The organism is Halomonas sp. M20, assembly GCF_020622265.1.
Lineage (GTDB): Bacteria > Pseudomonadota > Gammaproteobacteria > Pseudomonadales > Halomonadaceae > Modicisalibacter.
In genome coordinates this window covers 226,344-284,014 of record NZ_JACNMQ010000001.1, presented here as the reverse complement: position 1 = coordinate 284,014, position 57,671 = coordinate 226,344, and the positions used below count along the sequence as shown (strand labels likewise).

Here is a 57,671-nt window from a genome sequence, read left to right as displayed (position 1 = left end):
CCTCGACCCGCTCAACCGTCGCGGTCTTGCGCGGCCCTCGAATCACCGAACGAATCGCCCGGTGCACCAGCAGATCCGGATAGCGCCGAATCGGCGAGGTAAAGTGGGCATAGGCCTGATAGGCCAGTCCGAAGTGACCTTCATTCTGTGGTGAGTAAACCGCCTGACTCATGGAGCGCAGCATTACCGTCTGAATGATATCCGCGTCCGGGCGATCCTTGATCACCTCGCGAAGCGCCTGATAGTCCTGAGGCGTTGGATCGTCTCCGCCCCCCAGGGATAGGCCCAGCTCGTTGAGAAACAACCGCAGCTTGTCGAGGCGTTCAGGGGATGGCTGCTGGTGAATACGATACAGCGCCGGCAGATCATGCTTGTCGAGGAAGCGCGCGGTCGCCACATTGGCTGCCAGCATGCACTCTTCGATCAGCTTATGGGCATCGTTGCGGGTACGCGGGACGATGGCCTCGATCTTGCGCTCGGCGTTGAACAGGATTTCCGTTTCCGTGGTTTCGAAGTCAATGGCGCCACGCTGAGTGCGGGACTCCCGCAGTATCTTGTAGAGTGCATGCAGGCTTTTCAGTGATGGCAACACCGAGCGATAGCGCTCGCACAGTGCCTGGCCTTCGGCGCTATCCGGCGATTCGAGCATTTCCCCGACTTGCGTGTAGGTCAGTCGCGCATGGGAGCGAATGACTGCCTCGTAGAATTTATAGCGGCTGATCGCCCCGGTCTGGGAAATGTTCATCTCACAGACCAGGGTCAAGCGATCGACCTCGGGATTCAGCGAGCAGAGGCCATTGGAAAGAAGCTCCGGCAGCATCGGCACCACCTGGCCCGGAAAGTAGACCGAATTGCCTCGGGTATGCCCCTCCTGGTCCAGCGCCGAGCCGATGCGTACATAGTGAGAGACATCGGCAATGGCCACCAGCAGCTTCCAGCTTCCGGACTTGGTCTTCCAGGCACATACCGCGTCGTCGAAATCCTTGGCATCCTCGCCATCGATGGTGACCAGCGGCGTATCCCGCAGATCGACCCGGTGCTGCTTGTCCGCCTCGGCCACTTCCGCGGAAATACCGGCGGTTTCGTCTTCGACTTCCGGGGGAAAATCCGCGGGAATGTCGTGGCTGCGAATGGCGATATCGATCTCCATGCCCGGGTCCATACGCTCCCCCAGCACCTCGACGACTTCACCCACCGGCTGCATCCGGGTCTCCGGCTGCTGGGTGATCTTTACCGAAACGACCTGCCCGTCCTTGGCGCCGCCTGTCGCCTTGTTGGGAATGATCACTTCGAGCGGGATGCGCGAATTCTCCGGAATCAACACGCTGAATTCGCTGGAACGCTCACGATAGATGCCCACCAGGGTCTGGGTATTGCGCGCCAGTATCTCGACGATGGTGGCTTCGTCGCGACCACGCCGATCCCGGCCACTCACACGCGTCAAAACATGGTCACCATGAAAGACCCGACGCATCTGGCGAGGCGGCATCACCAGATCCGGTTTCTTGCCATCGTCGCGGATTAGGAACCCAAAGCCGTCGCGATGTCCCAGTACCTTGCCCTTGACCAGATCGAGCTTGTCGATCAGGGCGTAATTGCCGCGGCGATCCCGCAGTATCTGGCCGTCACGCTCCATGGCCGCCAGGCGTCGGCGCACGGCTTCGAGCTGGTCGTCATCCTCCAGCCCCAGCAGGCGGCTCATGTCCTCGTGGGTAATGGGTTTTCCGTACTCTTCGAGCCGGGATAGCAGATACTCCCGACTGGGCACGGGCCGATCGTATTTATGGGCTTCGCGCTCCGCCTGTGGGTCGTCGCTCAACGTCCAGTGGTTCATGAATGAAGCTTCCTCGAGAAGAAATGGGCGTGCGGCAGCCGGTATGAAGCAAGATAAGAATAAAGTGTCATGGGCGCAGTATAGCGCCGCCAGGGAAACGACCCAACCATCACCTTTGGAAACGCCAATTCCAGCCGCTGAAACGGCGTTTTCCTGCTTGCATTTCGACGCAGAATCGGTAATATGCGTGACCACTTGCCCGGGTGGCGGAATTGGTAGACGCGCTAGCTTCAGGTGCTAGTATCCTTACGGATGTGGAGGTTCAAGTCCTCTCCCGGGCACCAAATTAAAGACTCCAGCAGTACGAATGACGATGATGCGCCCAGGTGGCGGAATTGGTAGACGCGCTAGCTTCAGGTGCTAGTATCCTTACGGATGTGGAGGTTCAAGTCCTCTCCTGGGCACCACACGCATCGCATCATCTTTCTAACCCCTCTTCTATTTCCGTTCACGTTTTCCAGCATTTTCTTGGATGTTCAATAACGCGACGGCAACCTGGCTACTTTCTTCAAATCCCATCCTTGCGCCCGAATACTGCTTTCCAGCCCTGTTTCGACGTCATCCGGCAATAGCGAAAAGAAATCTAGGCCTGTCCGCGCCTCGATTTCATCAATACTCACTAGATAGCGATCCAATGGTTCGTTTCCCTGCACCGTCTGGGGCATGAGAAATGCCAGCGCTTTGGGCTGCTTGCTCGGTACCACGATGATCTTGTAGAACGCTTGGGGCACTTCGACCAGCCCGACCCGATTGAAGACGTTGTCCATGAAGTCAGCGGGAAAGACAGGGCCCGTGATCACCTCGACGACCCCGAAGCGCGGCACGAAGTGGTCGATGATGACTTCTTCCAGGCGTTGCCAGAGCTTGCGGTTCAAGTCAGGCCGCTGAGGCGAGATGTTCGACATCAGGAATGTTTGGGTTTGTGCCGTGCGTCCATGAACCGTGGCGATGGCATAGTTGGGTGCCAAGTGGCCTCTATCGTAGCCGCTGCCAAAATAGCTTTCCGGCGCGATGGGCCATAGCGTTCGCCAGTCCCGCTTGAAGTTCGGGCGCGGCCCGCTGCGAGGATCGTCGACTTCTCGCAACCGATAGCTCACCCATAGCGGATTGACCCGCAGGTCCGACCAGCCGATCAAGGTGCCATCGTTGCGCAGAACGCGATGAAAATTGGTAGCGCCAAGGGCGTCCCAGGTAGGCACGCCCATCCAGCTCAGCCGATCACGAACGTCCTGCTCCTGCCAATACCACAGGCCGGTGGCGGCCAGCACGAACAGCAAGGTAACACCCAGATTGCGCACCTGGCGGCGTAGGAAGGGGAAAGAGAGTAACATTGATCGCTTATTCGAATTCTAAAGAAAAATGTTTAAAAGACGTAGGCTTGGAGTGAAAAGTAGACGAGCGAAGTCCAGACAAGGCAAAAATTGGCGAAAGAACGGAGTTTACACGAAGTAAATTTGAGTATCTTGATCGGACTCGCGCACGAGTCAATTTTTAACGCCGTCTGGACAAAGCGCAGGCACTTTTCAGCCAAGTCTCAAAGGCCGACGCTGAACATCGTCTCCAAATCATGCCGCGAATGCACCTGCATGGCATTCAGCGTCTCGGTCTCCCGGATACCCTCGACGCGCATGAGCCGTTCGGTGACCAGCTCCGCGAGACTTTCGAAGTCGTTGGTCCGGGCAATGGCGACCAGATCGTAACGGCCGCAGGTCGAATAGACTTCGCTGATGCCATCGACTTCTGCCAGGCGCTCGGCGACGCCCTTGATCTGGCCCTTCTCGGCATTGATCAGAATCACCGCATTTTGCATCGAACGGCTCCTTGCTTGCACAGCAGTTGAATATAGGTAAACGATTGTCGTGGTGGGACAGCCCGATATCACCCTGCAGTATATCAGCTATTCGTAAAACCGAAGCAGCCCAAATCCTGCCGACCCACATGTGGGCACTCAAAACCACTTCGCAGTTTGCTGCTCTCGTTTTATTGCGCGACTAATTGCCGCGACCAGCGCCGCCTGGAAATTAGTGATTACAGCACGCATCGACTAGGATGGAAGCATCGGAACCTGGCGTTTCGATCTGCTGTAAGCATGGCAGCATAATGCAGCAGTGCAAACTAGAGGCGAAAACGCCCAAAACCGTGACTTATACATGAGAATCAAGGAGATACCATGGCTCAAAATAGTCGCCGTGCGTTCATGCGCAATAGTCTACTCGGCCTCGCCGCTCTTCCTCTGGGCGTTGGCATTCTTTCCCAACGGGCGTTTGCTCAGGAACTGGAACCCCTCGACCCCGAGGATCCTCAGGCAAAGGCGTTGAATTACGTCAAGAACGCCGAAGAAGCAAGCGACCACCCGGCTTATGAGGAAGGCGAACTATGCTCTAACTGCATGTTCTTCCAGGAAGCCAATAACGGATGTCAATTGTTTCCGCAAAATAGCGTCGAGCCGAATGGCTGGTGTCAATCCTGGGCCAAAAAGGCCTGACTTCTCGCTTGCAATCCCAAGCAAAGCGCGCCGGTACTTCCGGCGCGTTTTTCATTCCAGGCAGCGCAACAGTCAACCAATATGAAATACAGACCCTATCCTTCGCTCGCTTTATCCGGCAACGGCCATTGATACCGCCGCACGATGTCACCGTCCTCCATGGAGGCCAGCTTGACTGGAAACCCCCATAGATGATGTAGGTGACGCATCACCGGATAGACGCTCTTGGCCAACGACCGACGCCGATCCTGAACGTGATGCAATGTCAGCGAGCGATCGCCGCGTATGTCCGCTTTCCAGACCTGAATATTGGGCTCGCGCACCGACAAGGCGTACTGCACGGAAAGCGCTTCACGCACTCGCTGATACCCCCTTTCGTCATGGATAGCCTCGATGGAGAGCAGCTCCTCACTGTCATCATCGACAAGCGAAAACAGTTTTAGATCGCGAATCACCTTGGGCGAGAGAAACTGTTGAATGAAGGACTCATCCTTGAAGTTGCGCATGGCGAAATGAAGGGTATCAAGCCAATCGCTGCCTGCAATCTCGGGAAACCACTCGTGATCCTCATCCGTAGGGGCTTCGCAGATCCGGCGAATGTCGCTGAACATGGCAAACCCCAGGGCGTAGGGATTGATGCCGCTGTAGTGAGGGCTATCGAATCCCGGCTGGTTGACTACCGCCGTATGCGACTGGAGAAACTCGAGAATGAGTCCTTCACCCACCAGCCCTTCATCGAACAACCGATTCATCAGGGTGTAATGCCAGAAGGTAGCCCAGCCCTCGTTCATGACCTGGGTCTGGCGCTGAGGATAGAAGTACTGCGCCAGTTTGCGCACGATACGCACGATTTCACGCTGCCAGGGCGCCAGCAGGGGTGCATTCTTCTCGATGAAGTAGAGCAGATTCTCCTGAGGCTCTTCCGGATACCGGCCTTGCTGATGCAGGCCCAACGGGTCTTCGCTATCGTCCGCTAACGGGACATCCAATGCCTGAGAGAGCGGGATCGTGCGCCACAGCATGTTGACCTGGGATTGCAGGTACTCTTCACGCTCGGTTTGACGCCGCGCTTCCTCCTCGGCGGAGATCGGCGAAGGCCGCTTGTACCGGTCGACGCCATAGTTCTGCAACGCATGGCAGGCATCAAGCAGTTGCTCTACCGCCGCCACGCCATGACGCTCCTCGCATTCGGAGACATACTTTCGGGCGAAGACCAGATAATCGACGATGGCCGAGGCATCCGTCCAGGTGCGAAACAGATAGTTGCCCTTGAAAAACGAGTTGTGGCCATAGCAGGCATGGGCCATGACCAATACCTGCATCATCAGCGTATTTTCTTCCATCAAATAGGCGATGCAGGGGTCGGAGTTGATCACGAGCTCATAGGCCAACCCCATCTGCCCACGACGATAGGCCTGCTCGACGGATAGAAATTGCTTGCCGAAGGACCAGTGATGATAGCCCACTGGCATACCGACGCTGGCGTAGGCATCCATCATCTGTTCCGAGGTGATGATCTCGATCTGATTGGGATAGATATCCAGACGGTACTCATCCGCCAAGCGCGCAATCTCGCGCTCATAGTCGGTGAGCATCTCGAAGTTCCAATCGGAACCGGTGGCGATAGGGGTTCGTAGGGTCATACTGCCTCCTGGCCATCCGCCCTGAATCGTTCAGCCGCTTTCGAGGCTTTACGCCTCTGCACGACGGCGAAACAGCTCACGGAATACGGGATAGATATCCCCCGCCTCGACAATCTGACGCATGGCGAAACGTTCGGGAAAGTCGTCCTGCACACTCTCGTACTCCTCCCACAGTGCCTGATGCGCGTGGGGGGTGATCTCGACATAGGTATAATACTGCAGTCGCGGCATCAGCGACTTGACCAGTAGCTGGCGGCAGGTCGTGGAGTCGTCGTCCCAGTTGTCGCCATCCGATGCTTGAGCAACGTACAGATTCCACTGGGCCGCCGGGTAGCGCTTGGTAATGATCTCATCGACCAGGGTCAAGGCGCTGGAAACGATGGTGCCGCCGGTCTCCCTGGAATAGAAGAACTCCTCTTCGTCGACTTCCTTGGCGGCGGTATGGTGGCGTACGAAGACCAGTTCCACCTTCTCGTAATTGCGCTCGAGAAACAGATAGAGCAGCAGGAAGAACCGCTTGGCGATGTCCTTGTGGGATTGAGTCATCGACCCGGACACATCCATGATGCAGAACATCACCGCCTTGTTGGACGGCTGGGGCTGATTGACCAGATGGTTGTAACGCAGGTCATAGGTATCGATGAAGGGCACCGATTCGAGCCTTTTTTCAAGACGCTCGATCTCTGCCCTCAATTCGGTGACCCGGGAAGGGTTGCGCAGCACCGGGTCCTTGCGTTCTTCCGTTTCCAGGGCTTCGATCGCCTCACGCAAGGCCCGGCGGATGGGCGCCCGCATCGCGATGCGTCGGGCCTGGGCCTCGCGCATGGAACGCACGATGTTGATTCGCGAAGGCACGCCGTCCCGGGAAATTCCGGCCCGAACCGGGCGTACCTCCTCGAGATCGACCAACTGCTTGCGCTCGAGATGGGGCAGTTCCAAACCGTCGAACACGAACTCTAGAAACTCTTCACGGGTCAGCGAGAAGGCGAATTCATCCATGCCTTCACCCTGGTCGGAGGCACTTCCCTCCCCGGCGCCACCGCCACCTCCCCCGTTGGGTCGGCGCAGGCGATCGCCTTCGACGAATTCACGATTACCTGGGCTTACGATGGTGCGCTCGCCCCCGGGGCCATGCTGAAACACCGGCTCGGAAATATCCCGAGCGGGGATCGAGATCTTTTCACCCCGCTCCATGTCGGTGATCGAGCGACGGTTGACCGCCTCTTCCACCGAACGCTTGATGTGGGTGCGGTACCGATCGAGGAATCGCTGTCGATTCACCGCGCTCTTATGGCGTGCGTTGAGTCGACGGTCAATAAAGTAGCTCATTCTCACCTCCCTGCGCGGATTGCGCCCCGGCACGCAGAAGATACGTTCAACAACCTTCTACCTGCCGGGCAACGGGTTCTGCTACTGCGACTTGCGTACCCGCAGATACCACTCGGACAACAACCGCACCTGCTTTTCGGTGTAGCCCCGGTCGACCATGCGTGCGACGAAATCCTCGTGCTTGCGCTGATCCGAAGCGGAGGCCTTGGCGTTGAAGGAGATTACCGGCAATAGATCCTCGGTATTGGCGAACATCTTCTTCTCGATCACGCCCTTGAGTTTCTCGTAGGATTGCCAGCTGGGGTTCATGCCGTTGTTCTGCGCCCGAGCCCGCAGTACGAAGTTGACCACTTCATGGCGGAAGTCCTTGGGGTTGGAAATCCCTGCCGGCTTCTCGATCTTCTCGAGCTCTTCGTTGAGGGCCTGACGATTGAACTGCTCGCCGGTTTCCGGGTCGCGATACTCCTGATCCTGAATCCAGAAATCCGCGTAGGTTACGTAGCGATCGAAAATGTTCTGGCCGTATTCGCTATAGGATTCGAGATAGGCGGTCTGAATTTCCTTGCCGATGAAATCGACGTAGCGCGGTGCCAGGAACTCCTTGATGAAACGCAGATAGCGCTCGTGGGTTTCCTTGGGCAGCTGCTCGTGGTCGAGGCGCTGCTCCAGTACATAGAGCAGATGCACCGGGTTGGCAGCAATCTCATGAGTATCGAAGTTGAAGACCTTGGACAGAATCTTGAAGGCAAAGCGGGTCGAGCGCCCATCCATGCCCTCATCGACCCCGGCGGAATCCCGATACTCCTGGATCGACTTGGCCTTGGGATCGGTATCCTTCAGATTCTCGCCGTCGTAGATGCGCATCTTGGAATAGATGCTCGAGTTCTCCGGCTCCTTCAAGCGAGACAGCACGGAGAACTGGGCCAGCATGCGTAGGGTATCCGGGGCGCAGGGTGCATGATCGAGAGAGGAGTGCTCGAGCAGCTTCTTGTAGATATTGATCTCTTCGGAAACCCGCAGGCAATAGGGCACCTTGACGATGTAAACCCGGTCCAGGAATGCTTCGTTGTTGCGGTTGTTGCGGAACTGCTGCCATTCGCTCTCATTGGAGTGAGCCAGGACAACGCCGTCGAAGGGAATGGCGCCCATGCCCTCCGTGGGATTGTAGTTGCCTTCCTGGGTGGCGGTCAGCAGCGGATGCAGCACCTTGATCGGCGCCTTGAACATCTCGACGAATTCCATCAGCCCCTGGTTGGCCTTACACAACCCACCCGAAAAGCTGTAGGCATCCGGATCGTCCTGGGAATAGAGTTCGAGTTGACGGATATCCACTTTACCCACCAGGGACGAGATATCCTGGTTGTTCTCATCCCCCGGCTCGGTCTTCGAGATCGCGATCTGATTGAGTCGCGAAGGATGCAATCGTACCACCCGAAACTTGGAAATATCGCCGCCATACTCCTTGAGCCGCTTGGACGCCCAAGGCGACATCACGCTCTTGAGGTAGCGCTGCGGGATGTTGTACTCCTTCTCCAGCAACTCGCCGTCGTGTTCCGGCGAGAAAAGCCCCAGGGGCGATTCATAGACCGGGGAATCCTTGATCGCGTAGAAAGGCACGCGCTCCATTAGCAGCTTGAGGCGCTCTGCAAGAGAGGACTTGCCGCCCCCCACGGGCCCAAGCAGATACAGAATCTGCTTGCGCTCTTCCAGCCCTTGGGCCGCGTGACGGAAGTAGGCCACGATCTGCTCGATGGCGTCTTCCATGCCGTAGAACTCGGAGAAGGCGGGGTAACGTCGAATGATCTTGTTAGCAAAAATGCGTGACAGACGTGAATCCTTGGCGGTGTCGATCACCTCGGGCTCACCAATGGCCTTGAGCATCCGCTCCGAGGCGGAGGCGTAGACGGAAGGGTCTTTACGGCATAACTCCAGGTATTCCTGAAGACTCATTTCTTCTTGCTGAACCTGTTCGTAGCGGTTCTGCACATGATCGAAAATGCTCATTGAAGCCTCCTTGGTCGCGACCCCCGGGCACTCACACAGATCGGAGCTTTCGGGCAGGCGTATTTATCAGCATAGACAGATAAACCAGCTGGCGAGGGAGAGCTTGCCCTGCGTTATCAACGCAACCTCACTCACGCTCTTATTTAATTATTATGAACATCAAGGTTCTAGATTGGTTCGCCCTTGGAAATAAGGAAGTTGTGTAACAAAAATGTGTCATTTGCATTAATCAGCCTCATAATGCCGCAGCCAAACGCGTCCCCTGATCGATGGCACGCTTGGCGTCCAGTTCCGCCGCATCACTCGCTCCGCCGATCACATGCACCGATACGCCCGCGCTCTTTAGTGGCTCGAATAATTCCACCACGGACTCCTGACCCGCACAGACGACGATGCTGTCTACCTCCAGCAGCATAGTCCGATCGTCGAGTCGCACATGCAGGCCTTCGTCGTCGATCTTGAGATAGTCGCACCCAGGGATGGCTTGAACATCGCGATGCCGCAGCGAGACTCGGTGCACCCAGCCCGTGGAGGTTCCCAGGTCCTTGCCCGGCTTCGAGGCCTTGCGCTGCAACAGGTAGATCTGTCGCGGCGTATCTGGGCGCTCCGGTGCTTTTAGCCCACCGCGATTGCTCACCGTGAGGTCGACTCCCCACTCGTCGTACCAGGCCTCTGAATCAAGGGTCGGGTGACTAGCATGAGAAAGCAATTCAGCCACGTCGAAACCAATACCCCCAGCGCCGATGATGGCAACCCGCTGCCGGACGCGTTCTGGATGAAGGATCGCCTCGGGATAGCTGATCACCATGGGGTGATCGCTGCCCGGAAGCGTGATGCCGCGTGGGCGCACGCCGGTAGCAAGAATGACCTCATCAAAACCAGCCAATGTTTTTAGATCTGGCTCTGTGTTCAAGCGTATCTCAACACCATGCTTGTCGAGCATTGTTCGATAGTAGCGTAGCGTCTCGTCGAACTCTTCCTTGCCCGGGATCTTACGGGCGAAATTGAACTGCCCGCCAAGAGTGTCATTACGCTCGAACAGCACGACACGATGGCCACGAATCGCGGCAGTCATCGCACTGGCCAATCCCGCCGGCCCGGCGCCGACCACGGCGATAAATTTCGGCGCTTCGGTAGGGAGGATGTCGAGTTCGGTTTCGTGGCATGCCCGAGGATTGACCAGACAGGAGGTCAACTTCCCCTGGAAGGTATGATCGAGGCAGGCCTGGTTGCAGGCGATACAGGTATTGATCTCATCGCTGAGCCCGGCAGCGGCCTTCTTGATCCACTCCGGGTCGGCGAGAAAGGGCCGAGCCATGGACACCATGTCCGCATGGCCTTCCGCCAGCACACGCTCAGCCACTTCCGGCATGTTGATACGATTGGTGGCGATCAGCGGAATCGAAAGCTCCGCCTTCATACGCTGGGTCACCTCGGTGAACGCCGCCCGAGGCACACTGGTCACGATGGTGGGTATGCGCGCTTCGTGCCAGCCGATGCCGGTGTTGATCAGACTCGCTCCGGCGGCCTCGATAGCCCGCCCTAGAGACACCACTTCTTCCCAGGTGCTGCCTTCCTCGACCAGGTCGATCATCGACAGGCGATAGATGATCAGAAAGTCCTCGCCCAGAGACTCGCGAATGCGCCGCACAATCTCGACGGGAAAACGAATGCGATTGGCAAACTTGCCACCCCACTCATCCTCACGCTGATTGGTGCGCAAGCAGATGAACTGATTGATCAGATAGCCTTCGGAACCCATGATCTCGACGCCGCCGTAACCCGCCTCTCGGGCAAGCTCGGCGCAGCGGACGTAGTCACCGACCTGGGCTTCGACCTCTTCTGACGAGAGCGCTCGAGGCGTGAACGGATTGATAGGCGACTTGATCGCGGAAGGTGCCACCAACTCCGGCGAGTAGGCGTAGCGCCCAGCATGCAATATCTGCATGCAGATACGGCTGCCCTCGGCGTGGACCGCCGCTGTCACCTTCTGATGCCGAGCCGCCTCCTGCGCATTGGTGAGCTTGGCTGCCCCCTGAAATACCGCGCCTTCCGCATTGGGAGCAATGCCGCCGCTGACGATCAACCCTACGCCGGCCCGGGCTCGCTCGGCATAGAAGGCGGCCAGGCGAGTAAAGCCTTCCGGGGCTTCCTCCAGATTGGTATGCATGGAACCCATTAGCACACGATTCTTGAGCATCATGCTGCCTACCTCTAGAGGACGAAACAGGTGGGGATAGGCAGACATGGCACACTCCTCGCTCACGAGCGAATTCAAACGATTGTATGAGCAGTGTAGCGAAGCGCAGGCAGGACACAAACCCGACCAAGGACGTAAGAACCGGAGGTATCGAAGTCGGAAAGAACCGGAATGAAAGGGCTAAAACGACAAAACCCCAAGACATGAGACTCGGGGTTGGCAACGACGATCGATGGTGGCGGACCGGACGGGACTCGAACCCGCGACCTCCGGCGTGACAGGCCGGCATTCTAACCGACTGAACTACCGGTCCTATTTGATATTCATAATTTCCATATGGTGGGTGGTACAGGACTCGAACCTGTGACCCCCAGCATGTGAAGCTGGTGCTCTAACCGGCTGAGCTAACCACCCTGTCAATATGAACGTAACCAATATAAACGTAACGCTATGACTGTCGTATCACTGAATGACCAAATGGCGGACCGGACGGGACTCGAACCCGCGACCTCCGGCGTGACAGGCCGGCATTCTAACCGACTGAACTACCGGTCCTGCTTACCCATGCTTGATGTATCGGGTTGTCACATCCGATGACGCACGGCTTCAATGGTATTTGTGAAACAGATTGGAAATGGCGGACCGGACGGGACTCGAACCCGCGACCTCCGGCGTGACAGGCCGGCATTCTAACCGACTGAACTACCGGTCCTCTCTATTTCCAAATAACGTGACGCCCCATCTCTCAAGCGCTTCAATTCTTGAGAATATGGTGGGTGGTACTGGGCTCGAACCAGTGACCCCCAGCTTGTAAGGCTGGTGCTCTTCCAACTGAGCTAACCACCCGTCACGTGGCGCTGCATTCTACAGAGCGACCATGGAATGTCAACGCTTTTTGCCAGCTCGATCGACCAGCGCTTTCCATTTCGATTTCATCGACTTGCTCGATGAATGAAACTGGCTCCTGGGCGAGCAAGTCGGCATCAAAAGCTGACAATTCCAGAGCGAGTTATGCGGTGCGATGTCGCAGGCAGTTAACCCCTGATAGATGTTTATTGTCTACTGGTAAGCGCTTTCGGAATTTAACCTGTGGAAACCCGCTACAATCACAGGTTACTTCACATTTAGGTTCTGAGACAGCTGCGCTAGACTCGGCGCTCGAAATGTTGATTTATATCATGATGTAGGCAAAAAACCTGGGGCATACTGCGCTCCAGGAGTGCCTACCTAACAACGCGTTCGATGGGAACATAACATGAGCACAGCATTTGAACATCCGACCTACAACTACAAGGTAGTTCGGCAGTTCGCAATCATGACGGTGGTGTGGGGCATCGTGGGCATGGCCCTGGGTGTCTTCATCGCTGCACAGCTGGTCTGGCCAGAACTCAACTTTGGCCTACCCTGGACGAGTTTCGGTCGTCTGCGCCCGCTGCACACCAATGCGGTAATCTTCGCCTTCGGTGGTTCGGCGCTGATCGCCACCTCCTACTACGTCGTGCAGCGCACCTGCCAGACACGTCTGATCTCGGACAAGCTGGCAGCTTTCACGTTCTGGGGTTGGCAGTTGGTGATCGTGTTGGCGGCCATCACATTGCCTCTGGGCTTCACCACCTCCAAAGAGTATGCCGAGCTGGAATGGCCGATCGATATCCTGATTGCTGTGGTCTGGATCGCTTACGCCATCGTATTCCTAGGCACCATTCAGCAGCGCAAGACCTCGCACATCTATGTCGCCAACTGGTTTTACGCCGCCTTCATTCTTACCATCGCCGTGCTGCACATTGTCAACTCCGCGGAGATCCCGGTCTCGGCGATGAAGTCCTACTCCGCCTACGCCGGCACTATCGATGCCATGGCCCAATGGTGGTATGGCCATAATGCGGTCGGCTTCCTGCTCACCGCCGGCTTCCTGGGCATGATGTACTACTTCGTGCCCAAGCAGGCGGAGCGTCCGGTCTACTCCTATCGTCTCTCCATCGTGCACTTCTGGGCGTTGATCACCACCTACATGTGGGCCGGCTCGCACCACCTGCACTATACCGCCCTGCCCGACTGGGCCCAGTCCCTCGGCATGATCATGTCGATCATCCTCCTGGCGCCTTCCTGGGGCGGCATGATCAACGGCATGATGACGCTTTCCGGCGCCTGGCATAAGCTGCGCACCGACCCGACCCTGCGCTTTCTGGTCGTGGCCCTGTCGTTCTACGGCATGTCTACCTTCGAAGGCCCGATGATGGCGGTCAAGACCGTCAACGCCCTGTCTCATTACACCGACTGGACTATCGGTCACGTTCACTCCGGCGCGCTCGGCTGGGTGGCCATGATCACCATCGGCTCCATGTACCACTTGATTCCGCGCCTGTTCGGCGGCATCGAAATGTACTCGGTCAAGCTGATTGCCGTGCACTTCTGGCTGGCGACCATCGGCACCGTGCTGTACATCACCTCCATGTGGGTCAACGGCATTCTGCAAGGGCTGATGTGGCGTGCGGTCAACGCCGACGGCACCCTGATGTACACCTTTGTCGAGGCGCTTGAGGCCAGCCATCCCGGCTATGTCGTGCGCTTTATCGGCGGTGCTTTCTTCGCCTTCGGCATGCTGCTGATGGCCTACAACGTCTACATGACGACCAGAAGCATCGCGCGCGAACAAGAGCCGGTCTTGCAGACCGCCTGAATAAACGGGGAACTTGACACCAATGAAACACGAGATAATTGAGAAGAATGTTGGTCTGCTCTCCGTTCTGATCCTAGTGGTGATCAGCTTCGGGGGGCTAGCGGAAATCGTGCCGCTGTTCTTCCAGGACAAGACCACGGAACCCGTGGAAGGCTTGAAGCCGCTTAGCGCTCTGGAGCTGGAAGGACGCGATATCTACATTCGCGAAGGCTGCGTTGGCTGCCATTCGCAAATGATTCGCCCGTTCCGCGCCGAGACCGAGCGCTACGGCCACTACAGCGTTGCCGGTGAATTCGTCTACGACCACCCTTTCCTTTGGGGCTCCAAACGTACCGGGCCGGATCTGGCGCGAGTGGGTGGGCGCTACAGTGACGACTGGCATCGCGCACACCTCTACAACCCGCGTGATGTGGTGCCGGAGTCGAAGATGCCGAACTACCCTTGGCTATTCGAGAACACGCTGACCGGTGAAGACACCGCCACCAAAATGCGCGCATTGAAAAGCGTGGGTGTGCCTTATACCGACGAGCAGATCGGCGAGGCGACCCAGGAAGTCCGGGGCGAGCAAGAGATCACCGCGCTGGTGGCTTATTTGCAGCAGCTGGGTACCGTACTCAAGGACGCACGTTAAGTCATGGATATTGGAACCTTCCGCGGCATCACCGCACTACTGGTCATGATTGCCTTTCTAGGCGTGGTGTTCTGGGCTTATTCCAAGCGACGCAAGCAAGACTTCGACGAAGCGAAGAATCTACCTTTCGCCGATGAAGATGATCAAAAAATCCGTGACAGCAGCTATACCAACGATCGCACAACATCCCGCCAAGATGAGGGAGACAAGAATTCATGAATAACCTTTGGGGCGATACCCTCTCCAGTTTCTGGAGCATCTGGATCATCGTCATTACTCTGGGCACGATTATATTCTGCTGGTGGGTGCTGTTCGCCAACCGCAAGACCGACAAGCAACCCTCAGTCGATGGCGAAGTCGAAACGACCGGACATACCGCCGACGGCATCGATGAATACGACAACCCTCTGCCACGCTGGTGGTTCATGCTGTTCGTCGGCACCATCATCTTCTCTGTAGCCTATCTGCTGCTGTATCCCGGCCTTGGCAATTTCAAAGGCGTACTCGACTGGTCCCAGGAAGGTCAGTGGGACGAGGAAATCGCCTACGCCCAGGAGCAGTACGCACCCATCTTCGCCAAATACAGCGAAGTGCCGGTACCGGAGCTTGCCCAAGATGGCGATGCGATGCAGGTTGCCGAGCGAATCTATCTCAATAACTGCTCGGTGTGCCACGGCTCCAACGCTCAGGGCGGTTACGGCTTTCCCAATCTGACCGACGATGCCTGGCTGTATGGGGGCGAGCCGGAAAATATCGTCACCACCCTGAACAATGGCCGTAACGGACTGATGCCCGCCTGGCAGCAACTGGGCGACAACAATCTGGAGAACGTTACAAGCTACGTGTTGAGTCTGTCTGGCGAAGAGCATGATGCGAACAAGGCAAGCCAGGGAGAGGCAATCTTCGCTTCCGCCTGCGTGGCCTGTCACGGCCCTGGCGGCAAGGGCAACCAGGCAATTGGCGCGCCCGATCTGACCGATGACGCCTGGCTCTATCGTCAACCCGGGCAGGAAACCCATGCTGCGGTACTTGAAACACTGCGCAATGGGCGTAATGGTCACATGCCTGCTCAGGCTGCCTACATTGGTGAAGACAAGGTGCATCTGGTTGCCGCCTACGTCTACAGTCTGTCCAATTGATACGCTTCGGGTGCGGCTGGCAGTCGCACCCAACTCCCTCCTCTTGCAATATTCGATAAAATTACCCGGCTACCGGCAACCCGCGCTCAACTATAATTACCCGCCTGAGCCAGCCCTCACCGTGACGCGACAGGTGACTCCATGACGGACAAGATTCCGCTTCGTAACGTGACCCCGGATTCCACCGTGGGCACTCATGATCCAAAACAGAGCGCCACAAAGGAGATGTACGCGCGTCGCGAGCATATTTATGTGCGCGAAATAAAGGGGCTTTTCCAGCGTGTCCGGCGCAGCGCCAACTGGATCTTGATGGCGCTCTATTTCGGCATCCCCTGGCTTTACTGGGGAGATCGACAGGCGATCCTGTTCGACTTGCCTACCCGGCAATTCCATATCTTCGGCGGCACGTTCTACCCTCAGGATTTCATGCTGCTCTCCTGGCTCTTGATCATCTGCGCCTTCGGTCTATTTTTGATCACGGTGTTTGCCGGTCGGGTCTGGTGCGGCTACACCTGCCCTCAAAGCGTATGGACCTGGCTGTATATCTGGGTCGAGCATCTCACCGAGGGCACGCGCAATCGACGCATGAAGCTCGATAAGCAGCCGATGACCAAGGAAAAGGCTGCGCGCAAGAGCGCCAAGCATCTGCTCTGGCTGCTCATCGCTTTCGCCACCGGCCTGACCTTCGTCGGCTACTTCACGCCGATTCGCGGGCTAGTGGCCGATTTCGTCACGCTTTCGGTCGGTGGCTGGGCGCTGTTCTGGGTAGGGTTCTTCACGGTATTCACCTATCTCAACGCCGGCTGGCTGCGCGAACAGGTCTGTATCTACATGTGCCCCTATGCGCGCTTTCAGTCGGTGATGTTCGACAAGGACACGCTGATCGTCTCCTATGACGAGGCGCGAGGCGAACCGCGCGGGGCACGCAAACGCAACGCCGCCCATCAAGAGGAGCGCAGCACCGCTCATCGAGAGCAGGGGCTGGGCGACTGCATCGACTGCGGGCTCTGTGTGCAGGTCTGCCCCACCGGTATCGATATTCGTGATGGCCTGCAGGTTGAATGTATTACCTGCGCCGCCTGCATCGATGCCTGCGACAGCGTCATGGACAAGATGAACTATCCTCGCGGATTGATCCGCTATACCACGGAGCACTCCCTTGAGGGTGGCAAGACGCATATCCTACGGCCGCGCCTGATCGGTTACTTTATCGCACTGATGGTAATGATCGGCTTGTTCGTGTGGACCGTCAGCGATCGCCTGCCGCTGGATGTGGATATCGAACGCGACCGTAATCAGCTTTACAGCATGACCCGGGAAGGGGACATCACCAACTCCTATACGTTGACGATTCGCAATCTGGATGACAAGGCGCATCGCTACGTGATCACCCCTACCGGCCTGGATGGCATTACGCTGCTCGGCAACACCAGCATCACCATCGACGCCGGTCGCAGCACCACATTCCCGATACAGCTTGCGGTTCCCGCCGAGGCCCTCGATGCGCCCAGCAAGGCCATCGTCATCAACATCGAGGCCGAGCAGAACCCGGATATTACATTGGCTAAGGAAGCACGTTTTCTTGGCCAATCACGGAGATGATTCATGACGACACAGATACGCCCCTGGTACAAGGAATTCTGGGCATGGTTCCTGCTGGGAATACTGGGGCTGGCGGTAGTAATGGGCACCACCTTTCTGGTGTTCTCGATCACAAGTTTCGATGGCATGGTGGTCGACGACTACTACAAGGAAGGGTTGGCCATCAACAAGACCCTGAAACAGGATCAGCGTGCGGCCGAGATGGGAATGGCGGCGAACCTGCGCATCGACGATCTCAGTGGCGATGTCGTGGTCAAACTCGAGGGCGAGGCACGCCCCGAGAAGCTGCAGCTCGATCTGATCTTTCCTTCTCAGGACGGCCGTGACCAGCGTGTGATCCTCGATCGAGTCAGCGCCGGTCATTATGTCGGCCAACTGCCTCGTGCCTTGCAATACCGCTGGTACGTGCAATTGCATGCGCAAACCGCCGAACCGGAGTGGCGTCTACTGGGCGAGATCGAACTGCCTCAGAAGGAAGCATTGGCCTTGCGTGCCAATATTGGCGGGGCATGAGCACACTGGCGGCGTCCATCGACAGCGAAACGCTCTGCTACCACTGTGGCTCCCCGGTGCCTCGCAAAGCGCCTTGGCATATCGTTCTAGGGGATGAGCGCCATCCGCTATGCTGCCCGGGCTGCGAGGCGGTGGCCCACGCCATCGTCGATGGCGGTCTGGAAAGCTACTACCGCTTTCGTACCGAACTGCCGGAGCGCCCGGACGATCGTCAGATTCAGCGCGCCGACACCTGGTCTGTTTTCGACGATCCGGCGCTGCAGCGCCAGTTCGTTCACCCGGCGGAGAACGATCGACGCCAGATCACTCTTGCGGTGGACGGCATTACCTGCGCCGCCTGCGCCTGGCTGATCGAGCATCACCTCAATGCCCTGGACGGCCTGCATTCGAGTGCCGTCAATTTGAGCCATCATCGTCTGCACCTGGTATGGAACCCGACCCGATTGAAGCTATCGCGCATTCTGGCGGAGCTTGCCGGCATCGGTTATTCGTCTCAACCTTATGAGCCGGATGTTGCTCAGCAGAAACTTCAGCGCGAAGAGCGCCAGTCCATTCGTCGCCTGATCGTGGCCGCCGTGGCGATGATGCAGGTCATGATGTTTTCCATTCCTCTTTATGTGTCTGGCCCAGACGACATCAGCGAAGAGTTCTTCGCGCTGTTCCACTGGCTTTCCCTGGCCTTGACCACGCCGGTGGTTGCGTATTCCGCCTTGCCTTTTTTTAGAAATGCCCTGCGGGACCTGCGTACTCGTCACCTGGGCATGGACGTTCCCGTCTCGATTGCCATTCTCGGTGCTTATCTTGCCAGCGCCTATGCGGTGCTGAGCGGTAGCGACGATGTGCATGGCACGCCGGTCTATTTTGATTCGGTGACCATGTTCACCTTCTTTTTGCTGTTCAGCCGCTATATCGAGATGCGCGCCCGAAGGCGCAATGGCCATAGCGGCAATGCCCTGTCCGGCGTATTGCCTTCAAGCGCCATTCGCCTTGAAGCGGATGGCAGCGAACGGGTCTTGCCCGCCAATCAATTGAAGCCAGGCGATCGCATTCGCATACGCCCGGGACATGGTGTGCCCGCGGACGGCGTCATCGTCGCGGGGCATTCGAGCATCGATGAGTCGATGCTGACCGGCGAAACGCTGCCCGTCAGCCGTCAGGTCGGCGATAGCGTCACCGGTGGCAGTCTCAACGTCGAAAGCCCCCTCGAAATCGAGGTCACCCGCAGCGGCCGTGACGCCAGGGCTGCCGGCATCATGGAACTCAGCGACCGGGCCTTTGCCAGCCGTCCCAAGATTGCCGAACAGGCCTCTCACATGGCACATCATTTTGTGACGAGCCTGTTGCTCGTCAGTCTTGCGGTGGCCATCGCCTGGAGTTTCATCGATCCGTCCCGGGTGCTATGGGTCACGCTGTCGGTACTGGTGGTGACCTGCCCCTGCGCCCTGGCCCTGGCAACGCCCACGGCGCTGACTGCCAGCCACGGCCAGCTGCGCCGCCGAGGTATGCTGGTGACCCGGGCCAACGCTATCGAAGGGTTGGCTCAGGCGACCCGAGTCGTGTTCGACAAGACCGGCACCCTCACCGAGGGCAGAATGCGTCTGAGAAGTGTCCAGCCTTTGACCGGCGATATGGACAGCGAGCAGGCGCGAACCCTGGCAGCCGCCCTGGAGGCCCATTCCGAACACCCCATTGCCCAGGCCTTTCGCGATCAAAACCCTTCCAATGCCACCGCAAGCGACGTGCGCAACGTGCCCGGACAAGGGCTGGAAGGCCTCATCAATGGGCGACGCTATCGCCTGGGCCGTCCGGACTTCGTCATGCAGACGCCGCCCCCATTGCCTGATCAGCAGGGCCAATGGCTGCTGCTCGCCATGATTGAAGCTCCCTCCGACGTATCTATCAGCGTACCCTTGGCCTGGTTCCGTCTCGACGATACCCTGCGCGACGACGCCCATTCGACCGTTGCCGCGCTTCATGATCTGGGCCTGGAAGTGGAGCTGTTGTCCGGGGATGTCAGCAACGTCGTGGAAAGGCTTGCTCATGAGCTTGGCATCAAGGCCTGGCAAGCCGGCGCTACCCCGGAAACCAAGCTCGAACACGTTTGGAACCTGCAGGCTCGGGGCGAGCGAGTCATCATGGTTGGCGACGGCATCAACGACGTCCCGGTACTGTCTGCGGCGGACGTGTCCGTGGCCATGAACGGCGCGACGGATCTTGCCCGTACCAGCGCCGACGCGTTGTTGATGAGCCCGCGCCTGGAGCGTATCGTCGAAGCAGTGCAGCTGGCGCGCCGAACTCAACACTTGATTCGTCAGAACCTGCTCTGGGCGCTTTGCTACAATGTCTGCGCGCTGCCGCTGGCGGCACTGGGCCTGGTACCGCCCTGGGTAGCAGCGCTGGGCATGTCCGCCAGCTCCTTGGTGGTGGTAGGCAATGCCCTGCGACTCAACCGGGTCAAAGCCGCTCCTCGCTCCTCGCCACTGGCAACAACGTCATGAGCATTCTCTACCTGTTGATTCCTATTTCGCTGCTGCTGCTTTCTCTTGCCGTCTGGGCGTTTTTCTGGGCCGTCAAGCACGATCAGTTCGACGATCTGGAAGGTCCGGCCTACCGCATTCTCTTCGATGAGGACGAAAACGATCTGACGGCGGAACAGCGCAAGCGCAGGCAGGCCCGTCGTAAATCGGCAACTGATGACAAGACGGAAAAACCAGAAAAGCATCACTCCGACGATCAGGACAAGAACCCACACTGATGGATCCTACCGGCCTCGATCTACCGCCTCTGGCGGCAGCCTTCATCTTCGGTCTTCTAGGCGGTGCCCACTGTATCGGCATGTGCGGCGGCATCATGAGTGCCCTGACCTTTGCGGTGCCCCCCAGCATGCGTAGTAAGGGACGCTTGGGCGGATTGCTGTTGGGCTACAATCTAGGGCGCATTGCCAGCTACATGGTGGCAGGCGCTTTGGTTGCGAGTCTGGGCACACTGCTTGGCAGCGCCAGTAACAGCCTGCGACTCGTGCTGCAGGTACTGGCCGCGGTGATGATGATTCTGATGGCGCTGTATCTGGCCAACTGGTGGCGGGGGCTAACCCGAATCGAGGCCCTGGGGCGCCATCTATGGCGTCATTTAGAACCGATCGGCCGGCGCCTGATGCCGGTAGTCAAGGTGCCTCAAGCAGTGGCACTAGGAGCAGTATGGGGCTGGTTGCCTTGCGGACTGGTCTACTCGATGCTGACCTGGAGTCTGGCGGGTGGCGATCCTGGCCGAGGCGCGGCGCTGATGGGCGCTTTCGGCCTGGGTACGCTGCCGGCACTGCTCGTTACCGGCGTAGCGGCGCGGCAGATGACCAACCTGATTCGCCATCCGGCCACCCGCACTATCGCCGCGCTTGTGATCATCGCCTTTGCGCTGTGGCAACTCTGGGGATTGTGGCCCCAGCTTGTACCCGGCACCGAGATGCCACACGCCCACGCCCACGGCCAGCACGGCTGAGCTCGAAGCTCGAAAGGCCGTATAATTTCGAAGCTAGCTGGGTGATTTTTTCTTGCAGCTTATAGCTCCCGGCTAAGAATCAGGCTTCCCGGGTCAGCAGATCAAAGGCTGCAATACGATTGGCATTCAGGGTCTCGCGCCTGGCTTCGAGACCATGAAAATCGAAAAGATCGCGATCCGCAAGCTGGGACGGAGCGACATTGGACACCGCCTTGAACATGGTCTCGAGCCGCCCAGAGTGCGTCTTCTCCCACTCGCCGAGCATCTCCTTGACCACCTGGCGCTGCAGGTTGGGCTGGGAGCCGCACAGGTTGCAGGGAATGATGGGAAACTCCATCAGGCGGGCGAACTCGGCGATGTCCGCCTCCCGGCAATAGGCCAAGGGGCGAATGACGATGTTCTTACCATCGTCGGAAAGCAGCTTGGGTGGCATGGCCTTGAGGGTGCCGCCGTAGAACATGTTGAGGAACAACGTCTCGAGGATATCCTCGCGATGGTGCCCGAGGGCTACCTTGGTCGCGCCGATCTCTTCGGCGAAACCGTAGAGTGAGCCGCGACGCAGCCGCGAACATAGGGCGCAGGTAGTCTTGCCTTCCGGGGTCTTCTCCTTGACCACGGAATAGGTGTCACGCTCGAGAATATGATAAGCCATGCCGAGGCTATCAAGATATTGCGGCAGTATATGTTCGGGAAAACCCGGCTGCTTCTGGTCCAGGTTGACCGCGATCAGTTCGAAATCGATGGGGGCATTGCGCTGCAGATTGCGCAGAATCTCGAGCAGGGTGTAAGAATCCTTGCCGCCGGAGAGGCAGACCATGACCTTGTCCCCCGCTTCGATCATGGCATAGTCGACAATGGCATTGCCGACCTGACGGCGCAGACGTTTCTGCAGCTTGTTGAACTCGTATTTGGGTTTGCCGATGAGCGCTGACATGACGAAACACTAGATGATGAATTAAAGGGTGACAATGCTACCACTGCCCCTGTCGACATGCGACGACACGCCGTTCGAACATGATCATAAATATCTAGCTCGCGTCCTTTCCTAGGCGAACGTACATCAGCGCCGTGGTCACCGCATCGCCCAGTGCCGTATGTCGCCCCATCACCGGAACGCCCAGGGCCTTGGCCACCGTCTCGAAGCGCAGGTCGGGTTCCAGATTGGGATTCGTCCTGCGTATTTCACGCCGATAGAGATGGAGCATGTCCAGACAGGCATTGGGTAGATCGAAACCAAAGCGCGGCCTCAGATGACGATTGATCACCGCAAGATCGTAATCGATACACCAGCCGAGTAGCGGACGATTACCGATGAAATCGAGCAGCTTTTCCAGCGCATCTGCCGGCGTCTCACCGCCATCGAGGTCGATACCACGCAAGCGGTGGATCTTGATCGAATCGCCGCTCAAGCTTTCCGGACACTGCAGGCGCAAATCCAGGGAGTCGCTGGTCAGCACGCGTCCGGCCTTGATGCGCACCGCCGCCACCGATACCAACTCCGCTGTCTTCGTATCGAGCCCGGTGGTCTCACAGTCAATGGATACCACCTCATCGCCGGTATAAGGATTGAATAGCCAACCGTAATGGCCATCCGCTTGACGTCTGCGATCGGTAACCCGGCGCAAGGCTCGAAGCATCAAGATACTTTCCTTTTAGTATTCCAGATGAAAGCGATACGACAATCGCTGCTTGAAACTCTTGACGATACCCAGCGCTTCCCGCAACAGGTCACGCTCCAGAGAAGATAGCGTCTGCACCACCACGCGATTGGGCTCTTCGCTGTTCTGCTTGCCATCGAGCCGCGCCAACTGCTGCTTGAGTCGCAGCTCGGAAAACAGGGAAAGCGCCTCACCAAGATCGTCGGCGAAACCCTTTTCCAGGCGGCCCTCTTCCGCCAACGCCTTTAGCCTCGCAAGGGTCGAGGTCGGCAGTATTCGCTTTTCCAAGGCCAGGGTACGTACGCCGTGCACGATGGGAAAAATGCCGCCTTTTTTGATGTCGATGCCGTGTTCGGGCCTCTTAAGGGTACCAAACAGGGTCAAGGGCGTGGAAAAGCTCAGGGCAGCACGAGCAAAATAGGACAGCAACAACTCGTCTCGGGCGCAGAGCTCGAAAAGATGGTTGCGCAACCTCTCGAGCAGGGTGGTGTCTCCCGCCACCGCATGGGCATCCAGCATGATCGCCAGGTTCATCAGGGAGGCGCCGTCACGCTTGGCGATCCAATGAGAGATCGTATCGCGCCATTCCGATTCGCTCTTCACCCACTCGGGATTCGATACCATGATGTCGCCCAGACAAGGTGGATAACCCAACGTCAGCAGCGTGTCCGTCAGTTGCTGCATGTCCGAGGCACATCCCGGCCAGTCGGCATCATCCGCCAGGATCAGAGCATTGTCCTGATCGGTCTTCAGTATCTGCTCACCGCGCCCTTCACTCCCCATGACCAACAGGCAGCTTTGGCGCTGATATTCCGGCGCCACGATGAATCCAAATGCCTTGTTGACGATACGCCCGTTGAGCGCGGCCAGCAGATCCATGACGAATTCCAGCTTCACGCCCTGGGCCATCAGCGCTTTGACAAGTTCCGGTATGCGCGCGCTGGCCGCAGCAAGTGAGTCGAGATCCTCTGCCTGCTCCACCTCCAGACTGACCATGTAGGAGCGACTGGAGAAATAGCTCAGCACATCGGTCAGTTCGACGACTCCACAAGGCTGGTCATTCTCCAGTACGACCACCCGGGAGACCTTGTGCCGAGTCATGCTCACCAAAGCCTGAAAAAGATAGTCCCCTGGCTGAGCCGAGACCAACGTGAAATGAGCGATATCCACTACCGAGCTGTGTTTGTCGCGCCCCTCAAGCACCAGCGCATTGAGCAGATCGGTCTTGGTAATCATGCCAAAGCATTTCGCTGCCTGAACCAGCAAGCTGTCCGCATGACTGTCGTCGAGTGCCGCCGCAGCCTGGGCTACGGTCGTCGCCTCATCCAGAATGAGCGGCGGGCGCATGCACTCGTCGATACGTGCCAGCATGAACCCCGCCATGGTCATGCCGCCTTCATTACGCTGTTCGATCAATAGGCGCGTCTTGTTGGCCAGACTCTGGCGAAAGAACTCGGCAAAGGCGGGTGACTCCTGACAGAGCTGTTCGAGGAGCGCCTTGGGCAATAGATAGCAGAGCGTTTCCTGCTCGGCCTTGAAGCGATAGCGGCTCCTGCCATTGATGATGCTGATCGCGCCGAACAGGTCGCCGGCGGTGTAATGTCCGATGCGACCCTGATCACCCGGCATGGTGTTATCCAGCTCCGCGACTTCGCCCTTGTGGATGATGAAGACGAACTCGCTGGACTGGCCGGCCTCGAGAATGATTTCCTGGTTGTCGAAATAGCCAAGATCGACACCTTTGACAATCCGTGCCTTGCTGGACTCATCGAGTAATGAGAAAGGCGGCTGTGAAAGATCAATGTCGACCATCGTATGCTCCCCGATACAACCCCTTTTGATATTGGCTCAGCGCATGCAGCCAACCATATGCCCACCCAATTCAAGCATTAGTCATGAAGACATTCGAATTACATGCCATGACTATCGATTTCGATAATTCCCTAGCAAGAATAGCAACAGCATGATTTTTAAAAAAAGCCAGACCATCGTTCTATACTTCTGAAACTAGACTATTGTCCCATGCACGACTGCCTAGACCATCGTCCTATAAGCACCCGACAGGCATTGATCTCGACTATCAAGAACTCAAACAAGCTACTGAAATTATTGAATTTTAAATCTATAAGATTAAATTCTTTTTCCTTTATAGTACCAAAGTATAGGATTTTATTTTCCGTGTTTTTTGCCCACTATTAGCCTCGAGCTACGACATGTAATAATGCGTTCATGAAGCATCTTGATTTGATAGAGATAACGATCAGCCATGTGATGCCGTAGGGCCTCCCCGACCGATAATGGTTGTTATGGAATGATGATCGACCTGTCGAAACTGATGTTTTCTCAAGGCAACGTCCTTTATTAAAACAAGCGGAGAGCAATAATATGGCAGATGATAAAACCAATGCTGCTGCCTACTGGTCGGCGAACGTTCGCCTGATTGCCGGCTGCCTGGTGGTCTGGGCGCTGGTGTCTTACGGCTTTGCCATCCTGCTACGCCCTTTACTGGCCGGTATTCCTGTCGGCGGAACGGATCTGGGATTCTGGTTCGCTCAGCAGGGCTCCATCCTGACCTTTATCGGCATCATTTTCTTCTATGCGTGGAAAATGAATCGGCTCGATAAAAAATTCGGTCTCGAGGAGTAAGCCAGCATGAGTCAATTTGCTATCAATCTTCTCTTCGTGGGGGCGTCCTTCGCTCTTTACATCGCTATTGCCATCTGGGCCAAGGCCGGCTCGACGAAGGACTTCTACGTCGCCGGCGGCGGCGTGCACCCAATCACCAACGGCATGGCCATCGGCGCCGACTGGATGTCCGCGGCCTCCTTCATTTCCATGGCGGGCCTGATCGCCGCCGGCGGCTATGCCAACTCCACCTTCTTGATGGGCTGGACCGGCGGCTATGTTCTGCTGGCTACCTTATTGGCGCCGTATCTGCGCAAATTCGGCAAGTTCACGGTACCGGAGTTCATCGGCGATCGCTTCTACAGCAAGACCGCGCGTCTGGTGGCGGTGGTGTGTCTCATCGTCGCCTCGGTGACCTACGTCATCGGGCAGATGGCCGGGGCCGGTGTGGCCTTCTCCCGCTTCCTGGAAGTAGACGCCACCATGGGGCTGATCATCGCCGCCGTCGTGGTCTTCTTCTACTCCGTACTCGGGGGCATGAAAGGCATTACCTACACCCAGGTCGCCCAGTATTGCGTGCTGATTACCGCCTACACTATCCCGGCGGTGTTCATCTCCCTCGAGTTGACCGGAAACCCGCTGCCACCGCTGGGCCTCTTCTCGGAGCATACCGAATCCGGCATGCCACTGCTGGCCAAGCTCAACGAGGTCATTACCGATCTCGGGTTCAACGAATACACGGCGGACGTGGATAACAAGCTGAACATGGTGCTGTTCACCCTGTCGTTGATGATCGGCACTGCGGGCCTGCCTCACGTCATCATTCGCTTCTTCACCGTGCCTAAGGTCGCTGATGCTCGCTGGTCCGCCGGCTGGGCCCTGGTCTTCATCGCCTTGCTCTACCTGACGGCGCCGGCAGTTGCCTCCATGGCGCGCCTGAATCTGGTCAACACCATCTACCCCGAAGGCCCTACCGCCGAGGCCATCCAGTACGAGGATCGCCCGAACTGGGTCAAGGAGTGGGAAGTGACCGGCCTGATCCAGTATGACGACAAGAATGGCGATGGCCGCATCCAGCTATACAACTCGGATTCGGAAAGTTTCGCCTCCACCGCAGAGTCCCGGGGCTGGGAAGGCAACGAGCTGGAGGTCAACCGGGACATTCTGGTACTGGCCAATCCGGAGATCGCCAATCTGCCCGGCTGGGTCATCGGCCTGATCGCAGCGGGGGGGCTGGCAGCTGCGCTGTCGACCGCTGCCGGTCTACTGCTGGCCATCTCGTCCGCCATCAGTCACGACCTGATCAAGGGCGCGATCAACCCCAGAATCACCGAGAAAGGCGAACTCATGGCGGCGCGGATCTCCATGTCCGTGGCCATTGTCGTCGCCACCTATCTGGGGGCCAACCCACCAGGGTTTGCGGCCCAGGTAGTAGCACTGGCCTTCGGCATCGCCGGTGCATCGCTATTTCCGGTGCTGATGATGGGAATCTTCTCCAAGCGGGTGAACAACACCGGTGCCATCGCCGGCATGCTCACAGGCCTGGGCTTCGCTCTGGTGTACATCTTCATCTACAAGGGCTGGTTCTTCATTCCGGGAACCAACAACCTGGCGGACATTCCCGAAAACTATGTATTGGGCATATCACCGCTATCCATTGGCGCCGTCGGAGCAATCATCAACTTCGCCGTAGCCTTCACTGTATCCAAGGTCACCGCACCGCCGCCCCAGGAGATACAGGATCTGGTGGAAAGCGTTCGCTATCCGAAAGGCGCTGGCACTGCAGTCGACCATTAAGCCATAATGGCGCCCGGTTGCAGCACCTCTGCCATCGGTAAACAAGACCAATCGGGCTTCCCTCGGGAAGCCCGATTGCCGTGGAGACGTTCGATTCATGATATGGCACTTGATTGCAGCGGCCTTCGCGGGCTTGGGAGCAGCCGGTGTAGGGCTTTTATTACGGTTTGCTAGTGGTAAACGCGCACCACGCTGGGTAGTACCTGTTTTTGCAGGCCTGGGTATGCTGGCCTACCAGGTCAATTATGAATACGCCTGGTTTGACAATAAACGAGCGCGGCTACCCGAATCGGCAACGGTGATATCCGTTGAAAAAGAGCAGATGCTCTGGCGACCCTGGACCTATCTGTTTCCGTTGACCACCGCCTTCGACGTGGTCGATCAGGACAACCTGGTGAGTTCGCAGGTCAATGGGGAACCGCTGGTGGAATTCATCCTTTACCGGTTTGAAAAGAGTTATCAGGACCTGGTGTCTCATCAGCCACACCTGATAAATTGCGCTACTCGGGAAAAACTGCCTCTAGTAGGCGAAGAGCGTCAGCCCGATGTAGCCAAAATGCAGAATATCGATCCCTCCACGCCCTTGTTCAAGACGGTTTGCCCCGATACGTAACATCTCCTCCTTCATTGCCCTAGAATGAGCGCAGACAAGGGAGGAATCATGTTTCAAGGCTGGCTGTTGATCGTCATTTCGCTGCTCTATATCGCCACCCTTTTCTTCATTGCCTGGCGTGGCGATCGCCGTGCGCGTCTGCTGGGCGCGGCCCAGCGGCGGCCCGTCATCTATAGCCTGGCGCTGGCGATCTACTGCACCTCCTGGACCTTCTACGGGGCCGTCGGCCAGGCCGCTACCTCCGGCTGGTCCTTTGCCAGCATCTTTGTCGGCCCGGTACTGACCTTTGCCCTGTTCTGGCCGGTGCTGGCCAAGATGATCCGTGTCGCCAAACGTCAGAACGTCACCTCTATCGCCGACTTCATCGCCTCACGCTACGGCAAGACCCAATCCCTTGCCGCCTTTGCCAGCCTTGTAGCATTGATTGGTACCCTGCCCTACATCGCCTTGCAGCTGAAAGCCGTTTCCACCTCGTTTAACGTGCTAACGGCCTCCTCGGACATGACCCGGGCCCCGCTGTTTGCCGACACGGCCTTCTATGTGGCGGCGGTCATGGCCATTTTTGCGATCCTGTTCGGCACCCGGCACACGGACGCCACCGAGCACCACGAGGGCTTGATTCAGGCCATCGCCTTCGAATCCGTGGTCAAGCTGCTCGCCTTTCTAGCGCTGGGAGCCTACGTAACCTGGGGCATGTTCGATGGGCTGGGGGATCTGCTTGGGCGTGCAGAAAGCCATCTCGAATTGCAACGCCAACTGAGCGAGCAGGACTTTGGCCGAGGTTTCTGGGCACAGACCCTGTTAGCCATGCTGGCGATTTTCTGCCTGCCGCGTCAGTTTCACGTCACGGTGGTCGAAAATACCCATCCCGACGATGCTGCTCGAGCGCGCTGGCTATTTCCACTCTACCTCGTTGCCATCGGCTTTTTCGTATTACCGATAGCCGCCGCCGGGCTGACGATGTTTCCCGAGAGCAGGATTTCGCCCGACATCTACATGCTGGCGTTGCCCATCGCCGCCGACAACGAGCTCTTGACTCTGTTGACCTTCATAGGTGGCTTTTCTGCCGCAACGGGAATGGTCATCGTCGCCGCCGTTGCCGTATCGATCATGGTTTCCAACGAGATCGTCATTCCGTTACTGTTTCGCCTTCGCTGGTTCGACACCAAGGCTCGGGACTATGGCCGGCTGGTACTGCGAGCCCGGCGTATCACCATCCTAGTTATCCTGGCATTGGCCTATGGCTTCTATAAGCTGACCGCGGAATTCAGCTCTCTTGCCTCCACCGGCATGCTCTCCTTTGCTGCTGCGGCGCAATTCGCCCCGGCATTGCTCGGGGGGCTCTATTGGAAACGCGGCAATCGTCTAGGCGTCATCACCGGTATGAATCTCGGCTTTGCGGTCTGGGTCTATGCGCTGCTGTTGCCGACCCTGGTCAATGCCGGAGTGGTTCCTTACTCCTGGCTTACCCTGAGCCCGCTGGGCATCGATTGGCTGTCACCGACGCAACTGTTCGGCTTCAATATCGGCGATCCTTTCACCCACGGCGTGATGCTATCCCTGGGGCTCAACCTGTTCGGCTACATCTTCGTCTCCCAGATTACCTCCCAGCGCGTGGTAGAGCGGATCCAGGCCTCATTGTTCGTCGACAGTGTCGAAACTCGGCAGACATCGGTGAATCGCCCCTGGACCGGCGCCACCACCGTGGACGACCTGCGAGTGCTCTGTGAGCGTTTCCTGGGCGCCAGCCAGGTGCGTGATGCTTTCGACGATTACGCAAGACGAAACGGTCAGCAGCTGGAATACAACGCCCGGGCCTCGATCGATGTCATTCAATTCACCGAACGACTATTGGCCTCGGTACTCGGGGCGTCATCGGCGCGCATCGTCGTCAACTCTGCACTACAGGGTCGCGGCATCGGCATCTCAGATGTCATCTCCATCGTCGATGAAGCGTCTCAGGTGCTCGAGTTCAACCGGGCCTTGCTCCAGGCCACCATCGAGAACATCAATCAGGGCATCAGCGTGGTGGATCAGAATCTGCGTCTGGTGGTGTGGAACCAGCGCTATCTGGAGCTTTTCCGCTTTCCCGACCACTTGATTCGCGTGGGCGCCTCAATGGCCAAGATCTTTCGCTACAACGCCCACAACGGCGAGTACGGCCCGGGGGATCCGGAGGAGCATGTGGAGCTATTGCTCGACAACATCAGAAGAGGTCAGCCGCATCGCTACATCCGCTATCGTCAGGATGGCAGCGTACTCGACGTTCAAGGCAATCCCATGCCCGGTGGCGGTTTCGTGTATAGCTATCAGGATGTCACCCAGCAAAAGCGCACCGAAGAAGCGTTGATTCGCTCCGAGAACAACATCCGCATCTATACCGACAACGTGCCCGCCCTGATCGCCTATTTCGATAGGGAACGTCGCTATCTTTTCACCAACCGGGCCTATGAACAGACCTTCGACATCGATCGCGCAAGCGTCATCGGCAAGCGTACGGAGGATGTACTCTCTGCGGAAATCGCGCAGGATCGCGCGCCCTGGATGGAGCGAACCCTGAACGGCGAGCGGGTCAGCTTCGAGATTTCCCTGGATGACGGCGAAGGTGGCATCCGCTATATGCTCGTCACCTATACGCCCCACTTCGGCGACAGCGATAGCATTCTCGGCTTCTTTGCGCTCTACCAGGATATAACCGAGCGCCGTCTGGCCGAAATAGCACTCCAGGAAACCAACGAGAATCTCGAAGAGCGCGTTCGCGAGCGCACCCAGGCGCTGTCCAAGGCCAATGCCGCCCTGCGTCAGGAAAACCGGGTACGCGCCGAAGCCGAACAGGCACTGCGCCAGGCCAAGCAGACCGCCGAGACGGCCAACGCCTCGAAAACTCGCTTTCTGGCTGCAGCAAGTCATGACCTGCTGCAGCCGCTCAATGCCGCACGCCTGTTTACCTCAGCGCTTTCCCAGCAAAACGATGCTCTCGACCTCAAGCGCACCGTTGGCCATATCGACAATTCCCTGCAGGCCGCTGAAGAGCTTTTGAGTACGTTGCTGGACATTTCAAAACTGGATGCCGGCGCCCTTACTCCCAGGCGGGCGCATTTTCCCCTGGCCAATATCCTTCGCCCTCTGCGGGCAGAATTCGAGGTGATGGCCGAAGAGCGAGGGCTCGATCTTGTCGTGGTGACCACCGATACCTGGGTCGATAGTGACGCTCAGATGCTGCGTCGCATTCTGCAGAACTTTCTCGCCAACGCCCTGCGTTATACACAATACGGCCATGTGCTATTGGGCTGCCGTCGCCATGGCCAGCACCTGTCCATCGAGGTCTGGGATACAGGGCCCGGGATTCCCGAGTCCAAACAAGCAGAGATATTTCAGGAGTTTCGTCGCCTGGATCAGGTCTCGCGCCACAAGGAGAGCGAAAAAGGACTGGGGCTGGGGCTCTCCATCGCCGACCGCATGAGCCGTGTTCTTGACCACCCCATTCGAGTGCGCTCCTGGGAGGGCGCAGGCACTCTATTCTCGGTGGAGGTACCGCGGGTATCCGCTCAGGAAATACCCGCAACCAGTGATGATGCCCCTAGCCGACGCACTAGCAACAAGCTGGCAGGTACCCGAATCGTCTGTATCGACAACGAAACGCTGATTCTGGAAGGTATGAAGGCAATGCTGACCGGCTGGGGCTGCGAGGTGTTCACTGCTACCTCGATTGGCGGCGCCAAGTCGATTCTGCGCCATTTGGAAGAGGATCCGGATGCGATCCTCGCCGACTATCATCTGGACAACGAAGTCACTGGCTTGATGGCGCTGGAAGCACTGGATGAGCGCTCTGAGGGATCCGTACCCGGTATCGTGATTACCGCCGACCGCACCGAAGAAGTTGCTGAGGAGATCAAGCGCGCCGGCTATCATCTGTTGTTGAAACCGGTGCGCCCCGCTGCCCTGCGCGCTTTGCTGACGCGCACGCTGCAAGCCAGTCGCGCCATGCGCACTTCTTGAACGGCATCAATCAGGCTTGCAAAGAAGCCCAGGATAAAAGTATTGAAACGTTTTATCCTGGGCTCGAATTGTGGGCGCCGATAGTGCTTCAGACTATCAGGACTCGACCTTGGGCGGCTCGACTTCGAGTTTCTGGGCCGCAATGACCGCCTGAGTGCGCGAATGCACCCCTAGTTTGCGCAGGATGGCGGTCACATGGGCCTTGATAGTGGCCTCGGAGACGCTCAACTCATAAGCGATCTGTTTGTTGAGCAACCCTTCAGTGAGCATGTTGAGCACACGAAACTGCTGGGGGGTAAGCGAGGCGATCGCTTCTGCGAAACGTGTCTCTTCTTCGTTGGTTTCCCCAAGCGTGGCGGCCAATGCTTCCGGCAGCCAGATTTCACCTTCGAGAATTTCGCCAACGGCTTGGGAGATCATCGCCAGGGAGGAGGATTTGGGGATGAAACCAGACGCACCATAATCGATGGCCCGACGCACCACATAGGGTTCGTCACTGCCTGATACCACGGCGACAGGAATATCCGGGGTCTGCCCACGCAATTGAATCAAGCCGGAAAACCCGTGCGCCCCGGGCATGTGTAGATCCAGCAAGATCAGATCCGCATCGGGATGGCGCGTTACCACCTCGGTGGTCGCTTCCATAGTATCCGCTTCGACGATTTCAGCTTGAGAAGCAACCTGGCGCAAGGCTTGCGTCAACGCGGCGCGGAACAGCGGGTGGTCATCGGCAACTATGAATTTCTGGGCAAAGGCCATTAAGTCCTCTCCGGTTCCCTGCACTGGCTTGCACTAGGATGGTACGTCATTCATCACGACGTCAATTGTGTTCACTATTCTCTTACACCATGTTACCCCATGCCGGAGCCGATCCCCAAGCGCTGCGCGCCTTTGATGGGCGGTACGAATGTTCGTAAAAAAACCGGCTCTGGGAAAGCCGGTCACTGAAAACGATGAGTAACACATTCAACGGTTGGCGCGATTCTCGATCAGATCATCGACCACGCTTGGATCTGCCAGGGTACTAGTATCTCCTAGGCCATCCGTCTCGTTGGCCGCGATCTTGCGCAGAATGCGCCGCATGATCTTGCCTGACCGGGTCTTGGGCAACCCTGGAGACCACTGGATGACATCCGGCGAGGCAATAGGCCCGATATCCTTGCGCACCCACTGCACAAGCTCTTTCTTGAGTTCGTCGCTGGGCTCGTAGTCATCCCCCAGGGTGACATAGATATAGATTCCCTGACCCTTGAGGTCGTGCGGGTACCCCACCACGGCGGCCTCGGCCACTGCCTTGTGAGCCACCAGGGAGGATTCGATCTCCGCAGTGCCCATGCGGTGGCCGGACACGTTGATCACATCGTCGACTCGGCCGGTGATCCAGTAGTAGCCATCTTCATCCCGACGACAGCCATCTCCAGTAAAGTACATGCCTTTATAAGCGGAGAAATAGGTCTGGATGAAACGCTCGTGGTTATTCCAGATGGAGCGCGCCTGAGCCGGCCAGGAATCGAGAATGACCAAGTTGCCATCGTTGGCACCTTCGAGAATCTCGCCTTCGTTGTTTACCAGGGCAGGCTGAACGCCAAAGAACGGCAGCGTGGCTGAACCGGGTTTGAGAGCGATGGCGCCGGGCAAGGGAGCAATCATGATGGCGCCAGTCTCGGTCTGCCACCAGGTGTCGACGATGGGGCATTTAGAGTTGCCGATCACCCGGTAGAACCAGTCCCAGGCTTCGGGATTGATGGGCTCGCCTACGGACCCGAGTACTCGCAGGCTGTCACGCGTGCTCGAGTCCATGACATTGTCGCCATGGGCCATCAGCGCCCGAATGGCGGTGGGCGACGTGTACAGGATCGCTACCTTATGTTTGTCGATGATTTCGCCCATACGGCCATGGGATGGGTAGCTAGGCACCCCCTCGAACATCAGCGTGATACCGCCGTTTGCCAATGGCCCGTAGACGATATAGCTATGCCCGGTGACCCAGCCCACATCCGCACTACACCAGTAGACTTCACCTTCCTGATAATCAAAGACATATTTGTGGGTCATAGCAGTCTGTAGCAGATACCCACCAGTGGTGTGTTTGAGGCCTTTCGGCGCACCGGTGGAACCCGAGGTATACAGGATGAATAACGGATCCTCAGCATTCATCGTCTCTGGCGCACACTCGGTGGACTGCTGCTCAACCTGTTCGTGGTACCAGAGATCGCGCCCATCGTGCCACTCGGTTTCACCACCAGTGCGCTTTACTACCAGAACATTGGTGACCACATCGGTACCGTCTCGGGTCATGGCCGCATCGACGTTGTCCTTGAGGGGAACCCGCTTACCACCGCGTACCGACTCATCGGCGGTAATGATCAGCTTCGACTGGGCATCGACGACCCGCTGGGCCAGGGCATCCGGTGAGAAACCGCCGAACACTACCGAATGAATCGCGCCGATACGAGCGCAGGCCAGCATCGCCATGGCCGCCTCGGGAATCATCGGCATGTACAGGGTCACGACATCCCCCTTGCCCACCCCAAGCGCCTTGTAAGCGTTGGCCAGCTGACAGGTCTGCTCATGCAGTTGACGATAGGTCAGGGTCTTGCTTTCGTTGGGGTCATCGCCTTCCCAGATGATAGCGGGCTGGTCGCCCCGCTTCTCCAGGTGACGGTCGAGACAGTTGGCACTGACATTGAGTTCACCGTCCTCGAACCAGCGGATATCGACGTTGTGGGTGTCAAAGACAGTGTGCTTGATCCTCGTCGGGGCCTTGATCCATTCCAGTTGCTTGGCCTGCTCGCCCCAGAATGACTCGGGGTTGTCCACCGACTGCTGATACATGCGCTGATACGTTTCCTTGTCCGCCCAGGCGTTGCCGGCGAAATCCTCACGCACGGAATGGACTTTTTGCTGTTCAGTCATGTTGGAGCCTCTGCACCCTGTCGGGTATCTTGGGATGTGCCTGTACCGACCCGATGGCCGAGTCGACGCTTACAATGTCCCTTCAGCATATACCCAGTGGGGGCATTCCTCCCTATTAGACCTTCGTAGAAACTTTTTCTTCTCTAAATTCAAAACCTTGGGAAGCTTTAAATTATCTTCTCGCGAGACCAGACCAGCCTTTGCCGACATTGACGGCAAACGTAATGTTTACCGGCATGAGCGAGCCTATGTCGTCGAACGCTGAAGTGATGATTTTGGCAACCACATTCGTAACGGTACGGAGCCGGACTGGCCGCTCGGGTATCGAACATATGGGTCACCTTCGGCTCGAGTCCATACAGTCGACGCATTACGCTGCGCCACTCCTGACCATGAGGGGGCATGCGTTCACCTTCTTCAAGATGATGAACGAGCCAATGGGCCATTTCATGCGGAATGACATCGATAAAATAGGCCAGGCGATTCTCTGCCAGTAGCACGGGATTGAAGCGCAGCCCCTGACGCCCAAAGTGTGCCTGACCCGCACATTTGCCTCGCAGATCAAGCCATACTTTCGGCAGCGGTAGCGCCGGGTAAACCTCTCGGGCAAGCCGCCAGGCGGCCTCGACACGCTGATGAACACGGGCGTGTAGCTCCGCCTTGTCGAGGGCCGCCAGTTCAGAAGCGCTTGGTGTGGGAAGCATCGGGGTGGAAAGCGCTGGGTTGGAAAGCGTTGGGTTGGAAAGCGTTGGTGTGGTCATGAAATGCTAGAATGCCTTGTTGCACCGCTTAACAGGTACTATCAATTTTCTCTTTTTCGGGAAACGCCATGCAAGAGACACCCCTCTCCCAACCACTGCTCGATGACGATGAGATGGACCGGCTCGATGACTTCCTCGACTCTGAGCGAGTCGAGGAGGATGCTCTGGACACCATCTCCGCTCACGGTTTCCTGGTGGCCCTGGCGGTAGCACCCCGAGAGATACCTGCGGCGACCTGGATCGGCGAATTGTTTCATGGCGAACCGAGTTTTAGCGACGATGCAGAGCGTGATGACATCCTTGGATTACTGGAGCGGCTCAAAAATAATGCCATAGAGTCGTTCGAGCATGGTCACTTGCCGGAGTTGCCTTTCGAACTCGAGCTTCAGGGTACTGCGCCGGAAGAGACCCCCATCGGCGACTGGTGTGCAGGCTTCATGGAGGGAGTATTCCTGGATGAGAGCGCCTGGTTTAAAGACAACGAAGAAAGCACTGCCACGTTGCTTTTGCCCTTCATGGCCTTGTCGGGCCTGTTTGACGAGGAAGCGGATATGGCCGAGCTCTCCAGCGACCCTATTCAAACGGAACGCCTCGTTCGACAACTGCCGGAGCTGGTACTCGATCTTTATCTACATTTTCGCGTACCGCCAGAGGCGCCCAAGCCAACGCCGCGCAAGAAACGACCCGCCGGACGCGGTAACAAGCCGCGCCGATAATACCCGCTAGCCTAGGCTTCGTCTGAAAAGTCAGCGAGCGACGTCTAGCGCTAAGCCCGCTCCTGCGGGCTAACGCATTTCCCACATCCATGTGGGTCACAAAGCAAAAATTGGCGACAAATCGGCAGGATTGCCGATTTGGGCAGCTTCGCTGCTCTAAGAGCGAGCAACATGGATGTTGCGAGTCCAAGAACGGAGTTTACGTGGTGTAAATGAGTATTTTGATCGGACTCGCGCACGAGCCGATTTTTAACGCCGTATAGACGAGCGCAGGTACTTTTCGGGTAAAGCCTATCGCAGTCGGGTAGCCCAAGAATCCAGCGTCCCATACACGCCTTCGCGTATGCGCTGCCACCAGGAGCGACGCCTCCACTGCTGAGGCAGAATTTCATGGCAGCGGGCAAAGCGTTGTTCGAAGAGAGTCGCGATCTGGCTGGCGAAGCCTGAATCCTGTATTTCCTGATTGGCCTCGAGGTTCCATTGCAGGCTCCAGTGATCGAAATTGCAGGAGCCTACGCTGACCCATTCATCCACTAGAGAGAACTTGGCATGAATGAACATCGGTTGATGCTCGAAGATCCTGACGCCGGCGCGTAACAAGCGACCATAAAAACGTTGGCCCGCATAGCGCACGCCAGGATGGTCGTGGCTTTCGCCGGGCAGCAAAAGGCGCACGTCGGCGCCTCGTCGAGCCGCCCGTGTCAGGCGGCGGCGCAGACTCAAGGTAGGTACGAAATAGGGTGTGCATATCCAGATGCGCTGCCGGGCGTGAGCAATCTGATGCTGCAGCGAGAAGCGGATTGCCTGATAACGATAGCCTTGCCCCCATACCACTCGTCCGCGCATTCCGGGCTCATCGGCAGGTAGCGTTTTCGTAGCATCCTGCCTGATTCGTTGCGTATTCAAACGACGTGCCGAATGGTTTCTTGCTTCGCCCCGGGTAAATGGAGAATTCCACAGATGCAGAAACAGCTTGACCCAGTCATTGACGACCGGCCCCTCGATGCGCACTGCTATCTCGAACCAGGTCTCGAGAAATTCGTCGGTGGCGCCAAACCCGCCGGTAAAGGCCACCTGCTCATCAATCACCAACAGCTTACGATGGTCTCGGGTCAGATTCTGGCTCAGGCCCCGCCAGGCAAGCGGATTGAAAAAGCGTAAAGTCACTCCGGCGGCCCGCAGGCGTTGGCGGTCCTGTTCGTTCAGTTGCATTGCACCGAAACCATCGAGCATTAAGCGTACGCTGACACCGCGCAGCGCCGCTCGGTTCAGGGCATCAATAACCCGTTGGGTCAAACGCCCGGACTCCATAAGATAAAGTTCGAGCAGAACCGATACGCGTGCACGATCGATCGCCGACTGCATGGCCGGTAGATAACACCGACTACCGGGTAACAGCGTAAAATGATTGCCATCTCGCCAAACGCTACGCTGTTTCTTGTTTCGCATCACCTTTTCTCGTCGGTACATTGCTCTCAACGGTCTAACGCGGCAACGCTCTTCAGATGTCACTTCAATGCAGTGCATATCGCTATATGTCTTTATCGCCTGACGGCGTCTCGTCTTTAACCGGTGTTCGCTCTAGCGATTCTCACCCATGGACAACGCTAGACCTTGAGTGTGCGATGCACATAGAGATCGTAGCGGCTGGTCTTGCCCTCGATGACATGAGCCGGTCTGGTTCCAGCAATGGGCGGCGCCTGGCGCGGTCGTTTGACCACTACCCGATGGGTCGCCAGCGCTAGGGCGGCTTCGAGCAGTTGCGGTGCATCGTCGTCATCACCCGCCAAGGCGCGGAATAGACGCATCTCCTTCTTTACCAGAGCGGATTTGCTGCGATGAGGGAACATTGGATCGAGATGAACGACCTGAGGATCGAAACCCGCTTCGGATATTACCCGGTGCAGCTCTCTCGCCGAATCGGCATGGACTAGTCGCAGTCGTGCCGCGACGGACTGAGTTTCATCGTCACCTCCGGCGCGTTTCAGCGCATCCTCGAGTAGCGCAAAGATGGCCGGCGATCGTTCCACCATCAGCACCTCGGCACCAAGACCTGCCAGCACGAAGGCATCACGCCCAAGTCCGGCGGTCGCATCGACAATGCGTGGCGTCACCCCTTTGCTCAGTCCGCAGGCCTTTGCGACGAGTTGCCCACGACCACCACCGAAACGACGTCTGTGATCCGCTTTTCCCAGAACAAAATCCGCGACTAGCGGTTTGCCATAGTCCGCCGGAGAACCGGCAAGCGCCAATCCCTGAATCGTTTCGATCAGTGCCAGCCCTTCCGGAGGGCGTGTTGGCATCCAGGGCAGGTTCAGCCGTTCGGCCAGCTCCTGTAGCGCTTCGCCTACTACAACGACATTAGCGCTCATGCCACCCAAAGTAGCAGCAATATCATTCCCAGAACCAGACGATAGATCACGAAGGGGAGCATGCCGATGCGATCGAGGGCGGCAAGAAACAGCTTGATGCATACCAGTGCGGCAACGAAAGAAAGAATGGCCCCTATCGCGACGTCGTTGATGGCTGCATCAGTGCCTATCTGAGCAAGTTCCACCCCTTTCAGCGTACCCGCAGCAAAAATCAGTGGGATCGAGAGTAGAAAAGAGAAGCGCGCCGAGCTCAAACGATCGAAGCCCAACAGTAATGCCGCCGTGATGGTAATACCCGAGCGGGAGGTCCCGGGAATCAGCGCCAAGGCCTGAAACAACCCGATGATCAGTGCTGCCTTGAAGGTCAGGCTAAGCAGATCGCGATTGCGCGCTCCCCGTACATCCGCCCACCAGAGCAGCAACCCGAACCCTATGGTCGTGATGGCAATGACCAAGGAGGCGCGCAACGACGTCTCGATCAGATCATTGAACAACGCGCCTGCAATCACTGCGGGCAGTGTCGCCAACAGTATCATCCAGCCCAGCCGACTCGACTCGGACTGGCGAGATGCCCACGTTCCGGAGCCTGCAAACTGCCCGAACCAGCCCTGGAGGATATCGATCACCTCATGACGAAAAGCCAGTATCACCGCCGCCAGGGTGCCGACATGAACGGCGACATCGAAAGCAAGCCCTTGATCGGGCCAACCCAGGATCTGGGAAGGCAGAATTAGATGCGCGGAGGAGGAAATGGGTAGAAATTCGGTCAGCCCTTGAATCAGGGCCAGCGCCACAAGCTGTAGCCAATCCATCGATATGTCCCGTATATTTTAAAATGTCGTTGTATCAGCCGCGCTTGAAAGCGACTTGATCCCGTAAATAAACCGGTATCACTTCATGGGCTGGGCGACCTTCCTGAGCATCGAAGGCCTTGGCCGCCAGTCGCGCCATATCGGCGGCGTCAGGTTGTGGATCGACGAAGCACTGATCGATTCCGGTCTTGACCTCTATCGGCATGTCTTCCCATAAACTCCAGCCGGAACCGACTCCGCACCACTGCACATCGTGGTTCGCAGGGGGTAATTCCAACGACTGAGGCGGCATGACTGCATCGGCCATCACCGGTATCACGGTATCGTCTTGACAGTGGTAGGCACCCACGTAGATCTCGTTCATGCGGGCATCAAGGGCGGCAAAGACATGGCTCTGGCGATAGCGTCGATGAGCCGCAAGCGCCAGCGCCGCAAGCGTCGAGACACCAATCAATGGGCGCTCGAGAGCGAAGGCAAGACCCTGAGCCACACCGGCGGCAATACGCAGGCCGGTAAAAGAGCCAGGCCCCTGCCCATAGGCTAGTGCATCGAGATCGGTAAGGGATATCTGTGCTTCGGCCAGAACATCATCGATCATCGGCATCAGCCGGTGCGTATGTTCCCGTGGCGCCAACGCAAACCGTGAGAAAACCTCGCCGTCGCGCCATACCGCACAGGAGCAAGCGCTCGAGGAGGCATCAAGAGCCAGCAACGTTGCCATGCACATTCACCATCGAGAATTGAGCGCGCATTATACGGCTAGCACTGTTCTGGCAAAACCCACCTCATCAAACGCACTGGCCCGGGGGTCACCCCGGGCCAGTGCGTCGCCATCCCGTCAGCGTCAATGCTGCAGTGCAGCGAGTATCTTGCTGCGAATGCTATCAACGCTACCCGTACCTTCGACGCAATGATAAGTCGGCGCCGTATCGGGCTCACGCTGCGCCCAGTCGCGATAGTAATCGACCAGCGGCTTGGTCTGTTCATGATAGACCGAGAGGCGATTGCGTACCGTTGATTCAAGATCGTCATCCCGTTGTATCAGGGATTCACCGGTGACATCATCCTTGCCCTCTTCCTTGGGAGGATGATACTCGACGTGATAGACACGCCCGGAAGCCGGGTGAACTCGACGCCCCGCCAGGCGCTTGACGATCTCTTCATCGTCGACGGCAATTTCCAGCACATGATCGAGCTTGACCTGAGCTTCTTTCATGGCATCGGCCTGGGGAATCGTGCGCGGGAAACCGTCGAACAGGAAACCATTGGCGCAATCTGGTTCATTGATGCGCTCCTTCACCAGGGCGATGATGATGTCGTCGGACACCAGACCGCCGCTGGTCATGATCTCCTTGACCTTTAATCCCAGTTCACTGCCTTCCTTGACCGCAGCACGCAGCATATCTCCGGTAGAAATCTGTGGAATACCGAAATGTTCGCATATGAACTGGGCCTGGGTACCCTTCCCTGCGCCCGGGGGCCCTAACAGAATCAAACGCATTGGTGCTGCTCCTTGGGTTTTTCGATTCTTGAATTGTTACCAAAGTAACATTACGTCCGACAATACGTGGGCCCAGAGACCCAGACAAGCACACCATGGTCGCAGGACAGCCCATGTTACTTACTGTAGCGTCCCTCACAGGCCCTGCCATTAACACTTTGGTCTGGCCAGAACCGACGCAAATCGAACATTGGTATCAAAAAAAGGCGGCCCCAAGAGGCCGCCTTGATCGGCATTGCGTGTACTTTTACAGCAGCAGACGCCGAATGTCGCTCAGCAACTGTCCCAGCAACGCGGTGAAACGCGCTGCATCGGCGCCATTGACGGCGCGATGATCGTAGGACAGGCACAGTGGCATCATCAGACGTGGCGCAAACTCCTGTCCGTTCCACACCGGCTCCATCTGGGACTTGGAAACCCCCAGGATAGCCACTTCCGGTGTATTGACGATGGGTGTGAACGCCGTGCCGCCAATCGAACCCAGGCTGGAGATGGTAAAGCAGGCGCCCTGCATCTCCTCACGTTTGAGCTTCTTGGACTGTGCCTTCTTGGCAAGCTCCACGGACTCCTTGGCCAGATCGATCAGCGACTTCTTGTCCGCATCACGAATCACCGGCACCATGAGGCCGTTCGGCGTATCCACGGCTACCGCGATATGCACATACTTCTTCTGTACTATCTTGTCGCCGTCTGGATGCAGGCTGACGTTGAACTGCGGATACTGGCGCAGCGCGAAAGCACACGCCTTGATCAAGAACGGTAGGGGCGTAAGCTTGGCGCCTTGAGCCTCGGCTTCGGCCTTCATCGACTTGCGGAAGGCTTCAAGCTCGGTAATATCGGCCTTGTCGAACTGGGTCACATGAGGCACGTTCAGCCAGCTGCGGTGCAGGTTATCCGCGCCCAGCTTGAGCAAGCGCCCCATCGGCTGCTCTTCGACTTCACCAAACTGGCTGAAATCGACTGCCGGCACCTGAGGAATGCCTGATCCGCCGGTAGGTGCCGCGGCGCCTGATGCACCAGCCTCGCCCTGACCTTTCATCGCCTGCTTGACGAAGTCTTGAATGTCTTCCTTAAGCACCCGCTCCTTGGGGCCGCTAGGCTTGACCCTGGCCAGATCGACACCCAACTCCCGGGCCAGCATGCGCGCCGCCGGACCGGCATGGACCAGCTTGCCATCCCGAGGTTTTTGGTCGGCTGCCTGAGACTGCTTAGGTGTGTCCTCGCTCTTCTGCGCCTGCTTCTGCTCTTCGGACTTTTCGGATTTGGCCGACTGCTTCTCGGATTGCTCGGCCTTTTTCGACCTGTCCTGCTTAGACTTGTCCTTCTTGGGCTTGTCCTTCTTGCCCTCGGAGGCCACTTCAATATATCCGATCAAGTCGCCTTCGGAGACGGTGTCACCTTCCTTGACGGAAAGCTCGACGAGCTTGCCCTTGTAGGGGCTGGGCACGTCCATGGAGGCCTTGTCGGACTCCAGAGTGATCAGCGGGTCTTCCTTATCCACCTCATCGCCTTCGGCAACGGCCATCTCGATGATGGGCACATTCTCACTGCCGCTGATATCGGGAACGCGAATCTCCTTGCGCTCCGGCTCACCGCTACCGGAGTCGTCGTCTTCGCTATCGGTGTCGTCGTCTTCCTCTTCGGAAGCGTCGTCACCACTTTCCGCCGATGGCTGCTGAGTCTCTTCCTCGGCGTCGTCCTGATCGTCGTCGCCTTCGTCACCCTCACCGGCGATTTCCATGGTGCCGATGACATCGCCTTCCGAAACCTTGTCACCTTCCTTGACTGCTAGGGACACGAGCTTGCCGCTGTAGGGGCTTGGCACGTCCATGGAGGCCTTGTCGGACTCCAATGTGATCAATGAGTCTTCTTCACTGACGTCGTCGCCTTCGGAAACCGCAATCTCGATGATCTCGACATCGGTGCTATCGCCAATGTCCGGCACCTTGACCTCGACGGTGCGCTTGCCGCCAGAAGAAGATTTCTGCCTCTTCGGTGACTTGTCGTCCTTGTCGATGTCCTCGCTGTCGTCAGCCTTGGGCTCCTGCTCGACATCCGGTTCACCGGAGGGCTCTTCATCGGTCTGCTCGGAATCCTTGTCGTCGTCGGCATCGTCGTCACCCGAGCCTTCGGCTTCGAGCTCGAGGATATCGTCGCCTTCGGAAACGGTATCGCCTTCCTTGACCAACACCTTGACCACCTTGCCGCCCTTGGGCGCTGGTACATCCATGCTGGCCTTGTCGGATTCCAGAGTGATCATGGTGTCTTCAGGCTCGATCACATCGCCTTCGGACACCGCAATCTCGATGATTTCGACATCGGAGCTGTCGCCGATGTCGGGAACTTTGATGATTTCGCTACTCAAGGTCGCGCTCCTTTCTAATCGTGCTCACCGTTGGTGCAAATCCTAAGTGGAAGGTTCGGGCCATCTTCCCTTTTAGCGTAGCCCGAACCGACCAGGATGTTCACTGCCTCTTCACGAGACCAACGGGTTGGGCTTGTTCGGATCGATGCCATACTGCTTGAGAGCATCCGCTACGACCTTACGCTCGATCTCGCCACGGTCGGCCAAAGCCTTAAGCGCCGCCACGGTCACGAAATAGCGATCGACTTCGAAGAAGTAACGCAGCTTTTCACGAGTATCGGAACGACCATAGCCATCGGTACCCAGCACGTGATAATCCGTAGGCACCCAGGCACGTACCTGATCGGAAAACAGCTTCATGTAATCCGTGGCGGCGATGGCCGGGCCTTCACGCCCTTCCAGACACTGCGTAACGTGAGGCTTGCCTGGCTCGTCCTCGGGCTTGAGGAAGGCCTGACGATCGACTTCAAGCGCTTCACGACGCAGTTCGTTGAAGCTGGTCACACTCCAGATATCGGAGCCGACCCCATACTCCTCCTTGAGGATCTCGGCGGCAGCTTCAACTTCTCTCAGAATGACGCCACTGCCCAACAGCTGCACATGGCCTTTCCCCTTCTTGCCCGCCACTTCCCGCAGCAAGTACATGCCCTTGATGATGTCCTGTTCAGTCCCCTCCTGCATCTCCGGTTGCTGGTAGTTCTCGTTCATCAAAGTGATGTAGTAGAAGCAGTTCTCTTTGTCTTGATACATCCGCTTCAGGCCGTCCTGAACGATCACCGCCAGTTCATGGCCATAGGTTGGGTCGTAGCTGCGGCAGTTGGGAATGGTCGAGGCCTGAATATGACTGTGACCGTCCTGGTGCTGCAGACCTTCGCCGTTGAGCGGCGTGCGTCCGGCGGTACCGCCCATCATGAAGCCGCGGGCCTGCATGTCGCCGGCCAACCAGGCGAGATCGCCGATACGCTGGAAGCCGAACATCGAGTAGTAGATATAGAACGGCAGCAGCGGCAGATGATGATTGGCATAGGAGGTCGCTGCGGCGATCCAGGCGGACATGGCCCCTGCTTCGGTGATGCCCTCCTCGAGAATCTGACCCGCCTTGTCCTCGCGGTAGTACATGATCTGACCGGCATCCATGGGCTCGTACTTCTGGCCTTCCGAAGTATAGATGCCCAGCTGGCGGAACATGCCTTCCATGCCGAAGGTACGTGCTTCATCAGGGATGATGGGTACGACCTGCTTGCCAAAGCTCTTGTTCTTGACCAGGCCATTCAAGATGCGCACGAAGGACATGGTGGTAGAGACTTCGCGATCCCCAGAACCCTTGGTCTGACTAGCGAACATCTTGTCGTCGAGACCAGGAATCTCGATAGCCTCGAAATCACTCTTGCGCGCCGGTAGATAACCGCCCAGCTCTTTGCGACGCTGATGCATATACTTGATTTCCGGCGCATCATCCGCCGGCTTGAAGTAAGGCATCTCGCCGCTGTCGAGCTGTTCGTCGGTAACGGGAATACCGAAGCGATCGCGGAATTTTTTCAGCGCCTCGGTATCCATCGACTTGATCTGGTGGGCTTCCATGTCGGCTTCACCCGAACCGCCGCCCATGCCATAACCCTTGACCGTGTGGGCCAGCACTACCGTGGGTCGGCCGTTGGCGCTGTTGACTGCCTCATGGTAGGCCGCATAGACCTTGTAAGGATCGTGGCCGCCACGATTGAGCTTCCAGATATCCTCGTCACTCATATCCTCGACCATGGCCTTGGTCTCGGGATACTTGCCGAAGAAGTTCTCGCGGGTATAGGCGCCGCCCTGGGCCTTGCAGTTCTGGTATTCGCCATCGACGGTTTCGTCCATGAGCTGTTGCAGCACGCCCTTCTTGTCCTGTTCGAACAAGGGATCCCACAGCCGCCCCCAGACTACCTTGATGACATTCCAGCCGGCACCGCGAAATACGCCTTCGAGTTCATCCATGACTCGGGAGTTACCACGCACCGGGCCGTCGAGACGCTGCAGGTTGCAGTTGACGACGAAGATCAGGTTATCGAGCTTTTCACGGCTCGCCAGGTGCAGCGCACCGAGGGATTCCGGCTCATCGCATTCGCCGTCACCCAAAAAGGCCCAGATCTTGCGATCATGCATTGGCTGCAGGCCGCGCGCATCCAGATACTTCATGACGTGGGCCTGATAGATCGCGGTGATCGGCCCAAGCCCCATGGAAACCGTGGGGAACTGCCAGTAATCCGGCATCAGCCAGGGGTGCGGGTAAGAAGACAGGCCGTCGCCGTCGACTTCCTGACGGAACTTGTCCATCTGCTCCTGAGTGAAGCGACCTTCCAGGAAAGAGCGAGCGTAGATACCCGGAGAACTGTGTCCCTGGATATAAACCATATCGCCCTTGAAATCACCATTGGCGGCACGGAAAAAGTGATTGAAGCCCACTTCGTAAAGCGTGGCGCTGGACATGTAGCTGGCCAGGTGACCACCCAACCCAGGGTGCTTCTTGTTGGTGCGAATGACCTGAGCCGCCATGTTCCACCGAATCAGCGAACGAATTCGCCGCTCCATGAACATATCCCCGGGCAGGCGGGCCTCGCGATGAATGGGGATACTGTTGCGATGCGGTGTCGTCACCGAAAAGGGCACTTTCACGCCATCACGACGCAGACGATCGGCCAGCCTACTCAGTACGTAGTGCGCGCGCTCTTCGCCTTCATGATCCAGTAACGACTCCAGGGAATCCAACCATTCCGTGGTTTCGACCGGATCGAGATCCTCTCTTGCCTCCAGACTCATAGATGTCTCTCCGAATCACGATGTGATGTCAATCTGCCCTTCACGGTGCCGAAAAGGACCAGTAATCTCTTGATTTGGCACTTGCGCCGGAACGCCGCCGAAAGCCATGTAATTTATTTACAAATACACACCATAAATACATGGATGTAGGTCAGAAAGATACCGTAAACCGCTCCTGCTGCCAATTGAAACCATCATGAAAATAATTTCCACAAACTATATTGCTTAGCAGCATTGAGAGCTTGCGACTAATACTGAGACTCGCTCACTCTCCTCCACTACTCATGTAGTACTGCTACCGGGTGTCCACTCCTGTTACAGACAACGCTGCAGGTACTGCCAATCGAAGGCAGGACCAGGATCGCTCTTGCGCAACGGGGCGATCCGCGCATGGCTAGTGATACGTGCCTGGGTGAGCGCCGGATACGCACTCATCAACGCATTGATCACCTGGGCCAGATTACGGTACTGACGTTCCGTGTAAGGGTGAATTTCGTCGCCTTCCAACTCGACGCCAATACTGAAATCATTGAGCCCGCGCCGCTGCCGATGGCCGTCCTGCCAACAGGAGCGTCCGGCGTGCCAGGCGCGTTTGTCGAAGGGCACGAACTGCACCAGCTCCCCGTCTCGACGGATCAGCAGATGCGCCGAAACTTTCAAGCCTTCGAGGTTAGCAAAGTAGGAATGTGAGGAAAGATCAAGGGAATTGGTAAATAGCTTCTCAATGGCCTCGCCCCCGAAATGCCCTGGAGGCAAGCTGATGGAATGCAGAACCAGCGCGGAAACCTCGCCGTCCGGGCGCTCGTTGAAATTGGGTGACGCTACGGGCCTGGCATTCTGTAACCAGTTCGCCTCGATTCGCATGTTGGGCTCCCCTGCCGAATTTCGGTGGCTTTCTTTATACTGCCCATATTGTTGCATACACCAGAGCAGGATTTGCCATGCACTATCACGAAGCCCTTGCCGAAGACATACGTACCAGTGCCGCACGTCTACTGGCGGAGGATGCCGGCCCCGGCGACATTACCGCCCAGTTGATTCCTGAAAACCAGTGGGCCACGGCTCAGGTCATCTCCCGGGAAGAAGCCGTGCTCTGTGGGGTTGCCTGGGTCGATGAACTGTTCCGCCGTCTCGATCAGCGAGTCACGCTATCCTGGCAGGCCGCGGATGGCGACGTCTTGAGCACCGATCAGGTGTTTCTGGAACTTGAAGGGCCGGCGCGCAGCTTGCTGACCGGTGAGCGCGCCGCGCTGAATCTGCTGCAGACCCTATCGGGAACCGCCAGCAGGGTGCGCCACTATGTACAGCGGGTTGCCGATACCGGGGTGCGCCTGTTGGACACGCGCAAGACGCTGCCGGGGCTGCGCCTGGCGCAAAAATATGCAGTCACCTGCGGTGGAGGCCATAACCATCGCATTGGCCTGTACGATGCCTTTTTGATCAAGGAGAACCATATCGCAGCCTGCGGCAGTATCGCCGCGGCGGTAAAGGAAGCGCGTTCGATCACCAAGGACCTGCCCGTGGAGGTTGAAGTCGAGAATTTTGACGAACTGAACCAGGCTCTCGACGCTCAAGCGGATATCGTGATGCTCGACAACTTTTCACTTGATGACCTTCGCAAGGCGGTGAGCGTTACCGCTCAACGGGCTACCCTCGAGGCCTCGGGCAATGTCGACGAATCGACCCTGGAAGCCATCGCCAGCACCGGCGTGGACTGCATCTCGATTGGCGCACTGACCAAGGACGTCAAGTCCATCGATCTATCAATGCGGGTTACTCACGTCGAATCCCGCTGACCATCATGTCGAATGTCAGGTCAGCGCCTTTTCCAACCGTATTCGGGTCAGGCGCTGCCCCTGACGCTCGACCCACTCTTCACCAAGGCGTTGCCAACCACGCCTTTCAAGACCCGGCGCCAGCATCAGGCTTGCCTCGATGCCAAGCCGGGCTATTCCCCTCGGCGTAGTCGAGCAAACGCGAGCCGATACCGCGATGATTCAAGGAGGGCCAGACATAAAGCGTCTCGATACGTTCGCCTTCCAAGTCGAGCTCGACGAAACCAACACAGCGTCGATCACACACCGCCACCAGGGTCGGATAGAACATCTGACGTGCCGCCCAGGCGCTAGCCTCTCGCGGCAATGCACAAACCCAGGCTTCGCGTTGCGCCACCGTATAGCAGCCACCAGCCCCTTGCATGACTGCGTGATAGAACACCTCACCTTGATCCGCTGCATCCTTTGGCACGGCGGCACGATAAATCATTCGATCCAGCATGACCTTCATCTCCCCAGTAGCCGCATTGCTCTCAACAGCGCTTTTTAGGCATGAAGGAACAGTTCCCCATACACGAAGCCGACCGATCCGACAATGATGGCTTGCTGGCATGAGCCAGTTTCTCCAGATCGACCATGCTAACTGCCTTTTGCAAGAAAAAAGAGAATACTATCGGCATAATGATGGCATGACTGAGCAAACTGCATACTCGATTCACGCCGTCGATTTCACTCTAACCGCTATCGGGCGTATTGCCAGCGATTATCCCGACAAGTTCGGCGTGCCTCGACAACCCGGGTTGGCGCCCGCCGGTCGCGCCATACTCCACTTACTCCCACCCTTCGACGACCCCCAGGCGGTTCGCGGCCTCGAAAATGTCAGCCATCTATGGCTGACCTTCATCTTTCATCGTAGCCCGGCACGCTGGACACCGCTGGTGCGGCCACCCCGTCTAGGCGGCAATACCAAGATCGGCGTATTCGCCACCCGCAGCACTCATCGCCCCAATCGCCTGGGCCTGTCTCTGGTGGAACTGGAAAAAATCGAGATAAAGAACGGAGTACGGCTGCACCTGAGCGGTCACGACCTCATCGACGGGACACCGGTGCTGGACATCAAGCCCTACTTGCCCTGGGTGGAATCGCATCCGGAGGCTCAGGCCGGTTTTGCACCTGGCCCACCGCCCGGTTACCAGGTTGATTTTTCAGCAAAAGCCGAGGCGGCACTTGCGCAGCGAGACGATGAGGAATCACTTCGGGACTTGATCGTTCAAGTATTGAGACAGGACCCGCGACCGGCCTATCATCAGGATACGCCAGCGCGGGTATATGGTGTGTCCTTACGCGATGTAAACGTGCGTTTTTGTATCCAGGGCGAGACCGACGGAATCAGAATGCGGGTGGTCGGCATCGACTAGCCTGGCAGCAAATCGGCACTTTCTACTCGAAGCTGACACCGATCCGCCGCCCCACCTCCTCGTAGGCCTCGATCACGCCACCCAGGCCCTGACGAAAGCGATCCTTGTCCATCTTCTCGCGAGTCTTGGCATCCCACAGTCGGCAGCCATCCGGCGAAAACTCGTCACCCAGCAGGATTTCGCCGTTGAATACGCCGAACTCGAGCTTGTAGTCGACCAGCAGCATGTCGCCGTCCTGAAACAACTGCTTGAGCACATCGTTGACCTGAAAGGTCAGCGCCTTCATTCGCGCCAGCTGCTCCGGCATCGCCCAGCCAAAGGTTTCGGCCAGGGACTCGTTGATCATCGGGTCGCCTTTTTCATCGTTCTTGAGGAACAGCTCGAAGGTCGGCGGAGCGAGTTCGATACCCTCTTCTACCCCCAGGCGGCGCACGAGACCGCCGGCGGCCAGATTGCGTACCACGCATTCCACAGGAATCATGTCCAACTTCTTGACCAGGCACTCGGTATCCGAGAGCAGCTTCTCGAAATGCGTGGGAACCCCCGCTGCCTGCAACTTATCCATGATGAAGGCGTTGAACTTGTTATTGACCATACCCTTGCGCTCAAGGGCTTCCTTGCGCTTGCCGTCGAAGGCACTGGTATCGTCACGAAAATGAAGAATCAAACGATCCGGGTCATCGGTGCAATAGACCGACTTGGCCTTGCCGGCATACAGCTCATCGCGTTTTTCCATCCAGGATTCTCCAAATTCGTTAGAAAGATGTCATTGATATAGAAAAGCCGATAGATCACGCAAGTTGCAAGTGTGGGCAATGGGTCGGACTCAGGCCACCACTTGCCACTCAAAGCCCTTGTCCTGGGCAGCAATGACCAGTCGCGACTCATCACCATCCAGTAGCGGAATGAGGGCCTCCCTGGCCAACTCCGGGCGATTGTTCTGCTCGGAGATATGCGAACATACGATATGCTGCAGGCGATCCATGCCTATCTGCCGCAACAGTGCATGGGCCTGGCCGTTGGCAAGATGCCCCCAATTACCGCCGACGCGATGTTTGAGCCGAGGCGGATAAGGCCCCTCCGCCAGCATGCGCGGGTCGTGATTGCATTCCAGAATCAGTGCATCGCAACCACTGAACGCCTGGATCACATGGGCGGTCGGGTGGCCCAGATCCGTCAATACGCCGAGCCGACGCTGCCGGGCGCTGATGCAAAACTGCACCGGCTCCCTGGCATCGTGGGGCACCGTCACCGGATCTATTTCAAGCCCGCCGATGGCAAAGCGCACCTGGGGCACGAGCAACCGGTGGTGAGGCACTTCCCCGAGCCGCCGGGAGAGCCAAGTGCCAGTCGTAAGATAGATCGGTAGATCGTAGCGTCGCGCCAAGGCGCCGACGCCACGTATATGATCGCCATGTTCGTGGGTGACCAGCACCGCTGCCAACTGCCTTGGGTGCAGCCCCAGCCGCGCCAGGCGTTTTTCAGTTTCACGCAGACCGAAACCACAGTCGATGAGAACGTGGGTCTCCCCATCACTGACCAGGGTGGCATTGCCCTTGCTACCACTGCCCAGAGAGGCAAAACGTAGCGCCAGTCCCCCGTTGTCGGCGTGCCGGTCTGTCATTGTCAACGTAGCGTTGCGGCCAGCTTGTCGAGCAACTCACGAGCATCGCTGCCGCTGAGCGAGTCCTCGTCCGTCGCAGCCACGCGCACGCGCGTCATGCCCTGAGAAGGCTCGTCCACCAGCAAGCGATACTGGCGCGACTCTGCGTCGCTGCCAAACAGCCCGAAAAAGCTGCCGCCGTCGTCTTGAGGCGTGTACTCGATCAGAAATTCGCCGGCGCTGCGATTCTGATCCAGCAGCCTGTTCCCCTTTTTGGCGAAGTTATTCTCGAGCTGGTAGAAAAGCTCCGACCAGGCACGATCGAAGCCAAGTGCCATCAATAGCTGCCATGCACCGCCGGCGTTCTCGAGACGCACACGGTCGTCTCGGGACAGATTCTGCGCCGCCAGGGAGACACTTTCCTGCTCCTGGGCGTAAGAGGAGAGGTAGTTGTTCAACGCCGACAGACACTGGGACGAATCCGTACCCGGCGCCGTTTCGCAGCGTACTTCACTGGTGTTGCCGCGCAGCCCCTGACGCACGCTTAGAGTAGCCTGATCGGTTTCGATACGGCCTTGAGAAGCGCTCAGGGCGCGTGTTTTAAGCCCGCGCTGGGCAACGAAAGCCTGGAGCCGGGGCCAGATAGCGGCAGGGGCCGTATTGACCAGAAGCCAGCGATCCGCGCCCGCCTCGCGCTGTTCGACGAATTTCTGCTCACTCTGATTGCCCCCGGTCAATGGCTGGGGCCGGGGCGCATCGAACTCGCCCTGAGCCAGAAAGTCGCTGTTGGCCGGCGGCACCGGCATGGCATCCTGATAGCGGTTGCTCTGTCGAGCGTCGGGCAGCGTTAGCGGCGGGGTCAATTGAGCATCGCGATACTCATCGTTGCGATCATAATAATAGCCGCTGCGGCCACAGCCACTGACCACCAGGGCAGTCACGAGAATCAACGGCGTCCACTTGAAGACGGGGTTCATGCATCTACCTTATTTTGTGCGCGGGTCAGCAGTTCAACCACAGCCGGTCTGCCGCGTCGCAGTGTCAGTCTTCCAGCACATCGGCAAGCTGCAAGGCCTCATCGACGGTGGCATGGTATTTCTCGGAGAGCCAGGTCAGCGGCAGGCGAATGCCCTGCTCGGCGTAGCCCATGCGGTTCAGCGCCCACTTCGTCGGAATCGGATTGGACTCGACGCCCAGAACGGTGTGCAGCGGCATCAACCGCGTATTGATCTGGTGCGCCTTGTCGCTATCGCCGGCCACCGCAGCCTTGCACAGCTCATGCATCGAACGGGGAGCGACGTTGGCGGTCACGGAAATATCGCCATGCCCACCCATCAACATGAAATCACAGGCGGTGGGATCGTCGCCGGAATAAAGCGCGAAGTCACTACCCTTGAGTCGTTCGATGAGATCCTCGGCGCGCTCGAGATTGCCCGTGGCATCCTTGAGCCCGACGATATTATCGACCTTTGCCAGTCGAAGCACGGTCTCGTTGTAAATATCCGAGCAGGTGCGCCCAGGCACATTGTAGAGGATGACCGGCAGATCGCTGGCCTCGGCAATCGCCTTGAAATGCTGGAACAAGCCTTCCTGAGTCGGCTTGTTGTAATAGGGCGCCACGGTCAGGCAGTAGTCGGCCCCGACCTCCTTGGCATAGCGTGTCAGCTCTATCGCCTCGGTGGTATTGTTGGACCCCGTCCCGGCGATCACAGGGATCCGCCCATTCACCTCTTCGACGACGGTGCGGATGACATCGAAATGCTCCGCGAAGGACATGGTAGTGGGTTCACCGGTGGTGCCGGCGGCAACGATGGCATCGGTGCCATTGTCGAGATGAAAACCAACCAGGCGGCGCAAGGCCTCCCAGTCGATCTCGCCGGAAACCTTCATCGGTGTCGCCAGCGCGACGATGCTGCCTGTAATCATGCGGGAACGCCCTCCTGTACAACGGCTTCCTGGCCCTACGGCGACGAGTCGCGGGTCACGACGTCCGTGATCGATATGCTGTTCGAAGGGCAAATGGTACTCAGGCGACGAAAGCCTGTACAGGTGCCAGGAGCGCTAAAACACATAGAGTTGGGAACGAAGCACGTCTGGATGTACTCTCTTCGTTCTTTTCAAGGGCGCAATCAAGGAGCGCACTATGAGTATCAGCATTGGTCAAGAGGTTCCCGACTTCACCGCCGAGGCGACCAACGACACCACCGTTACGCTGTCCCGACTCGAGGGTGAACAGGTAGTGATCTATTTCTACCCCAAGGACAGCACGCCGGGGTGCACCACCGAAGGCGGCAATTTTCGCGATCACAAGAACGCCTTCGACGAGGCCAACACCCGCATCTTTGGCGTTTCCCGGGACGGCCTGCGCGCTCATGAGAATTTCAAGGCCAAACAGGGCTTCAACTTCGAGCTGATCTCCGACAAGGACGAAGCCCTTTGTCAGCTGTTCGATGTCATCAAACTCAAGAAGATGTACGGCAAGGAGCACCTGGGGGTCGAACGCAGCACTTTCCTGATCGACAAGAACGGCAAACTGGCCCAGGAGTGGCGCGGAGTCAAAGTACCGGGCCACGTCGAAAAGGTACTCGAAGCGGCCCAGGAACTTAACGCGACGGCGCGCTAGCGCAACCCCTAAATCCATTCATGAGCGTCACGAGCGAAGGTCAGACAAGGCAAAACTGGAAGAAGAAACGGAGTTTACAGGTGTAAATGAGTATTCTGAGACCAGTTTTAACGCTGTATGACCAAGCGCAGTAGCTCATGCATGGATTTTAATCTTCCAGATCAACCTGACGAATGGGCAGCCCCCGCTGCCCGACGCTACGGGGCCAGGCTCTGACCAGGGCCTTGAGCAGTGTCGCCAGCGGAATGGCGAAGAATATTCCCCAGAACCCCCAGATGCCCCCGAAGAACAGCACCGCCAGGATGATCGATACCGGATGCAGATTGACCGCCTCGGAGAACAGTACAGGCACCAGCACGTTGCCATCCAGCGCCTGCAGTACACCGTAAGCGACGACCACATAAACGAACTCGTCGCTGATGCCAAAGTAGAACCCCGCCACGGCTGCCACTGGAATCGTCGCGATCGCAGCCCCGATGTAGGGCACCAGCACCGAGAGCCCTACCGTCAGACCCAGCAGTGCCGTGTAGGGCAGTCCAAAAAACCAGAAGGTTACGTAGGCTGCGCTGCCGACGATGAGAATCTCGATTACCTTGCCGCGTACGTAGTTGGCGATCTGATGGTCCATCTCGTGCCATACGTTGGTCATCAAGGCACGTTTTTGCGGCAGTAGCGATAGGAAAAAGCGTGTCAGCGACTCCCGGTCCTTGAGTAGAAAGAACACCAGAATCGGCACCAGCACCAGATAGATGATCAATCCCAGCAGGTTGCCTAGCGATGATAGCGACAGCGTCAATGCCCGCTGGCCGAGCAGCGTTGCCTCTCGCCCCGCCGTGGAGATCCAGACCTGGATCTGATCCGGGGTGATCACCGTGGGATAGCGCGCCTGAAGTCCATCCAACAGCTGTTGAACTCGGGCAAACATGCGCGGAGTTTCCTGGACCAGATCGACCATCTGATTCCAGACCAGGGGCAATATCACCAGGGCCAGGGCCAGCAGAGCCCCGATAAAAATCAGAAATACCGTCAATACCGATAGCAGCCGGGGCAAGCCAAGCCGCTCCAGCCAGGCGACGATCCCCTGCAGCAAGAAGGCGATGATCAACGCGGTGAAGAAAGGGGCCAGCATCTTGCCCATCCAGATCACGATGGCAAAACCCAGGAGCAGCACCAGCAGGAGAACGACGGCTTCCTCGTCGGAAAAATACCGCTCGGCCCAGGATTTCAGGACCTCTTTCATCTTCATATAGCAGCGGTACCCTTGCGAATCCAGTAGTGGTATTCGTCGCTACTTTCCTCTCGGGACAGAAGCTCGAAATCGCTCTGTTCGATGAAGGTTTCGAAGTCCCGCCAAGAACCTGGATCCGTTGCCATCACGTAAAGTATGCCGCCGGCTTCAAGGCTTGCCAGGGATTGTTTGGCCTTGAGCAGTGGCAGCGGACAGTGCAGGCCACGCGCATCGAGCACATCGTCAGGTTGCAGAGCCATGACATCTCCCGTGAGAATAGAAAATCGTCTCGATTTAAAGGCACTTTCTTTCTCGAATCAATGTCGAGAGATCATGCCGCTACTGGCGTTACCCGTCCACGAGGATAGTCATGCTGCGTAAAATAACAACGTCGGTACTGGTAGGCGCCCTGGCACTCGCCTCGCTCTCGACGCCGCTGCACGCCGACGACTACGGCCTTCCCTCTCTAGGTAGCGGTGGAAGCAGCGTCTCCAGCGACGAAGAGCATCGCCTCGGCCGTGCCTGGCTGCGCCAGTTCCGGGCCCAGACCCAGGCCTGGCAGGATCCGATCACTCAGCGCTATGTAGAGTCGGTTCTCTCTCGGCTCCTGCCTTACAGTGATATCGGCAATACCCAGGTAATCGTTACCCTGGTGGACAGCCGACTACTCAATGCCTTTGCGGTGCCCGGCGGCATCGTCGGCGTGAATGCCGGACTGTTCTCCTTCGCGCCTAGCGAAGACGCCTTCGCCTCGGTGCTGGCTCACGAACTCGGCCATCTGTCCCAGCGCCATTTCGCGCGGCGCATGGAGCGTATCGAAGAGACTCAGCTACCCACCATGGCCGCCATGCTGGCAGGCATGGTGATCGCTGCCGGCGGTGGTGGCAATGCCGGGCTTGCCGCCATGGCGGGCTCCCAGGCGGCGTTCATTCAGGATCAGCTAGCCTATTCCCGGCGCTTCGAGCAGGAGGCAGACCGGGTAGGTCTCGATGCCATGGCGGATGCGGGATTCGATCCTCAGGCCATGCCTGCCATGTTTCGCGCCATGCAACGTCTGACCAGTCTGCAAGGGGGCAACCCGCCGGAATTTCTGTTGACCCACCCAGTCACGGAATCCCGTATCAGCGATACCCAGAGCCGCGCCGATCAACTTCACGCAGCGGCCTCGGGCCAAGACCCGACCTACGCCATGATTCGCGCTCGCGCCTTGCTCAAGCTGAACCAGGACGCTCCAACCCAGGCCATGTCGCAACTACGCCAGGACAATCCGCCTCAAAGCGCCATCCTCTATCTGGAAGCGCTCATCGCCGCGGAGCAGAATCGTACCGACGACGCCCTCGATAGCCTCGACCGCCTGGCTCACGAACTGCCGGATCTATCGTTGATCCCGGCCAGCGCCGCTGAAATCGCGCTGGAGGCTGGGCGACGCGGCGCGGCGCTCGAACGTGCCCAGCGCATCTTGAGACTCTCTCCGGGTTATTTTCCAGCGGCACTGCTCCAGGCCGACATCCTGCTGCAGACAGACCCGGACCGAGCCTTCGATGCGCTTCGTGAACTCAGTCAGCAGGCCTCGGAAGACCCTCAGATATTTGCCCTTCTCGCCGAGGCCGCCGGACGCAGTGGCCGCGAAATCTGGGGGCATCTGGCCCGGGCCGAACAGCTACAACTGAGCGGCAGCATCGATCGAGCCATCCGCCAACTCGAGGTCGCCGAAGATGTCGCCAAGCGTGACAATAACTTTGGCATGGCGAGTCGTATCCAGCAGCGTCGCAGGGAGTATCTGGAGTATCGCACGGCCGCCCAGCAACTCTAAAAACCATCTAGCGTTTGAAGTTGAGCATCCGCTCTAAAGGCTTCAACGCCCGCTGACGCAACTCATCGTCGACGAATATCTCACCGCTGTAGTCACGCAGCGCCCCGGCCAGATTGTCGAGAGCATTCATCGCCATCCAGGGGCAGTGGGCGCAGCTCCTGCAGGTTGCGCCATTGCCGGCAGTGGGCGCTTCGAACAAAGTCTTGCCCGGCACCGCCTGCTGCATTTTGAAGAAGATGCCGCGATCAGTGGCGACGATCATCTCCTGTTGAGGCAACGCCTTGGCCGCTTTGATTAGCTGCGAGGTGGAGCCCACCTCATCGGCAATCGCCACCACGCTGGCCGGCGATTCCGGATGCACCAGCACGGCGGCATCCGGGTACAGCGCCTTGAGATCGGTGATGCCCTTGGCCTTGAACTCTTCATGGACGATACAGGCACCGTCCCACAGCAGCATGTCGGCGCCGGTCTGATTTTGAATGTAGCCACCCAGATGCTTGTCCGGGGCCCACAGGATCTTCTCGCCCTTGGCCTGCAGATGCTCGATCACATCCACGGCGATAGAGGACGTCACCACCCAGTCGGCCCGGGCCTTCACTGCCGCGGAGGTATTGGCATAGACCACCACGGTACGATCCGGATGTGCATCGCAGAAAGCGCTGAACTCATCCGCGGGGCAGCCGATATCCAGAGAGCAGGTAGCCTCCAGAGTCGGCATCAACACT

Annotated in this window: 47 protein-coding genes, 7 tRNA genes and 1 pseudogene (2 of these 55 cut by a window edge); 21 read left to right on the top strand and 34 right to left on the bottom strand. The window is 57.8% G+C overall.

Annotated elements, in window-relative coordinates:
• Positions 1 to 1,834 carry the 5' portion of a ribonuclease R gene (gene rnr, locus H7850_RS01410; protein WP_227367607.1) on the bottom strand. It extends 608 nt beyond the left edge of the window, so the window shows 1,834 of its 2,442 coding nt (coding positions 1-1,834); the start codon lies at positions 1,832 to 1,834; its stop codon lies off the left edge, out of view.
• Between the two features lie 197 nt (positions 1,835 to 2,031).
• Between rnr and H7850_RS01405 the strand changes: the two genes are divergently transcribed.
• Positions 2,032 to 2,118: transfer RNA gene (locus H7850_RS01405), tRNA-Leu, on the top strand.
• A gap of 36 nt (positions 2,119 to 2,154) precedes the next feature.
• Positions 2,155 to 2,241 (top strand) — tRNA-Leu (locus H7850_RS01400).
• Between the two features lie 69 nt (positions 2,242 to 2,310).
• Here H7850_RS01400 and H7850_RS01395 read toward each other — a convergent pair.
• Together H7850_RS01395 and H7850_RS01390 are read right to left on the bottom strand one after the other, a co-directional pair.
• The gene (locus H7850_RS01395; protein ID WP_227367606.1) at positions 2,311 to 3,165 is read right to left on the bottom strand and encodes a DNA/RNA non-specific endonuclease; all 855 of its coding nucleotides are present in this window, start codon (positions 3,163 to 3,165) and stop codon (positions 2,311 to 2,313) included.
• A 203-nt stretch (positions 3,166 to 3,368) separates the two neighbouring features.
• Positions 3,369 to 3,644: an Lrp/AsnC family transcriptional regulator gene (locus tag H7850_RS01390; protein WP_227367605.1), complete on the bottom strand. Its 276-nt coding sequence runs from the start codon at positions 3,642 to 3,644 to the stop codon at positions 3,369 to 3,371.
• 360 nt (positions 3,645 to 4,004) lie between these two features.
• Here H7850_RS01390 and H7850_RS01385 point away from each other — a divergent pair, with 360 nt between their 5' ends.
• Positions 4,005 to 4,319, top strand: a complete 315-nt coding sequence (locus H7850_RS01385) for a high-potential iron-sulfur protein (RefSeq protein ID WP_227367604.1) — start codon at positions 4,005 to 4,007, stop codon at positions 4,317 to 4,319.
• A gap of 95 nt (positions 4,320 to 4,414) precedes the next feature.
• Here H7850_RS01385 and H7850_RS01380 read toward each other — a convergent pair whose 3' ends face one another.
• The 9 genes from H7850_RS01380 to H7850_RS01340 form a co-directional block, all read right to left on the bottom strand.
• The gene (locus H7850_RS01380) at positions 4,415 to 5,962 is read right to left on the bottom strand and encodes a SpoVR family protein (RefSeq protein ID WP_227367603.1); all 1,548 of its coding nucleotides are present in this window, start codon (positions 5,960 to 5,962) and stop codon (positions 4,415 to 4,417) included.
• Between the two features lie 48 nt (positions 5,963 to 6,010).
• Complete coding sequence (locus tag H7850_RS01375; protein ID WP_227367602.1) at positions 6,011 to 7,291, bottom strand: YeaH/YhbH family protein; 1,281 nt, start codon at positions 7,289 to 7,291, stop codon at positions 6,011 to 6,013.
• Between the two features lie 81 nt (positions 7,292 to 7,372).
• Positions 7,373 to 9,295, bottom strand: a complete 1,923-nt coding sequence (locus tag H7850_RS01370) for a PrkA family serine protein kinase (protein WP_227367601.1) — start codon at positions 9,293 to 9,295, stop codon at positions 7,373 to 7,375.
• A gap of 235 nt (positions 9,296 to 9,530) precedes the next feature.
• The gene (locus tag H7850_RS01365; RefSeq protein WP_227367600.1) at positions 9,531 to 11,543 is read right to left on the bottom strand and encodes an NADPH-dependent 2,4-dienoyl-CoA reductase; all 2,013 of its coding nucleotides are present in this window, start codon (positions 11,541 to 11,543) and stop codon (positions 9,531 to 9,533) included.
• 188 nt (positions 11,544 to 11,731) lie between these two features.
• Positions 11,732 to 11,808: transfer RNA gene (locus H7850_RS01360), tRNA-Asp, on the bottom strand.
• A 24-nt stretch (positions 11,809 to 11,832) separates the two neighbouring features.
• Positions 11,833 to 11,909: transfer RNA gene (locus H7850_RS01355), tRNA-Val, on the bottom strand.
• A 64-nt stretch (positions 11,910 to 11,973) separates the two neighbouring features.
• Positions 11,974 to 12,050: transfer RNA gene (locus H7850_RS01350), tRNA-Asp, on the bottom strand.
• 80 nt (positions 12,051 to 12,130) lie between these two features.
• Positions 12,131 to 12,207: transfer RNA gene (locus tag H7850_RS01345), tRNA-Asp, on the bottom strand.
• A gap of 58 nt (positions 12,208 to 12,265) precedes the next feature.
• Positions 12,266 to 12,341: transfer RNA gene (locus H7850_RS01340), tRNA-Val, on the bottom strand.
• Between the two features lie 409 nt (positions 12,342 to 12,750).
• Between H7850_RS01340 and ccoN the strand changes: the two genes are divergently transcribed.
• The 9 genes from ccoN (at position 12,751) to H7850_RS01295 (ending at position 21,555) form a co-directional block, all read left to right on the top strand.
• The gene (gene ccoN, locus H7850_RS01335) at positions 12,751 to 14,175 is read left to right on the top strand and encodes a cytochrome-c oxidase, cbb3-type subunit I (protein ID WP_227367599.1); all 1,425 of its coding nucleotides are present in this window, start codon (positions 12,751 to 12,753) and stop codon (positions 14,173 to 14,175) included.
• A 22-nt stretch (positions 14,176 to 14,197) separates the two neighbouring features.
• Positions 14,198 to 14,806, top strand: coding sequence for a cytochrome-c oxidase, cbb3-type subunit II (gene ccoO / locus H7850_RS01330; protein ID WP_227367598.1), 609 nt, complete (start codon positions 14,198 to 14,200; stop codon positions 14,804 to 14,806).
• Between the two features lie 3 nt (positions 14,807 to 14,809).
• Entirely contained in the window at positions 14,810 to 15,025 is a 216-nt protein-coding gene (locus tag H7850_RS01325; RefSeq protein WP_227367597.1) for a cbb3-type cytochrome oxidase subunit 3, read from the top strand.
• Positions 15,022 to 15,945, top strand: coding sequence for a cytochrome-c oxidase, cbb3-type subunit III (gene ccoP / locus H7850_RS01320; RefSeq protein WP_227367596.1), 924 nt, complete (start codon positions 15,022 to 15,024; stop codon positions 15,943 to 15,945). Before H7850_RS01325 ends, ccoP begins: the two co-directional genes overlap by 4 nt.
• Positions 15,946 to 16,086: 141 nt before the next feature.
• Positions 16,087 to 17,547, top strand: a complete 1,461-nt coding sequence (ccoG, locus tag H7850_RS01315) for a cytochrome c oxidase accessory protein CcoG (protein WP_227367595.1) — start codon at positions 16,087 to 16,089, stop codon at positions 17,545 to 17,547.
• Positions 17,548 to 17,550: 3 nt separating this feature from the next.
• Complete coding sequence (locus H7850_RS01310; protein ID WP_227367594.1) at positions 17,551 to 18,060, top strand: FixH family protein; 510 nt, start codon at positions 17,551 to 17,553, stop codon at positions 18,058 to 18,060.
• Positions 18,057 to 20,558, top strand: coding sequence for a heavy metal translocating P-type ATPase (locus H7850_RS01305; RefSeq protein ID WP_227367593.1), 2,502 nt, complete (start codon positions 18,057 to 18,059; stop codon positions 20,556 to 20,558). The genes H7850_RS01310 and H7850_RS01305 overlap by 4 nt, the downstream gene beginning before the upstream one ends.
• Positions 20,555 to 20,815 carry a cbb3-type cytochrome oxidase assembly protein CcoS gene (gene ccoS / locus H7850_RS01300; RefSeq protein ID WP_227367592.1) on the top strand — a complete coding sequence of 87 codons (261 nt, stop codon included), beginning with the start codon at positions 20,555 to 20,557 and terminating at the stop codon, positions 20,813 to 20,815. The genes H7850_RS01305 and ccoS overlap by 4 nt, the downstream gene beginning before the upstream one ends.
• Complete coding sequence (locus H7850_RS01295; RefSeq protein ID WP_227367591.1) at positions 20,815 to 21,555, top strand: sulfite exporter TauE/SafE family protein; 741 nt, start codon at positions 20,815 to 20,817, stop codon at positions 21,553 to 21,555. The genes ccoS and H7850_RS01295 overlap by 1 nt, the downstream gene beginning before the upstream one ends.
• A 79-nt stretch (positions 21,556 to 21,634) precedes the next feature.
• Here H7850_RS01295 and ttcA read toward each other — a convergent pair whose 3' ends face one another.
• The 3 genes from ttcA to H7850_RS01280 form a co-directional block, all read right to left on the bottom strand.
• Positions 21,635 to 22,489: a tRNA 2-thiocytidine(32) synthetase TtcA gene (ttcA, locus tag H7850_RS01290; protein ID WP_227367590.1), complete on the bottom strand. Its 855-nt coding sequence runs from the start codon at positions 22,487 to 22,489 to the stop codon at positions 21,635 to 21,637.
• Between the two features lie 94 nt (positions 22,490 to 22,583).
• Complete coding sequence (locus H7850_RS01285; protein ID WP_227367589.1) at positions 22,584 to 23,192, bottom strand: 3'-5' exonuclease; 609 nt, start codon at positions 23,190 to 23,192, stop codon at positions 22,584 to 22,586.
• A gap of 15 nt (positions 23,193 to 23,207) precedes the next feature.
• Entirely contained in the window at positions 23,208 to 25,025 is a 1,818-nt protein-coding gene (locus H7850_RS01280) for a putative nucleotidyltransferase substrate binding domain-containing protein (RefSeq protein ID WP_227367588.1), read from the bottom strand.
• Between the two features lie 573 nt (positions 25,026 to 25,598).
• Here H7850_RS01280 and H7850_RS01275 point away from each other — a divergent pair.
• From H7850_RS01275 to H7850_RS01260, 4 genes are all read left to right on the top strand, one after another.
• Complete coding sequence (locus H7850_RS01275) at positions 25,599 to 25,859, top strand: DUF4212 domain-containing protein (RefSeq protein ID WP_227367587.1); 261 nt, start codon at positions 25,599 to 25,601, stop codon at positions 25,857 to 25,859.
• A gap of 6 nt (positions 25,860 to 25,865) precedes the next feature.
• Positions 25,866 to 27,635, top strand: coding sequence for a sodium:solute symporter family protein (locus H7850_RS01270; protein ID WP_227367586.1), 1,770 nt, complete (start codon positions 25,866 to 25,868; stop codon positions 27,633 to 27,635).
• 97 nt (positions 27,636 to 27,732) lie between these two features.
• Entirely contained in the window at positions 27,733 to 28,248 is a 516-nt protein-coding gene (locus H7850_RS01265) for a hypothetical protein (protein ID WP_227367585.1), read from the top strand.
• Between the two features lie 48 nt (positions 28,249 to 28,296).
• Positions 28,297 to 32,247 carry a NahK/ErcS family hybrid sensor histidine kinase/response regulator gene (locus H7850_RS01260; protein WP_227367584.1) on the top strand — a complete coding sequence of 1,317 codons (3,951 nt, stop codon included), beginning with the start codon at positions 28,297 to 28,299 and terminating at the stop codon, positions 32,245 to 32,247.
• 96 nt (positions 32,248 to 32,343) lie between these two features.
• Here the strand turns inward: H7850_RS01260 and H7850_RS01255 are convergent, their stop codons facing one another.
• The 3 genes from H7850_RS01255 to H7850_RS01245 all read right to left on the bottom strand — a co-directional run bounded on the left by H7850_RS01255 (position 32,344) and on the right by H7850_RS01245 (position 35,924).
• Positions 32,344 to 33,006: a response regulator gene (locus H7850_RS01255; protein ID WP_227367583.1), complete on the bottom strand. Its 663-nt coding sequence runs from the start codon at positions 33,004 to 33,006 to the stop codon at positions 32,344 to 32,346.
• A 207-nt stretch (positions 33,007 to 33,213) separates the two neighbouring features.
• Positions 33,214 to 35,163, bottom strand: a complete 1,950-nt coding sequence (gene acs, locus H7850_RS01250; RefSeq protein ID WP_227367582.1) for an acetate--CoA ligase — start codon at positions 35,161 to 35,163, stop codon at positions 33,214 to 33,216.
• A 167-nt stretch (positions 35,164 to 35,330) separates the two neighbouring features.
• Positions 35,331 to 35,924, bottom strand: coding sequence for a SprT-like domain-containing protein (locus H7850_RS01245; protein ID WP_227367581.1), 594 nt, complete (start codon positions 35,922 to 35,924; stop codon positions 35,331 to 35,333).
• Positions 35,925 to 35,992: 68 nt separating this feature from the next.
• Between H7850_RS01245 and H7850_RS01240 the strand changes: the two genes are divergently transcribed.
• A complete protein-coding gene (locus H7850_RS01240) occupies positions 35,993 to 36,640 on the top strand; it encodes a YecA family protein (RefSeq protein ID WP_227367580.1) in 648 nt (215 codons plus the stop codon).
• 291 nt (positions 36,641 to 36,931) lie between these two features.
• Here the strand turns inward: H7850_RS01240 and H7850_RS01235 are convergent, their stop codons facing one another.
• The 8 genes from H7850_RS01235 to ampD all read right to left on the bottom strand — a co-directional run bounded on the left by H7850_RS01235 (position 36,932) and on the right by ampD (position 47,350).
• Entirely contained in the window at positions 36,932 to 38,089 is a 1,158-nt protein-coding gene (locus H7850_RS01235; protein ID WP_227367579.1) for a phospholipase D-like domain-containing protein, read from the bottom strand.
• 158 nt (positions 38,090 to 38,247) lie between these two features.
• Positions 38,248 to 39,012, bottom strand: a complete 765-nt coding sequence (locus H7850_RS01230) for a class I SAM-dependent methyltransferase (RefSeq protein ID WP_227367578.1) — start codon at positions 39,010 to 39,012, stop codon at positions 38,248 to 38,250.
• The gene (locus tag H7850_RS01225) at positions 39,009 to 39,824 is read right to left on the bottom strand and encodes an undecaprenyl-diphosphate phosphatase (RefSeq protein ID WP_227367577.1); all 816 of its coding nucleotides are present in this window, start codon (positions 39,822 to 39,824) and stop codon (positions 39,009 to 39,011) included. Before H7850_RS01225 ends, H7850_RS01230 begins: the two co-directional genes overlap by 4 nt.
• A gap of 34 nt (positions 39,825 to 39,858) precedes the next feature.
• Complete coding sequence (tsaB, locus tag H7850_RS01220; RefSeq protein WP_227367576.1) at positions 39,859 to 40,545, bottom strand: tRNA (adenosine(37)-N6)-threonylcarbamoyltransferase complex dimerization subunit type 1 TsaB; 687 nt, start codon at positions 40,543 to 40,545, stop codon at positions 39,859 to 39,861.
• 123 nt (positions 40,546 to 40,668) lie between these two features.
• On the bottom strand, positions 40,669 to 41,325 hold the full coding sequence (gene adk / locus H7850_RS01215; RefSeq protein WP_227367575.1) for an adenylate kinase: 657 nt from the start codon (positions 41,323 to 41,325) through the stop codon (positions 40,669 to 40,671).
• 247 nt (positions 41,326 to 41,572) lie between these two features.
• Positions 41,573 to 43,690, bottom strand: a complete 2,118-nt coding sequence (aceF, locus tag H7850_RS01210; RefSeq protein ID WP_227367574.1) for a dihydrolipoyllysine-residue acetyltransferase — start codon at positions 43,688 to 43,690, stop codon at positions 41,573 to 41,575.
• 111 nt (positions 43,691 to 43,801) lie between these two features.
• Entirely contained in the window at positions 43,802 to 46,486 is a 2,685-nt protein-coding gene (gene aceE / locus H7850_RS01205) for a pyruvate dehydrogenase (acetyl-transferring), homodimeric type (RefSeq protein WP_227367573.1), read from the bottom strand.
• A 315-nt stretch (positions 46,487 to 46,801) separates the two neighbouring features.
• Positions 46,802 to 47,350, bottom strand: a complete 549-nt coding sequence (gene ampD, locus H7850_RS01200) for a 1,6-anhydro-N-acetylmuramyl-L-alanine amidase AmpD (protein ID WP_227367572.1) — start codon at positions 47,348 to 47,350, stop codon at positions 46,802 to 46,804.
• A gap of 77 nt (positions 47,351 to 47,427) precedes the next feature.
• Between ampD and nadC the strand changes: the two genes are divergently transcribed.
• On the top strand, positions 47,428 to 48,282 hold the full coding sequence (gene nadC / locus H7850_RS01195) for a carboxylating nicotinate-nucleotide diphosphorylase (protein WP_227367571.1): 855 nt from the start codon (positions 47,428 to 47,430) through the stop codon (positions 48,280 to 48,282).
• Positions 48,283 to 48,297: 15 nt separating this feature from the next.
• Here the strand turns inward: nadC and H7850_RS01190 are convergent.
• A pseudogene (locus H7850_RS01190) lies at positions 48,298 to 48,763 on the bottom strand (GNAT family N-acetyltransferase).
• A 187-nt stretch (positions 48,764 to 48,950) separates the two neighbouring features.
• Here H7850_RS01190 and tsaA point away from each other — a divergent pair.
• Positions 48,951 to 49,679 (top strand): tRNA (N6-threonylcarbamoyladenosine(37)-N6)-methyltransferase TrmO, encoded by a 729-nt coding sequence (gene tsaA / locus H7850_RS01185; RefSeq protein WP_227367570.1) that lies wholly within the window; start codon positions 48,951 to 48,953, stop codon positions 49,677 to 49,679.
• Positions 49,680 to 49,701: 22 nt separating this feature from the next.
• On the opposite strand, the gene purC is transcribed toward tsaA, so the two are convergent.
• The 4 genes from purC to dapA all read right to left on the bottom strand — a co-directional run bounded on the left by purC (position 49,702) and on the right by dapA (position 53,208).
• A complete protein-coding gene (gene purC / locus H7850_RS01180) occupies positions 49,702 to 50,415 on the bottom strand; it encodes a phosphoribosylaminoimidazolesuccinocarboxamide synthase (RefSeq protein ID WP_227367569.1) in 714 nt (237 codons plus the stop codon).
• A gap of 90 nt (positions 50,416 to 50,505) precedes the next feature.
• Positions 50,506 to 51,303: an MBL fold metallo-hydrolase gene (locus tag H7850_RS01175; RefSeq protein ID WP_227367568.1), complete on the bottom strand. Its 798-nt coding sequence runs from the start codon at positions 51,301 to 51,303 to the stop codon at positions 50,506 to 50,508.
• Between the two features lie 2 nt (positions 51,304 to 51,305).
• Positions 51,306 to 52,259: an outer membrane protein assembly factor BamC gene (gene bamC / locus H7850_RS01170; protein ID WP_227367567.1), complete on the bottom strand. Its 954-nt coding sequence runs from the start codon at positions 52,257 to 52,259 to the stop codon at positions 51,306 to 51,308.
• A gap of 64 nt (positions 52,260 to 52,323) precedes the next feature.
• Positions 52,324 to 53,208, bottom strand: a complete 885-nt coding sequence (dapA, locus tag H7850_RS01165) for a 4-hydroxy-tetrahydrodipicolinate synthase (RefSeq protein ID WP_227367566.1) — start codon at positions 53,206 to 53,208, stop codon at positions 52,324 to 52,326.
• A 217-nt stretch (positions 53,209 to 53,425) separates the two neighbouring features.
• Here dapA and H7850_RS01160 point away from each other — a divergent pair, with 217 nt between their 5' ends.
• Positions 53,426 to 53,905: a peroxiredoxin gene (locus H7850_RS01160; RefSeq protein WP_227367565.1), complete on the top strand. Its 480-nt coding sequence runs from the start codon at positions 53,426 to 53,428 to the stop codon at positions 53,903 to 53,905.
• 148 nt (positions 53,906 to 54,053) lie between these two features.
• Here H7850_RS01160 and H7850_RS01155 read toward each other — a convergent pair whose 3' ends face one another.
• Both H7850_RS01155 and H7850_RS01150 read right to left on the bottom strand, forming a co-directional pair.
• On the bottom strand, positions 54,054 to 55,151 hold the full coding sequence (locus H7850_RS01155; RefSeq protein ID WP_227367564.1) for an AI-2E family transporter: 1,098 nt from the start codon (positions 55,149 to 55,151) through the stop codon (positions 54,054 to 54,056).
• Positions 55,148 to 55,393, bottom strand: coding sequence for a sulfurtransferase TusA family protein (locus H7850_RS01150; RefSeq protein WP_227367563.1), 246 nt, complete (start codon positions 55,391 to 55,393; stop codon positions 55,148 to 55,150). The genes H7850_RS01155 and H7850_RS01150 overlap by 4 nt, the downstream gene beginning before the upstream one ends.
• Before the next feature lie 110 nt (positions 55,394 to 55,503).
• Between H7850_RS01150 and H7850_RS01145 the strand changes: the two genes are divergently transcribed.
• Positions 55,504 to 56,946: a M48 family metalloprotease gene (locus tag H7850_RS01145; RefSeq protein WP_227367562.1), complete on the top strand. Its 1,443-nt coding sequence runs from the start codon at positions 55,504 to 55,506 to the stop codon at positions 56,944 to 56,946.
• A 7-nt stretch (positions 56,947 to 56,953) separates the two neighbouring features.
• On the opposite strand, the gene nadA is transcribed toward H7850_RS01145, so the two are convergent.
• Positions 56,954 to 57,671, bottom strand: the 3' portion of a protein-coding gene (gene nadA, locus H7850_RS01140) for a quinolinate synthase NadA (RefSeq protein ID WP_413614134.1). It continues 311 nt past the right edge of the window; 718 of the gene's 1,029 nt are visible here — the last part of the coding sequence; its start codon lies beyond the right edge, outside the window — the gene reads right to left on this strand; it ends in the stop codon at positions 56,954 to 56,956.

Bases quoted from the DNA above. Each gene is read 5' to 3' on its own strand.
- nadC (WP_227367571.1), top strand. From the start codon at position 47,428: ATGCACTATCACGAAGCCCTTGCCGAAGACATACGTACCAGTGCCGCA.
- H7850_RS01385 (WP_227367604.1), top strand. From the start codon at position 4,005: ATGGCTCAAAATAGTCGCCGTGCGTTCATGCGCAATAGTCTACTCGGC.
- adk (WP_227367575.1), bottom strand. From the start codon at position 41,325: ATGCGTTTGATTCTGTTAGGGCCCCCGGGCGCAGGGAAGGGTACCCAG.
- H7850_RS01370 (WP_227367601.1), bottom strand. From the start codon at position 9,295: ATGAGCATTTTCGATCATGTGCAGAACCGCTACGAACAGGTTCAGCAA.
- ccoS (WP_227367592.1), top strand. From the start codon at position 20,555: ATGAGCATTCTCTACCTGTTGATTCCTATTTCGCTGCTGCTGCTTTCT.
- H7850_RS01390 (WP_227367605.1), bottom strand. From the start codon at position 3,644: ATGCAAAATGCGGTGATTCTGATCAATGCCGAGAAGGGCCAGATCAAG.
- H7850_RS01265 (WP_227367585.1), top strand. From the start codon at position 27,733: ATGATATGGCACTTGATTGCAGCGGCCTTCGCGGGCTTGGGAGCAGCC.
- H7850_RS01275 (WP_227367587.1), top strand. From the start codon at position 25,599: ATGGCAGATGATAAAACCAATGCTGCTGCCTACTGGTCGGCGAACGTT.
- H7850_RS01325 (WP_227367597.1), top strand. From the start codon at position 14,810: ATGGATATTGGAACCTTCCGCGGCATCACCGCACTACTGGTCATGATT.
- tsaB (WP_227367576.1), bottom strand. From the start codon at position 40,545: ATGGCAACGTTGCTGGCTCTTGATGCCTCCTCGAGCGCTTGCTCCTGT.
- ttcA (WP_227367590.1), bottom strand. From the start codon at position 22,489: ATGTCAGCGCTCATCGGCAAACCCAAATACGAGTTCAACAAGCTGCAG.
- H7850_RS01270 (WP_227367586.1), top strand. From the start codon at position 25,866: ATGAGTCAATTTGCTATCAATCTTCTCTTCGTGGGGGCGTCCTTCGCT.
- H7850_RS01150 (WP_227367563.1), bottom strand. From the start codon at position 55,393: ATGGCTCTGCAACCTGACGATGTGCTCGATGCGCGTGGCCTGCACTGT.
- ampD (WP_227367572.1), bottom strand. From the start codon at position 47,350: ATGCGAATCGAGGCGAACTGGTTACAGAATGCCAGGCCCGTAGCGTCA.
- dapA (WP_227367566.1), bottom strand. From the start codon at position 53,208: ATGATTACAGGCAGCATCGTCGCGCTGGCGACACCGATGAAGGTTTCC.
- H7850_RS01375 (WP_227367602.1), bottom strand. From the start codon at position 7,291: ATGAGCTACTTTATTGACCGTCGACTCAACGCACGCCATAAGAGCGCG.
- H7850_RS01225 (WP_227367577.1), bottom strand. From the start codon at position 39,824: ATGGATTGGCTACAGCTTGTGGCGCTGGCCCTGATTCAAGGGCTGACC.
- purC (WP_227367569.1), bottom strand. From the start codon at position 50,415: ATGGAAAAACGCGATGAGCTGTATGCCGGCAAGGCCAAGTCGGTCTAT.
- ccoN (WP_227367599.1), top strand. From the start codon at position 12,751: ATGAGCACAGCATTTGAACATCCGACCTACAACTACAAGGTAGTTCGG.
- H7850_RS01245 (WP_227367581.1), bottom strand. From the start codon at position 35,924: ATGACCACACCAACGCTTTCCAACCCAACGCTTTCCAACCCAGCGCTT.
- H7850_RS01380 (WP_227367603.1), bottom strand. From the start codon at position 5,962: ATGACCCTACGAACCCCTATCGCCACCGGTTCCGATTGGAACTTCGAG.
- H7850_RS01160 (WP_227367565.1), top strand. From the start codon at position 53,426: ATGAGTATCAGCATTGGTCAAGAGGTTCCCGACTTCACCGCCGAGGCG.
- H7850_RS01285 (WP_227367589.1), bottom strand. From the start codon at position 23,192: ATGCTTCGAGCCTTGCGCCGGGTTACCGATCGCAGACGTCAAGCGGAT.
- H7850_RS01255 (WP_227367583.1), bottom strand. From the start codon at position 33,006: ATGGCCTTTGCCCAGAAATTCATAGTTGCCGATGACCACCCGCTGTTC.
- H7850_RS01145 (WP_227367562.1), top strand. From the start codon at position 55,504: ATGCTGCGTAAAATAACAACGTCGGTACTGGTAGGCGCCCTGGCACTC.
- H7850_RS01310 (WP_227367594.1), top strand. From the start codon at position 17,551: ATGACGACACAGATACGCCCCTGGTACAAGGAATTCTGGGCATGGTTC.
- ccoP (WP_227367596.1), top strand. From the start codon at position 15,022: ATGAATAACCTTTGGGGCGATACCCTCTCCAGTTTCTGGAGCATCTGG.
- ccoO (WP_227367598.1), top strand. From the start codon at position 14,198: ATGAAACACGAGATAATTGAGAAGAATGTTGGTCTGCTCTCCGTTCTG.
- aceE (WP_227367573.1), bottom strand. From the start codon at position 46,486: ATGAGTCTGGAGGCAAGAGAGGATCTCGATCCGGTCGAAACCACGGAA.
- H7850_RS01235 (WP_227367579.1), bottom strand. From the start codon at position 38,089: ATGCGAAACAAGAAACAGCGTAGCGTTTGGCGAGATGGCAATCATTTT.
- H7850_RS01295 (WP_227367591.1), top strand. From the start codon at position 20,815: ATGGATCCTACCGGCCTCGATCTACCGCCTCTGGCGGCAGCCTTCATC.
- H7850_RS01240 (WP_227367580.1), top strand. From the start codon at position 35,993: ATGCAAGAGACACCCCTCTCCCAACCACTGCTCGATGACGATGAGATG.
- H7850_RS01260 (WP_227367584.1), top strand. From the start codon at position 28,297: ATGTTTCAAGGCTGGCTGTTGATCGTCATTTCGCTGCTCTATATCGCC.
- H7850_RS01175 (WP_227367568.1), bottom strand. From the start codon at position 51,303: ATGACAGACCGGCACGCCGACAACGGGGGACTGGCGCTACGTTTTGCC.
- H7850_RS01230 (WP_227367578.1), bottom strand. From the start codon at position 39,012: ATGAGCGCTAATGTCGTTGTAGTAGGCGAAGCGCTACAGGAGCTGGCC.
- H7850_RS01305 (WP_227367593.1), top strand. From the start codon at position 18,057: ATGAGCACACTGGCGGCGTCCATCGACAGCGAAACGCTCTGCTACCAC.
- bamC (WP_227367567.1), bottom strand. From the start codon at position 52,259: ATGAACCCCGTCTTCAAGTGGACGCCGTTGATTCTCGTGACTGCCCTG.
- tsaA (WP_227367570.1), top strand. From the start codon at position 48,951: ATGACTGAGCAAACTGCATACTCGATTCACGCCGTCGATTTCACTCTA.
- H7850_RS01395 (WP_227367606.1), bottom strand. From the start codon at position 3,165: ATGTTACTCTCTTTCCCCTTCCTACGCCGCCAGGTGCGCAATCTGGGT.
- H7850_RS01155 (WP_227367564.1), bottom strand. From the start codon at position 55,151: ATGAAGATGAAAGAGGTCCTGAAATCCTGGGCCGAGCGGTATTTTTCC.
- ccoG (WP_227367595.1), top strand. From the start codon at position 16,087: ATGACGGACAAGATTCCGCTTCGTAACGTGACCCCGGATTCCACCGTG.
- H7850_RS01280 (WP_227367588.1), bottom strand. From the start codon at position 25,025: ATGGTCGACATTGATCTTTCACAGCCGCCTTTCTCATTACTCGATGAG.
- H7850_RS01365 (WP_227367600.1), bottom strand. From the start codon at position 11,543: ATGTCTGCCTATCCCCACCTGTTTCGTCCTCTAGAGGTAGGCAGCATG.
- acs (WP_227367582.1), bottom strand. From the start codon at position 35,163: ATGACTGAACAGCAAAAAGTCCATTCCGTGCGTGAGGATTTCGCCGGC.